General features: G+C 50.5%; 34 protein-coding genes, 4 tRNA genes and 1 pseudogene (1 of these 39 cut by a window edge). 24 read left to right on the forward strand and 15 right to left on the reverse strand.

From position 1 onward, the window contains the following. The 6 genes from CWE11_RS08995 to CWE11_RS09020 form a co-directional block, all read left to right on the forward strand. A protein-coding gene (locus tag CWE11_RS08995; RefSeq protein WP_157981334.1) for a GspE/PulE family protein crosses the window boundary here: on the forward strand, nucleotides 1–497 show its 3' end. The gene continues 1027 nt to the left of window position 1, outside the view; the window shows 497 of its 1524 coding nt (coding positions 1028–1524); the start codon falls outside the window, past its left edge; the stop codon is at nucleotides 495–497. Next, nucleotides 469–1497: a type II secretion system F family protein gene (locus CWE11_RS09000; RefSeq protein WP_126777292.1), complete on the forward strand. Its 1029-nt coding sequence runs from the start codon at nucleotides 469–471 to the stop codon at nucleotides 1495–1497. The genes CWE11_RS08995 and CWE11_RS09000 overlap by 29 nt, the downstream gene beginning before the upstream one ends. Nucleotides 1498–1570: 73 nt before the next feature. Beyond that, nucleotides 1571–2089, forward strand: coding sequence for a type II secretion system protein (locus tag CWE11_RS09005; protein ID WP_126777293.1), 519 nt, complete (start codon nucleotides 1571–1573; stop codon nucleotides 2087–2089). Nucleotides 2090–2094: 5 nt separating this feature from the next. Next, nucleotides 2095–2328 (forward strand): prepilin-type N-terminal cleavage/methylation domain-containing protein, encoded by a 234-nt coding sequence (locus tag CWE11_RS09010; protein WP_126777294.1) that lies wholly within the window; start codon nucleotides 2095–2097, stop codon nucleotides 2326–2328. Between the two features lie 109 nt (nucleotides 2329–2437). Continuing rightward, nucleotides 2438–3520: a hypothetical protein gene (locus tag CWE11_RS09015; protein ID WP_126777295.1), complete on the forward strand. Its 1083-nt coding sequence runs from the start codon at nucleotides 2438–2440 to the stop codon at nucleotides 3518–3520. Beyond that, nucleotides 3468–4070, forward strand: a complete 603-nt coding sequence (locus tag CWE11_RS09020) for a TadE/TadG family type IV pilus assembly protein (RefSeq protein WP_126777296.1) — start codon at nucleotides 3468–3470, stop codon at nucleotides 4068–4070. Before CWE11_RS09015 ends, CWE11_RS09020 begins: the two co-directional genes overlap by 53 nt. Nucleotides 4071–4147: 77 nt before the next feature. Here CWE11_RS09020 and folD read toward each other — a convergent pair whose 3' ends face one another. Beyond that, complete coding sequence (folD, locus tag CWE11_RS09025) at nucleotides 4148–5038, reverse strand: bifunctional methylenetetrahydrofolate dehydrogenase/methenyltetrahydrofolate cyclohydrolase FolD (protein ID WP_126777297.1); 891 nt, start codon at nucleotides 5036–5038, stop codon at nucleotides 4148–4150. A 235-nt stretch (nucleotides 5039–5273) separates the two neighbouring features. Here folD and CWE11_RS09030 point away from each other — a divergent pair. The 7 genes from CWE11_RS09030 to CWE11_RS09060 all read left to right on the forward strand — a co-directional run bounded on the left by CWE11_RS09030 (nucleotide 5274) and on the right by CWE11_RS09060 (nucleotide 8899). Beyond that, a tRNA-Pro gene (locus tag CWE11_RS09030) sits at nucleotides 5274–5350 on the forward strand. Between the two features lie 33 nt (nucleotides 5351–5383). After that, a tRNA-Arg gene (locus tag CWE11_RS09035) sits at nucleotides 5384–5460 on the forward strand. 53 nt (nucleotides 5461–5513) lie between these two features. Beyond that, nucleotides 5514–5589, forward strand: a tRNA-His gene (locus tag CWE11_RS09040). Between the two features lie 25 nt (nucleotides 5590–5614). Beyond that, nucleotides 5615–5691: transfer RNA gene (locus tag CWE11_RS09045), tRNA-Pro, on the forward strand. 94 nt (nucleotides 5692–5785) lie between these two features. Then, nucleotides 5786–7066 (forward strand): flavohemoglobin expression-modulating QEGLA motif protein, encoded by a 1281-nt coding sequence (locus tag CWE11_RS09050; protein ID WP_126777298.1) that lies wholly within the window; start codon nucleotides 5786–5788, stop codon nucleotides 7064–7066. A gap of 44 nt (nucleotides 7067–7110) precedes the next feature. Next, complete coding sequence (locus CWE11_RS09055) at nucleotides 7111–8268, forward strand: trans-sulfuration enzyme family protein (protein WP_126777299.1); 1158 nt, start codon at nucleotides 7111–7113, stop codon at nucleotides 8266–8268. Nucleotides 8269–8284: 16 nt separating this feature from the next. Further along, a complete protein-coding gene (locus tag CWE11_RS09060) occupies nucleotides 8285–8899 on the forward strand; it encodes a YigZ family protein (RefSeq protein WP_126777300.1) in 615 nt (204 codons plus the stop codon). Here CWE11_RS09060 and CWE11_RS09065 read toward each other — a convergent pair. The 3 genes from CWE11_RS09065 to CWE11_RS09075 form a co-directional block, all read right to left on the reverse strand. Then, a complete protein-coding gene (locus CWE11_RS09065; RefSeq protein ID WP_126777301.1) occupies nucleotides 8896–9615 on the reverse strand; it encodes a hypothetical protein in 720 nt (239 codons plus the stop codon). The two genes, CWE11_RS09060 and CWE11_RS09065, sit on opposite strands and share 4 nt — an antisense overlap. Further along, nucleotides 9605–10006: a DoxX family protein gene (locus CWE11_RS09070; RefSeq protein WP_126777302.1), complete on the reverse strand. Its 402-nt coding sequence runs from the start codon at nucleotides 10004–10006 to the stop codon at nucleotides 9605–9607. The genes CWE11_RS09065 and CWE11_RS09070 overlap by 11 nt, the downstream gene beginning before the upstream one ends. Nucleotides 10007–10137: 131 nt before the next feature. Further along, nucleotides 10138–11661, reverse strand: a complete 1524-nt coding sequence (locus CWE11_RS09075) for a sensor domain-containing diguanylate cyclase (protein WP_126777303.1) — start codon at nucleotides 11659–11661, stop codon at nucleotides 10138–10140. A 359-nt stretch (nucleotides 11662–12020) separates the two neighbouring features. Between CWE11_RS09075 and tig the strand changes: the two genes are divergently transcribed. The 6 genes from tig (at nucleotide 12021) to CWE11_RS09105 (ending at nucleotide 20373) form a co-directional block, all read left to right on the forward strand. Then, a complete protein-coding gene (tig, locus tag CWE11_RS09080; RefSeq protein WP_126777304.1) occupies nucleotides 12021–13325 on the forward strand; it encodes a trigger factor in 1305 nt (434 codons plus the stop codon). 83 nt (nucleotides 13326–13408) lie between these two features. After that, nucleotides 13409–14032, forward strand: coding sequence for an ATP-dependent Clp endopeptidase proteolytic subunit ClpP (gene clpP, locus CWE11_RS09085; RefSeq protein ID WP_126777325.1), 624 nt, complete (start codon nucleotides 13409–13411; stop codon nucleotides 14030–14032). Between the two features lie 42 nt (nucleotides 14033–14074). Then, complete coding sequence (clpX, locus tag CWE11_RS09090) at nucleotides 14075–15352, forward strand: ATP-dependent protease ATP-binding subunit ClpX (protein ID WP_126777305.1); 1278 nt, start codon at nucleotides 14075–14077, stop codon at nucleotides 15350–15352. 116 nt (nucleotides 15353–15468) lie between these two features. Further along, a complete protein-coding gene (gene lon / locus CWE11_RS09095) occupies nucleotides 15469–17829 on the forward strand; it encodes an endopeptidase La (protein WP_126777306.1) in 2361 nt (786 codons plus the stop codon). Nucleotides 17830–18097: 268 nt separating this feature from the next. Then, complete coding sequence (gene hupB, locus CWE11_RS09100; protein ID WP_126777307.1) at nucleotides 18098–18370, forward strand: nucleoid-associated protein HU-beta; 273 nt, start codon at nucleotides 18098–18100, stop codon at nucleotides 18368–18370. 137 nt (nucleotides 18371–18507) lie between these two features. Then, on the forward strand, nucleotides 18508–20373 hold the full coding sequence (locus tag CWE11_RS09105; protein ID WP_126777308.1) for a SurA N-terminal domain-containing protein: 1866 nt from the start codon (nucleotides 18508–18510) through the stop codon (nucleotides 20371–20373). Nucleotides 20374–20510: 137 nt separating this feature from the next. On the opposite strand, the gene CWE11_RS09110 is transcribed toward CWE11_RS09105, so the two are convergent. From CWE11_RS09110 to CWE11_RS09135, 6 genes are read right to left on the reverse strand one after another with little or no spacing between them, the layout of a single operon-like run. Further along, nucleotides 20511–22265, reverse strand: coding sequence for a BatD family protein (locus tag CWE11_RS09110; RefSeq protein WP_126777309.1), 1755 nt, complete (start codon nucleotides 22263–22265; stop codon nucleotides 20511–20513). Next, a complete protein-coding gene (locus tag CWE11_RS09115; RefSeq protein WP_126777310.1) occupies nucleotides 22266–24089 on the reverse strand; it encodes a tetratricopeptide repeat protein in 1824 nt (607 codons plus the stop codon). After that, nucleotides 24080–25096 (reverse strand): VWA domain-containing protein, encoded by a 1017-nt coding sequence (locus CWE11_RS09120; protein ID WP_126777311.1) that lies wholly within the window; start codon nucleotides 25094–25096, stop codon nucleotides 24080–24082. Before CWE11_RS09120 ends, CWE11_RS09115 begins: the two co-directional genes overlap by 10 nt. Next, nucleotides 25089–25568, reverse strand: coding sequence for a DUF4381 domain-containing protein (locus tag CWE11_RS09125; RefSeq protein ID WP_157981335.1), 480 nt, complete (start codon nucleotides 25566–25568; stop codon nucleotides 25089–25091). Before CWE11_RS09125 ends, CWE11_RS09120 begins: the two co-directional genes overlap by 8 nt. After that, on the reverse strand, nucleotides 25565–26536 hold the full coding sequence (locus CWE11_RS09130; RefSeq protein ID WP_126777313.1) for a DUF58 domain-containing protein: 972 nt from the start codon (nucleotides 26534–26536) through the stop codon (nucleotides 25565–25567). The genes CWE11_RS09125 and CWE11_RS09130 overlap by 4 nt, the downstream gene beginning before the upstream one ends. Before the next feature lie 52 nt (nucleotides 26537–26588). Next, nucleotides 26589–27548, reverse strand: a complete 960-nt coding sequence (locus CWE11_RS09135; RefSeq protein ID WP_126777314.1) for an AAA family ATPase — start codon at nucleotides 27546–27548, stop codon at nucleotides 26589–26591. Between the two features lie 239 nt (nucleotides 27549–27787). Here CWE11_RS09135 and fadI point away from each other — a divergent pair, with 239 nt between their 5' ends. Next, the gene (fadI, locus tag CWE11_RS09140; protein WP_126777326.1) at nucleotides 27788–29101 is read left to right on the forward strand and encodes an acetyl-CoA C-acyltransferase FadI; all 1314 of its coding nucleotides are present in this window, start codon (nucleotides 27788–27790) and stop codon (nucleotides 29099–29101) included. Further along, a complete protein-coding gene (gene fadJ / locus CWE11_RS09145) occupies nucleotides 29101–31230 on the forward strand; it encodes a fatty acid oxidation complex subunit alpha FadJ (protein ID WP_126777315.1) in 2130 nt (709 codons plus the stop codon). The genes fadI and fadJ overlap by 1 nt, the downstream gene beginning before the upstream one ends. A 344-nt stretch (nucleotides 31231–31574) precedes the next feature. Here fadJ and CWE11_RS09150 read toward each other — a convergent pair whose 3' ends face one another. From CWE11_RS09150 to nadK, 4 genes are all read right to left on the reverse strand, one after another. After that, nucleotides 31575–34307 (reverse strand): insulinase family protein, encoded by a 2733-nt coding sequence (locus CWE11_RS09150; RefSeq protein ID WP_126777316.1) that lies wholly within the window; start codon nucleotides 34305–34307, stop codon nucleotides 31575–31577. Between the two features lie 89 nt (nucleotides 34308–34396). Next, the gene (locus tag CWE11_RS09155) at nucleotides 34397–34744 is read right to left on the reverse strand and encodes an outer membrane protein assembly factor BamE (RefSeq protein ID WP_126777317.1); all 348 of its coding nucleotides are present in this window, start codon (nucleotides 34742–34744) and stop codon (nucleotides 34397–34399) included. A 130-nt stretch (nucleotides 34745–34874) separates the two neighbouring features. Beyond that, complete coding sequence (gene recN / locus CWE11_RS09160; protein ID WP_126777318.1) at nucleotides 34875–36557, reverse strand: DNA repair protein RecN; 1683 nt, start codon at nucleotides 36555–36557, stop codon at nucleotides 34875–34877. A gap of 96 nt (nucleotides 36558–36653) precedes the next feature. Beyond that, nucleotides 36654–37550, reverse strand: a complete 897-nt coding sequence (gene nadK, locus CWE11_RS09165; RefSeq protein WP_126777319.1) for an NAD(+) kinase — start codon at nucleotides 37548–37550, stop codon at nucleotides 36654–36656. Nucleotides 37551–37728: 178 nt separating this feature from the next. Here nadK and grpE point away from each other — a divergent pair, with 178 nt between their 5' ends. The 3 genes from grpE to dnaJ all read left to right on the forward strand — a co-directional run bounded on the left by grpE (nucleotide 37729) and on the right by dnaJ (nucleotide 41591). Beyond that, a complete protein-coding gene (grpE, locus tag CWE11_RS09170; protein ID WP_126777320.1) occupies nucleotides 37729–38349 on the forward strand; it encodes a nucleotide exchange factor GrpE in 621 nt (206 codons plus the stop codon). An 87-nt stretch (nucleotides 38350–38436) separates the two neighbouring features. Next, nucleotides 38437–40356 (forward strand): molecular chaperone DnaK, encoded by a 1920-nt coding sequence (dnaK, locus tag CWE11_RS09175; protein ID WP_126777321.1) that lies wholly within the window; start codon nucleotides 38437–38439, stop codon nucleotides 40354–40356. An 86-nt stretch (nucleotides 40357–40442) separates the two neighbouring features. Further along, complete coding sequence (gene dnaJ, locus CWE11_RS09180) at nucleotides 40443–41591, forward strand: molecular chaperone DnaJ (protein WP_126777322.1); 1149 nt, start codon at nucleotides 40443–40445, stop codon at nucleotides 41589–41591. A gap of 146 nt (nucleotides 41592–41737) precedes the next feature. Here dnaJ and CWE11_RS12265 read toward each other — a convergent pair. Beyond that, nucleotides 41738–41853 (reverse strand): annotated as a pseudogene (locus CWE11_RS12265) (IS30 family transposase); the annotation flags it as partial.

Below are 41853 nucleotides of genomic sequence, written 5' to 3' on the forward strand. Positions count from 1 at the left end.
TGGTGTTGTCTACGATTCATGCAACGGATGCGATTGGCATCATTGCACGACTTCATGATCTTGGGGTGCCACTGGCGCATTTGGCACAACCGGGGCTATTTGCCGGACTGATTGCTCAACGTTTGCTCCCGAAACTATGCAGTGAATGTCGCCGTGTCGATAGCGAGGGAGCTCGACAGGGTGTCTATCGAAGAAATGCCAAAGGGTGTTCAGCTTGCCATTATGCTGGTGTGAAGGGGCGTGTCTTGGTCTGTGAGGTGATCGTGCCTGGTGATGAGGGAGGCGCATTTATCCGCACAATGGATACTCAGGAATGGCGCCAATCAATGACAAAGCGTGGATTCCGGAGTTTGGCACAAGATGCCTACACACTCGTACGACAGGGAACGGTTGACTGGCATGATGCAAGTGAGTTGGTTCCGGGCCTAAGTCAGCTCCTATTGAATGACCTGCATGGGGGTGCTCAGAATGAGCGTATCTCTGAAACGACAAGTTAATTTCGTTACGGGGCTGCATGAATGGTTGGGATCCGGTTCTGGCATTGAAAAATCAATGTTAGGGTTCGAGATGGCTCTGAAAGAACATGGGAGTCGACGGGAGCTCTTGTGGCTTGAGCGTATCAAACGAACGGTTCAGCGGGGTCAGCCGATCGCAAAGGGTATGGAGGCCGATTTCTCACCACAACTCGTGATGGTGATGCGGTTGGGGCAGAAATATGGCTGCTTGGGGCCTATCCTGAGCGCGTTCAATGCACAAAATCAGCGGGAACGAGCAGGACTGGTGTTGTGGATGAAGAAAATGAGCTATCCGCTGCTGTTATGTCTCGTATCGTGCATCGCACTCATCTTTATTGGCACACAGGTGCTTCCACGTTTTGCGGATCAAGGGGTCTTCGACGATGCGCATCAAATGACTGTAACCGCCCAGATTGTGCATCGACTCGCGGAGTTTTTGTTGATCGGCCTTCCCTTGATTGTTGGGGTTGGCATCCTGATTGCGATTGGGCTACGTTGGCTGTTACCTACAGTGGCAGCCCCGTGGCGACGCCATCTCGAATCGCTTTATATATTTCGCGTCTATCGGCGTACGCAACTGATATCGTTCTTGCGTACGAGTTCAATTTTGCTGCATCACAACGTTTCATTCGCAGCAATTCTTCAAGAACTAAAGGCGTTATCGACTCCATATCTTCGCCACTATTTAACGATTTTTTTGGCGCGTGTTCGGCGTGGAGAGTTTGAGGTGGCACAGCTACTGCGCAGTCCTTTAGTAGATAAAACCATCTTGTTTCGACTGCAGTGTCAGAACCCAAAGCTGCCACTTAATGAACGTTTGGATACGTTAGCGGTTTATGTTGAAGGGGATCTCGATCGACTGTTAGTACGTGCTCAACACCTCATTGCGGCGGCGTGTTTCTTTCTCGCAGGTTGCTTCATGATTCTGCTATTTCTAGCCCTTGCCACTATGATGCGGCTTTTAGCACAAGGGGCGATGTAAAATTCTTAATTCTACACCAGTGTCTTGACTTGCAATGAATGCGAGTCAACTAACGATGACAAGGAGTCACATCATGCAATTATCACATACATTTCTGACAAGTCCTCGGGGGATGGGGCGCTTCGGCTCAGCACGGCGTCTCGTATCGCGGAATCGCAGGATGGGAGGTTTCACCTTTATCGAGGTCCTCGCAGTTCTCAGTATTGTTGCACTTGCAACCTTGGGGGTACTTGCCTTGCGCGATTGGGCAACCAGTAATGCACGAATTTCTGAGGCGAAATCGCAAGTGGCAGCAATTCAGTCCGGTGTTCAGCAATGGCGACCTCGGAATGGGGTCTACACGGGTGTCTCGGTCGATGCATTAACACAAGTTGCATCGCTTCCCATCTCATGGGGTGATGGTTCTTCCATTAACCCCTGGGGTGGGGATATCCAGATAAGTGTGGACTCCACCGATGCGACTCGCTATATCGTTCGCTTGACCAATATTCGCGTGAGCGAAGAGGGACAGCGACTTAGTCGTGACTTTTCGTCTATCGCTGAGTCGGTGAGCTTCTCTGGAAATACATTTGAAGCAACGTTTCAAGGCTGAAGCAAATGCGTGGTTATACCCTGCTGGAGCTCATCTTAGTACTCGCATTGCTCAGTAGCAGTGCGATGGTTATTTCGGTCTGGCCACGCAATGCAGATTCACCGGATTCGCGTGCTCATGATGAAACGATCGTGAGACCTGCATGTTGGTTGTCAGTTCGTGACATGCAACGTGCTGAACAAGAGCGCATATTGTTCGCTGCGCAACAGAATGCCTACAGGGAGTTTTCATGTGACTAGGACAGTGTTCGCCAGGAGGAAAATTCCTCATCCATTTTCATTGAGGGTTAAACGAAATGCGGGTTTTACGCTGCTTGAATTTGTTATAGCTGCAGGCTTGGTGGCTACGATGTTATTGAGCTTCGCTCACCTGCAGCGGGTTCAACGCATGGAAAGCACGCTCTCGACCGTTGCACTCGAGGTGGCCGGAATAAAGGAGGTGGTGCATTATTTTCTGATGCATAATCCACTGCCTGCTGAGGGAATTGATTTGGCAATGTTGATGGACCAGGGGCTGTATCTTGGGCCTCTGTTAAATCCGTGGGATCGACCCTATGTTTTTATATCCGATCGCTTTGGCCTACAACTATCCACGGAAGTCCCTCAAGCGCATCGCGCTCAGCAACTTGCAAACCGGCTTTCGAACGCCGGTGTTGAGGGGGAGCGTGTATTCACCCGAATTCCCGTTCCCGTGCAAGCGCAAGACGCAACAAATGCGCTCCATCGAGTGGCAATTCCTGGTCAGCCCGAACTCAATCAGATGGCCACTCATATTGATATGCAAGGTCATGCAATTACAGCGATCAACTCACTTGATGCGCAGAGTATGAGCGTGGACCAGTTATGGGCTGAAGTCGCGTATGGAGAAACTCTGTATGTTGATGGACTGGAGGCTGAATCGATTCAGACTGAAACATTGTCTACAACGTTGCTCTTCAGTGAGGAGGGTGTATTCGATACACTTTTTGCGGATGATGCACACTTCGCCCATCTGGCTGTCCATGATTTTCTAGGGCCATTACATGAGGTGTCAGTGGGAACATTGTTGGGAGACGTCTTGTCTGCCGACCTGCTCGATGTCCATGCACTCTCGGTTTCCGGTCAGTTACATGGAGAAAAGGCGCAGTTTTTCGAAATCGTGGCAGACCACTGGACAGCGCTTGATGCTTATATTGATTCTGTGTATGTGAACTCTGCTCAGTTTGAGTCCATTGAAACCCAATCCTTGACTGCTGACTCTGCATCGTTTGATGTGCTGTATGCGAGCGAGGCCCATGTGTCGGGCACCTTGGTTTCACAGGAGATTATAGCCAATTTGGTGTATGCAGCCGATGTCGTTACGCCCTACGGGAGTCTTGGAGATGCACTCCAACGATTGAATGACTTTGAATCGTTATGGACAGCCTGTGTTCAATCTGGCGGATGTCAGTAAAATGCCCGAGCCAACTCGAAGCAAAACACGGGGGCAGGCTTTTGTCGAAACCTTGGTTGTCTTGTTCACCATCTCAATTTTGCTGTCTGCTGCGGTGCAGCTTCTGTGGATATTTGCACTGCAACAGCTCGTACAAGCTGCCGCAATTTATGCCGCCAAAGATGGTGCACGGAGCTCACTTGATCCGATGCGGATCTCAGAAACCTACGTGGATCGATTGCAGCGCATTCCGGGAATTGAACCGTACATGTTTAGTTTTGAGGTACTGCAACCCCTTACTGAACATCGGCCAATGACGGCTGGATTTGATCGCCCTCGAATGGCCGAATTAGATTCTAATCGCCAAGAGAAGTACCTGCGGAGTCGCATACTGACCCTTGAGTTTACTCATTGCTTAGACCTAAAAACGCCACTCGTTCGTGACTTACTCTCATTGATACAGCGAAAGCAAACGCCATTGGCAAGCTGTCAACACGTCCCGTGGTTTTCTCACCCCTTCTTCATTCAGGTGCGTGCCACAGTGCCACTTGAGACAGCTCTGCCGCCATAGGTTGGACAAACAGTTTCAAGCTACCTTTGGAGACATATCCCAGTGGTCACGAGCTAGGGGACCTTCGGTGCGAGACATCAGAAAAGCGGTGGTGCATCGAATGGATCATGAAACTGATTACATGCCTGCAAAGTATTGGCCATCAAGCAAGCAACCGTCATGGGGCCGACACCACCCGGTACCGGCGTGATCCATGAGGCCCGTTGCTGTGCAGGAGCGAACTCTACGTCTCCGCACAGGGAACCGTCGCTACGACGGTTAATGCCCACATCAATCACAATTGCGCCAGGCTTCACCCAATCGCCCGGAATAAATGACGGCTTGCCCACCGCCACCACGAGGACATCCGCGGCGCGGACGTGGGCTTCTAGATTCTTTGTGAAACGGTGGCACACGGTGGTTGTAGCCCCGGCGAGTAGTAACTCTAGACTCATGGGCCGGCCGACAATATTCGAAGCACCAACGACCACTGCATGCATGCCATGTAAGTCCACCCCGGTGCTTTCGAGGAGGTGAATTACACCATACGGAGTGCAAGGACGGAGCAAAGGAATTCGTTGTGATAAGCGGCCAATATTGTAGGGGTGAAAACCATCGACATCTTTTTTGGGATCGATCCGCTCAAGAATGCGCGTTGCATCGAGGCCTGCGGGGAGGGGTAACTGTACTAAGATACCATCGGTTTCTGGATCGTCGTTCAAGGAGTCTATCAAGGCTTCTAAAGATGCTTGGGATGCGGTGACCGGCAAGTCATAATCTTTGGAGATAAAACCGACCTCCTCACACGCACGGCGTTTACTGCCAACATAGACTTGTGATGCAGCGTCCTGTCCGACGAGCACCACAGCGAGACCAGGCGGACGACGGCCGTGGTCAAGACGCGCTTTGACACCTGCTTTCACTCGGTCGCGGATGCCTTGGGCTATTTTTTTGCCATCAATCAGTTGAGCGGCGTTCGGGGAGGTCATGGTCTCGTTCCGGAATCGTAGGGTGGCTGACTGGGTCCATATTGTCGCAGAAAATAGCGCCGCAGGACAACGGAATGAGCGAACTTTGCGCGGAAAAAGGACTCTTTTTCTTGTCTTTGTCTTAAAAATAGGCAGACGGTCATGTATTCTGAAAAATTGTTTGACGATGACCAGTCAGATAGGTAATATTCGCCCCCGTTGTCGCCCTGACATGAAATGTCGTGGCAACAGCTGTCGGCGAGTAGCGCAGCTTGGTAGCGCACTTGGTTTGGGTCCAAGGGGTCGCTGGTTCGAATCCAGTCTCGCCGACCATTTTTTTCCCAGCGTCACCGCAGGAAGAACAGCGCGCCCGTAGCTCAGTTGGATAGAGCAGCGGCCTTCTAAGCCGTCGGTCGCAGGTTCGAATCCTGCCGGGCGTGCCAGGCTTGCAGGTATCTGGATTAATCAGACGCGGTTAGCGCAAGCTCAGTCAGTGGTGGGTGTAGCTCAGTTGGTAGAGCCCCGGATTGTGATTCCGGTTGTCGTGGGTTCGAGTCCCATCATCCACCCCATCTTTTAAATCCCTCTGTATGTCGGCGGCGAGTAGCGCAGCTTGGTAGCGCACTTGGTTTGGGTCCAAGGGGTCGCTGGTTCGAATCCAGTCTCGCCGACCATTTCTTTGTTTTTCAAGTGATACGGTAAAAATCGCATCCCTCGTCAGTACTCCCTATGATAAGCTCATATCGTCATTAGCAGATTGAGTATTCCATGGTAGAACAACATTTATTACTTCGTGCGCGCGAGTTGTCCGATCGATTAGTTCAGTTGCAAGCGCCGATCCGAATTCTCGATGCCATTAATTGGGACCGAGGGACTCGAGAGCAATTCTTTGCCAACAAAGCACAGAAAAACCCGGCAATTGATCGTGACTTTTACCAACGCAAAGCACTCGGTTTTGATCCGGCGTCATTACGACACGAGCTCGCTGAACTTCAACGTGATATTACCCGCCAATTGGGTCGCTTAAGCCCCATCGCGCAATTAATGAGTCGCGCCTGTCGTGAATATCGCGATGTGGTGCGAATGCTTGAAGCGCGAGGTACGTCAGAGTTTCATGAGCTGTCCGTTGAATTATTTGGTCATCCCGATGATGTGTTTCACGCCAATGAGCCCTCACTCGTTGAGCTTGCGCATATGTTGCAAAGCCCGCTTGATTCTTTGCTGGCGAGCGATGCTTTGCCGGAAGAGAGTAAAAATATCGACGCCGCTGAAGCAGTATCACGTTTGCAATCCCAACTGAAAGAGAGCATGCAGGGCGTTGATGTACAGGTGATGTTGTCCGATGGAATCGTCAGTGATGCGGCTGCGGGAAGTGATCGGATCAAGCTCAATCAAGATGTGAAATTTTCGCAACGCGAATTGGATATTCTTGAGGTGCATGAAGGCTGGATTCATGTGGGCACCACGCAAAATGGACTTCGGCAGCCTTACTTAACGTGCCTGAGTAAAGGAACGCCCAGTGCAACTATTACGCAAGAGGGGATTGCAGTCCTTACAGAAGTCATTACCCTTCGCTCGACACCACGCCGATTAGCAAAGTTGGTTCAACGCATACATGCGGTGGCGCTCGCTGCTGATGGCGCAGAGTTTGTTGAGGTATTTCGTAAATGCCAAGAGCAGGGAATGCGAGATGAGGAAGCTTATACGCTGACACAACGTGTTTTCCGCGGTAGCACCGCGACGGGCAAACCTTTTACCAAAGACCTTGCGTATATTCGCGGTTTTGTATTGGTCTACAACCTCATTCGCGTGGCTGTGCAACTTGGAAAAATTGAACGGCTTCCATTGTTGCTTACGGGCAAAATTGCAGTGGACGATTTTCGTCTCATCTGTGAGTTGCACGATAGCGGTGTGATCACGAGTCCACATTATGTTCCACCTCACTTCAAAGATTTGCGAGGTCTCGCAACGTGGTTGAGCGTGGGACGATTCTTGGGTGATTTCTCATTTGCACAACTTGAGAACGACTATCGTCCACTCATCCCTTAACGGTGTAACTGACGGGCCATCCCCCGCGTGAAAAGAGAACCAGAATGCGTCAAAAACTTGATCACCATTACAGCGCTGCAACCCGTTTAGCTCAGGCGTTGGGCTATATTGACGAAAGCTCCGACGGACTCGTCCCTCCTACCTATTCATCCACCACCTATTTGCGTGACGAGGATAACCAGTATCGAAGTGGGCGGGTTTATTCACGCGCCGATAATCCAACCTATGTGCCGGTAGAGCGCGTCTTAACGAGTCTCGAAGGGGGAGCCGAATCGCTTCTTTTTAGTTCAGGGATGGCTGCTGCGACGGCGGTGTTTCAAGCTTTACAGCCAGGGGCACATGTGATTGCACCGACGGTCATGTATTGGGCGCTCCGGGCTTGGCTGTTGGGCTGGGCAAAAAGTTGGGGATTGCAGCTGAGCTTTGTTGATACGGGGAACCTTGATGCGTTGAAGGCCGCCATACGGCCGACTGAGACCCAACTGATATGGCTTGAAACACCGGCAAATCCGATGTGGACCGTGTCTGACATAGAAAAAATCTGTGAGTTAGCAAAAGCACATGAAATTTACGTGGCTGTCGATTCGACCGTGGCAACGCCCCTGTTAACACGTCCTCTGGAGCTTGGTGCAGATTTTGTCATGCACTCTGCAACAAAGTATTTGAACGGACATTCTGATGTTATTGCTGGCGCACTTGTTACGGGTGAGATCAATCCGTTATGGGAGAGAATCCGATTGGTCCGTAAGCAAGGAGGCGCGGTATTGAGCCCTCAGGACGCGAATCAGCTCCTACGCGGAATGCGGACGATGCACTTGCGAGTGCGCGAAAGCTCACGCTCAGCTTTGTGGCTGGCCGAAGAACTGCAAAAAAGTGAGTCAGTCACAGAGGTGCTTTATCCCGGACTCCCCTCGTTTCCAGGACATGACGTTGCAAAAAAACAAATGCATGGAGGGTTCAGTGGCATGCTCTCCATTCGCTTAAAGGGAGGCGCGTCTGCCGCAATCAAGGTAGCAGCGGAGACTCGCCTGTGGAAACGCGCAACGTCACTTGGTGGAGTGGAGAGTCTGATTGAGCATCGGGCAAGTATTGAAGGAGAGGGGACACCGGTTCCCGACGATTTACTTCGTTTATCGGTCGGAATAGAAGATCCGCGTGAACTTCTCATTGACCTGCTCCAAGCCATCGACAGCGCTCATTAACTTAAAGGCTCTATTTTTGTCGTATCCCGTTCCGCTTGATCAGGTCGAAATTGAGCACCTCGTGAAGAAAAGTCGCTTCATTGGGGTAGCGCAAAAGGTCACCTCGCGCGAGGAGGCACTTGCAGTTGTTTCTTCGTTGCGAGCGCGCTTCCCCGATGCGCGACATTATTGCTGGGCTTATCTGATTGGGGATCCGAGTGCAGCCGCAAGCGCGGCAGCAAATGATGATGGGGAGCCCTCAGGTACGGCGGGGAAACCGATTCTTAATGTGCTACAACACAAAGGTATCGGAGATGTTATGGTGGTCGTGGTGCGTTATTTCGGTGGCATTAAACTCGGAGCCGGGGGACTCGTTCGCGCATACTCTCATACGGCGGAACTTGCAATGTCCGGACTTAAAACGCACACCCAAGTGCGTCATGAACAGTACCGAGTCTGTCTTGATTTTGCACATGAGCAAATCTTTCGCCATTGGCTTTTTGAACATCAAGGCGAGTTGATTGATGTCGATTATGGCAATCAGGTCAGCCTTCATGTGGGTATTCCAAGCGCACATTCAGACGCATGGGTAAGGTGGTGTGAGCAACATCAGTACGACACCCATCAACTGAGTGATGGGATCGCATCCTAGGGTTCGAGCAGCAGTTGTCGGTTGCTCAAATCTACACGGCAAATATCGCTGGGGTAGTGTTCAAAAGCTCGCGCGTAACTTCTTCCAACGAATTCTGTGGGGCCGATTCCCATACTGATTAAGTCAGGCCAACTGTAATAGAAACGCGCGCTATCGGTACAGCCAAGCCGCGGGTGGAAACCGTATGAAGTTATATATTGATCGACACCGATTCGTTCGAAAAAGCGTGTTTCGCGGCGCAAATATTGGTCACTATAACGAGTCACAAAATCTCGAATTCCCGGCAGGATATAGGATTCCCACGACAAGATAACGCTTTGTTCAATGGCGCCACCGGACCAGCTAATAATGGCGTCGGGATAAACTCTTCGTTGGGCAGCTGCGGTAAATAGGTAATTCGCGCACTCACGTTCACAAGCGCCCCGAATGTCTAAGGTCATTTGTTCCCGCTGCAATAGATAGCCAATTTGCATCGCGGCCATCGGGTCACCGCCCTCACTATTGACAGCGAGTCGTTGCACTGAGCCGTCGCTCACGGCGTCTCGGAGCCGATAAAAACTTGCGACACTGATGCGTCCGTCAAGCAGCGCGACACCGTTGGAAACTTGAATATTAGCAGCTTCCTCGCGTTCAGGTGTGCTGCTGCACGCGGTCAGTTGTAATACGAGAAAAAAGCTCGCAGCAGAAGCTGCGAGCCACGGTAACTTACTTGCCATCAAGACTCCATTTGCCTGGGCCAGCTGCGGCCAAAAACAAGAAAATAAAGCAGAATAGCGCAGCAGGCTCACCGCCATTCATCATGGGTAAAAACCAATTCCCATATTCAAGCGCATGCCAGCCCCAATAAGCCACGGCCATCATCCCAGATGCTAAAAATGCGGCGATTCGTGTTTGGAAGCCGATAAGAACCAGAATGCCAAGAACGACTTCCAGAATACCGACAAAACCAAAGAACGACATGAGTGGAAGTTGTGCGAACATATCGACAGCAGGCCACTTAATGACCTTTGCTGTTCCGTGTAATAAAAACATCCAAGCGGTCGTAATGCGCAGAATACCAAGTACTTCACCCTGATATTGACCAAGTTTATTGAGTGGGTTGTTCATAATGTGCTTCCTCAATAGAGTATGAGTTCATTGTTATTGTTTACTTCAATGTTGTTTTCAAAGAAGTGCACCGGATACGGCGCAGATGCACGCTACTCACAATAGACTATTTTTTAACATTTAACAGCAATTTACTGAGGGCTTGGATAGACTTGATTGCGGCCTTTTGATTTCGCCATGTTGAGCGCATTTTCCGCAGCTGCGATCAATTCCTCCGGAGAGGATTGCGCACTTAACCCAGCGACGCCGGCGGAAATTGTGACTTGGCCCTCTTGCACACCAAGATGTTCGATCGCCATCCCCTGCAACACGTCAAGAAAGCTGGTTGCGCGCAATTGTGCCAAGTGGAACTCAACGTGTGGAATGAGGACAGCAAACTGGGCACCATCATAACGAGCGACCAATTCCCCGTGCCGCCGGAAATGAGTTTTTAACCGTTCAGCGAGGCGCTGCAGCAGACCATCCCCGGCCTGTAATCCATGGTGCTCGTTATATTTACGGAATGCATCGAGGTCAAATAACGCGACAGTTAACGGGAAGCCCTGGCGCCGAGAACGCGCAATTTCCTCACTGAGTCGTTCGGTAAACTGTCGACGATTTGCCAACCCTGTCAGCCCATCTCGCAAGGCAAGCTCTCGCAACGCGTCATTAGCCGCAATTAACTGTTCTTGAGAGGTTTGCAGTGAACTATAGAAACGTTGATTCTGAATCGCGTTTGCGATCATTTCTCCAACCAGTTTGAATCGTCTGATATCAGCCTCAGACCAATGACGAAGCCGCGCAACCATATCGCAGCCCACGAAGCCGATCAATTCGCCGGCCGCATACATGCCGACACACAGAACCGAGCGAATATCTTCGCGATCGAACTCCTCCTGCTCGGCTGCTCCTCGCTCAGGAATCGCACGGGTATCATGAACAACAAACAAGCCCTCTTGCTCGATGGTTTCGAAAAACCAAGGGAGCGCTTCTTTTGGGACGTTTTGGAGATCGTCAATGTGGCTTGTCACCCCATCACGAACCCATTCATGGGTATTCGACATGGCGCTGAAGTCGTAATCAAACAAGAACACATAAGTGCGGTCCGCTTGGCAAAATTGTCCAAGTGCACCAAGCGCGTTCTGAATGTGACGTTCAGCATCTTCACCCTGTGCATTGATAAGCTTTGTGGAGAGCTCAGAGATTAATTTGTCGAAAGCGATGAGGTCACGCAGTGAAATCTCAGACGTCAGGGTGTCGAGAGGCTGTCCCCCATGACGAAAGAGCCGATGATCACGTGGCTGGATAAAAATAGCGTGGATCGACCCTGAGGGCGTATCAAGTGATACACTTTGCATATTTAACGGCAGCTGTTTGAAGACTAGATCCCGACGCTCGATATACTCGCCCCGTAGACCAGCGAGAAGCGGTGATGCAATTGGGCGCGTTGGGTTTGGCGCACTGACCAGGTCATGATCGACCGAAAACTCGAGTGCTTCGATTTGCTGCCCAAGTTCGGACTGGTCCGAAAGACCAAACATATCTGAAGCGGTTTGGTTACAATAATAGTTCGCTGTATTCGGCGGCGTTGAATCGGTCTGCGCGTAAAAAACCGCGACAGGGAGTGCGTCGATAAGGGCGACAAGTGCGGCATGTTCGGGTAAAAGGCGACCCATAAAATAGACCCTGTTCGAAAATCGAATTTAATTATTATTATTTTACAGATAGGGTGCGGATTTGTTGCATAAATGTCAATGATTGCACGCGACTGAGTCCCGGTTGTTGCGTAGGGGCTTGGTATTCTCGAGGAATTAATGCACACTCTCGCTCGACTCATTGGCATCTGATCGTTATAATGTCGCGTCATTTTTTCAAGAAGCGCTCCGGCGTCCTTGAGGGAATTGGGGTTACTCGTCTTTGACTCCTGCCTCGTGCGGGTCCGTTGAGAGAACCCTCGGAATTTTGGAGTAGTCGCTGTTGTGCGGCTGCGGGAACACGAACATGCACCATGAAGTGATGCAGAGGTAACAACGCAATGCAGGTTTCTGTAGAAGCAACTGAAGGTTTAGAGCGCCGGATTACCATCACGATCCCGGCTGAGAAAATTGATCAAGCAGTGAAAGCACAGGTTCAGCAACGTGCTCGCACCGTACGGATGGACGGCTTCCGTCCGGGTAAGGTCCCCGTTAGCCTCGTCGCGAAGCGTTTCGGCCCTTCGATTCGTCAAGATGTGGTGATGGAACAAATTCAACGTCACTATATCGAAGCGTTGGTTCAAGAGAAAATCAATCCAGCGGGCTCGCCGCGTTTTGAAGCCAATGTGGATGAAGAAGGCAAAGACCTCGAGTTCGTGGCCATCATTGAAATCTATCCAGAAGTCGAATTGAAAGACTTGGACAAGGTTGAAGTGGAAAAGCCGGTTGCTCAAGTAACGGATAAAGACGTCGACAACATGCTGGATACTTTGCGCAAGCAGCATGCTTCATTTAAAGAGGTGAAGCGTGGCGCGAAAGATGGCGACAAAGTGACCATGGACTTTGTTGGTCGTGTTGATGGTGAAGAGTTCCAAGGCGGGAAAGCAGAAAACTTTGAACTGGAAATGGGCCAAGGCCGCATGATTCCTGGCTTCGAAGATGGCGTAAAAGGCCTTAAAGCGGGTGCTGAGAAAACGATCGAGGTGACATTCCCAGAGGAATATCACGCGGAAGATTTGAAAGGCAAACCTGCGCAGTTTGACCTGGTGATCAAGAAGGTTGAAGCACCTGAGTTACCAGAGTTGAACGATGAGTTTGCGGTTCAGTTTGGTATCGGCGACGGTGGCTTAGATGCATTGCGGACTGAAGTTCGCAAAAATATGGAACGTGAACTGAAAGGTGCGGTGAAGAGCAAAGTGAAACAGCAAGTCATTAAAGGCTTGTTAGCTGCTAACGCCGATGTGCCAGTTCCATCAGCATTGCGTGAGCAGGAAGTGAATGTCCTGCGTCAGCAAGCCATGCAACGCTTCGGTGGTAATGCGAAGAATATGCCTGAGTTGCCCGCAGAACTGTTTAAAGAACAGGCCGATGAGCGTGTGAAAGTTGGGCTGCTGTTAGGCCAAGTGATCCGTGATAACGGGATCAAAGTCGACGAAGCACGCGTTGCAGAAATGATTGAAAGCACAGCCTCTGCGTATGAAGAGCCGGCGCAGGTGGTTGAATATTACAAATCAAACGCAGAAGCCATGCAGCAAGTACAAAATGTTGTATTGGAAGATCAAGCGATTGATTTGGTGCTTGAGAAAGCAAAAGTCACTGAGAAGCAGCTCTCGTTTGATGACGTGATGAACCCGAAAGGTAAATAAGCGTTTGCTGAATTTCTCAGGAATTGGTTTAATGGCTCGGATGGAAGCATCCGAGCCATTTTTTTTGAGGAGAGTTGTGCATGATGCGAGATTCGACGCCTGACCCGATGGCGGCATTAGTTCCAATGGTTATCGAGCAAACCGCAAAGGGTGAGCGCTCATTTGATATCTACTCACGTTTATTGAAAGAAGGCATCATTTTTTTGTGTGGGCCAGTCGAAGAACAGATGGCTAACCTAATTGTGGCGCAGATGCTGTTTCTTGAGTCTGAAAATCCAGAAAAAGACATCTACCTGTATATCAATTCTCCTGGTGGCTCAGTCACTGCGGGTATGGCAATTTACGACACCATGCAATTTATCCGAAATGATGTTTCGACAATCTGTATTGGCCAAGCGGCAAGTATGGGCGCATTTCTGTTAGCCAGTGGTGCAAAAGGAAAACGTTTCTGCCTCCCAAATTCACGGGTCATGATTCATCAACCGCTCGGAGGATTTCAGGGACAAGCATCAGATATTGAGATCCATGCGAAAGAAATCTTGTATATTAAAGAGAAGCTCAATCGCTTGCTCTCTGAACACACGGGTCAGGATTTTGACCGGATTGCGCAGGACACCGATCGTGATAACTTCATGAGTGCCGAGAAAGCGCGGGATTATGGCCTCGTAGACCAAGTATTGGAAAAGCGCGGCCAGCAAAAGAAATAACGGAAACCTGTTAGGGTTTCAGATGAACGTCTGGAGAAGTAGATGACCGATTCAACCACCGGAAACGGCAAAGGTACCAAAGCACTCTATTGCACTTTTTGTGGCAAGAGTCAGCATGAAGTGAAAAAGCTGATCGCCGGTCCTTCGGTGTTTATTTGCGATGAATGTGTCGATTTGTGCAATGATATTTTGCGCGAGGAGATTAAGAACATCGCACCGAAAAGTGCAGATGATTCTTTGCCCACACCGAAAGATATTCGCAAACACCTTGATGATTATGTCATTGGTCAAGATCGTGCGAAGCGTGTGCTCTCGGTTGCAGTCTACAACCACTACAAACGGTTACGTAATGCTGGGATTCACGATGAGATTGAGTTGGGCAAAAGTAATATTTTGCTGATTGGTCCTACGGGCAGTGGTAAAACGCTCCTGGCGGAAACGTTAGCTCGATTCCTTGATGTTCCGTTCACAATGGCCGATGCCACCACACTGACCGAAGCGGGTTATGTGGGCGAGGATGTTGAGAACATTATCCAGAAGCTGCTGCAAAAATGTGATTATGACGCCGCCAAAGCTGAACGTGGAATCGTGTATATTGATGAGATTGACAAAATCTCTCGCAAGTCAGATAACCCATCGATTACTCGCGATGTTAGTGGGGAAGGGGTACAGCAAGCACTCCTGAAGCTAATTGAGGGTACCGTTGCATCTGTTCCTCCGCAAGGGGGGCGCAAGCATCCCCAGCAAGAGTTTGTGCAAGTAGATACATCAAAAATCCTCTTTATCTGCGGTGGTGCATTTGCGGGGCTGGAGAAGGTGATTGAGCAACGCCTTGCGACCGGTACCGGAATCGGTTTTGGTGCAGAAGTTAAGAGTCTTAAAGAAAAAGAGAACAGTAACATTCTGACCGAAGTTGAGCCTGGCGACCTAGTCAAATATGGACTCATTCCTGAGTTTATTGGTCGTTTGCCGGTTGTCGCAAGCCTGACCGAGCTTGACGAAGATGCGCTAGTACAGATTTTGAGTCAGCCGAAGAACGCTTTGACGAAACAGTATTCAGCATTGCTCGATATGGAGAATGTTGAGCTGGAATTCCGAGAAGATGCACTCCGTGCCATTGCACGAAAAGCGATGCAACGAAAGACAGGAGCGCGTGGTTTACGCTCAATCGTGGAAGACGTGCTCCTCACGACCATGTATGAGCTTCCATCGATGGAAAACGTCAGTAAAGTGGTCATTGACGAATCAGTGATTCGGGGAGACTCCGATCCCATTCTGATTTACCACAACAGCAAAGATGCACAGGCATCTGGCGAATAAAACAGCAAAAGGGAGCCAAGAGGCTCCCTTTTTCTTAAAAGCCATTGAACTTTCCGTACGAAGCCGCATATTAGAGATTAAGACAGTTTTTTCGGACAACGATAATGGGATCAGAGATGACAGAAGCGAGCGGTCAACGTCAAGGGATGCCGGTCTTACCATTACGTGATGTGGTAGTCTATCCGCATATGGTGATTCCGCTTTTCGTGGGACGGGAGAAATCCATTCGCTGCCTTGATGCAGCGATGAACGACAATAAAGAAATTTTTCTTGTGGCACAAAAAGATGCCTCAGTGGAAGAACCGGCAGCAGACGACATCTACGAAGTCGGTGCGATTGCAACGATCCTTCAGCTTCTCAAACTGCCCGATGGCACCGTTAAAGTCCTCGTTGAGGGGACCCAGCGGGCGCGCGTGAAAGCGTGGAATCCTGAGGGTGAGTTTTTCCGTGCAGATGTTGAGGCGCTTGTGAGCGACGGCATCGAAGAGCGCGAAGAAGAGGTGTTGGTGCGTTCAGCACTCAATCAATTTGAAGGCTATGTAAAGCTCAATAAGAAAACTCCGCCTGAAGTGCTCACGTCCTTAAATGGGATTGACGATGCGGATCGTTTAGCAGACACCATGGCGGCGCATATGCCGTTGAAATTAGCCGACAAGCAACGAGTTCTTGAGATCGTAAGTGTTCAGGAGCGCCTCGAGCATTTGATGGCGCTTATGGAAGGCGAGATTGATATTCTGCAGGTCGAGCGCAAGATTCGTAATCGCGTCAAACAGCAAATGGAAAAGAGTCAACGCGAGTACTACTTGAATGAGCAGATGAAAGCCATTCAAAAGGAGCTCGGAGAGGGCGAAGACGGTGTTGACGAGTTTGAGGCGCTGGCTAAGAAGATTGACGAAGCTGAGATGCCGAAGGAAGCGTACGACAAGGCGAAATCTGAGCTCCAAAAACTGCGAATGATGTCGCCGATGTCTGCAGAAGCGACCGTTGTTCGCAGCTATATTGAATGGATTACAGGCGTACCGTGGAAGAAGAAATCACGGGTGAAGAAAGATTTGGCGGACGCTGAGAAAATCCTCAATGAAGATCATTATGGCCTTGAAAAAGTGAAAGAACGCATTCTTGACTACTTGGCGGTTCAGCAGCGAAGTAAGAAAGTCCGTGGTCCGATCCTATGTCTTGTTGGACCGCCTGGAGTCGGAAAGACTTCCTTGGGACAGTCGATTGCGAAGGCGACGGGTCGTAAGTATGTCCGCATGGCCCTCGGGGGCGTGCGGGACGAAGCCGAAATTCGAGGCCACCGTCGGACCTACATTGGTTCGATGCCGGGCAAATTAATGCAAAAGATGGCTAAGGTCGGTGTCCGTAATCCACTCTTTCTCCTTGATGAAATCGATAAGATGTCATCGGATATGCGAGGTGACCCCTCGTCCGCACTGCTTGAGGTTCTCGATCCCGAACAGAACAGTAGTTTTAATGATCACTACTTGGAGGTCGATTACGATCTGTCCGACATTATGTTTGTAGCGACTTCAAACAGTATGAATATTCCAGCGCCCTTGCTGGATCGGATGGAAGTGATTCGCCTTTCGGGCTACACCGAGGATGAGAAACTCAATATTGCGAAGCGTCACTTACTGACCAAGCAAATGGAACGCAATGGGTTGCGAAAAGGGGAGCTAGAGATTGCCGACGATGCGATTCTCGGAATCATCCGATATTACACACGTGAGGCCGGTGTTCGTAACTTGGAACGCGAGATATCTACTTTATGTCGTAAATCGGTTCGCCGAATCTTACTTGATAAGAAGCTCAAAAAGGTTCAAATCAATGCAGAGAATCTCGAGGACTTTCTCGGTGTTCGTCGCCACGATTTCGGAAAAGCAGAAGAAGAGAATCAAATTGGGCAGGTGACAGGCCTTGCGTGGACTCAAGTGGGCGGCGACTTGCTGACGATTGAAGCCACAAGTGTTCCAGGAAAAGGAAAAGTGGTTTGCACCGGCTCGCTCGGTGATGTGATGAAGGAATCCATTAGCACCGCGATGACGGTCGTTCGGAGCCGTGCGGAAAAGCTGGGTATTGCGGATGACTTTCATGAAAAGCGCGACGTGCATGTGCATGTTCCTGAAGGGGCAACCCCGAAAGATGGACCCAGTGCCGGGATTGCCATGGTGACCGCATTAGTTTCGTCTTTGACGGGTAATCCTGTTCGGGCCGATGTGGCCATGACCGGTGAAATTACCCTACGTGGTGAAGTGCTTGCCATCGGTGGTTTGAAGGAAAAATTACTAGCGGCACATCGCGGTGGCATCAAACGTGTCCTTATTCCGAAGGAGAATGAGCGCGATCTTAAGGAGATTGCGGCCAATGTGAAGGCGGATTTACAAATTTTTCCGGTGCAATGGATTGATGAAGTTCTTACGTTAGCACTGGCTGATGAGCCTTATAAGTCACCGAAAAATAAGAGAAAATCAAAATAAGCCAATGGTCGGGAGCCCCAGCTAAACGGGGCTTCCGGAAAAAATTGTTAATTTTTAACGAAAAAAGGCTTTTCAATAAAAATCACTGTGATAGCCTAGAGAAAGTCGCCCACGCCTTGTTGCTAAAGGCACACAGGGAATACGGGGTGCCTTGAAATAAGCATATTGGATGCTTGAACTAATGGTATAAGCTTGTTATAAACTTTGTTGGCCCATTTTTAAAATGGAACCACGGAACTCCATAATAACAATCTAAGGGGATGATACTGTGAACAAGTCTCAGCTAATTGACAAAATCGCAGCAGACGCAGAACTTTCCAAAGCAGCAGCAGGTCGTGCTCTGGACTCTTTTATCAGTGCAGTGACTGAAGCACTGAAGAATGATGACCAAGTTGCTCTGGTTGGATTTGGTACTTTCACCGTGCGTGAGCGCTCAGCGCGTACTGGTCGGAATCCACAAACTGGCCAAACAATTCAAATTTCAGCCGCTAAAGTACCTGCATTCAAAGCGGGTAAAGCACTGAAAGACGCGGTCAACTAAGAAGTTACCCATTCAGAAACGCCGCAATAGTGTGATATAATTTGCGGCGCGATGACTGTAGGAAGCGCATCGCCTGATGCGCTTTTTTCATGTCAAGGGTTTACATAACTGCGGTTAGTGTTGAAAAGAGATAAACCATGCTCGATAGGATTCGTGAAGGGGCGCAGGGCCCGGTTGTTAAGGTCATCCTGTTCCTAATTATTATTACATTCGCATTTACTGGTGTAAGCGCATATCTCGGCGGCGGTTCGTCAGATTACGTAGCTAAAGTAAATGATCAAGAAATCAGTCGTGCTGCATTCGAACGCCAATACCAAAATCAGCGTTCGATGATGGAGCAGCAGTTTGGTGACATGTTTAATCTGTTAGCGGCAGACGAAGATTATATGCGTCAACTTCGTCGTGACGTGCTTGAGGGCATGATTGAAGAGCAGCTAGCGGTTGAGCTTGCCGGCAAACTTGGTCTGAAGCAATCATCGGCTGCACTGCGTGAGCAAGTTCGACAGATGCCTGAGTTCCAAGTGGGGGGCCAGTTTGACAACAACCTGTACCTTCGGTTGTTGAATAATGCTGGTTTCACACCTGAAATGTTCCGTGACTATTTGCAGACCGAAATGAGCCGCGTGATGCTGTTACAAGGCGTCATGGGTTCTGAATTTGCACTTCCGCATGAGATTGAGCGGATGCAAGTGTTACAGAATGAGCGCCGCTCTGGTCGTTTTGCAACGATTTCAGCTGCGCAATTTCTTGCAGATATTCAGGTTTCCGACGAGGACATCGAAAACTTCTATTTCGATAATCAAGATCGCTTCCGGCAAGAGGAACGGATTCGCTTGAACTACATTGAGCTGTCGTTCGCCGATGTCGTGGACTCTGTGGTCGTTGATGAGGATGAAGTCAGAGATTACTTTGAAAGCAATCCTGCGGCGTTTGCGACCACCGAAACTCGCTCGATTTCGCACATCCTTGTTGAGTTTGGTGATGATGAAGACGCAGCCCTTGCGCGTATTCAAAACATTCAAACGCGTCTTAATGACGGCGAAGACTTTGCTGATCTTGCGGCAGCAGAGTCGGACGATATTTTCAGTGGTGAAGATGGTGGTGATTTAGGTCGCCTAGAAGCGGGTATGTTGGATCCAGACCTTGAAGAGGCTGGCTTCGCCCTGTCAGCTGAAGGTGATGTTTCTGATATCGTTCGCTCAGAATTTGGCTTCCATTTGGTGAAGTTGACTGAGTTGGTTCCTGCTCAGCGCAGCGAGTTTGCCGATGTCGCGGATGACATTCGTCGAAATTTAGCGCAGGCCGAAGCCGAGCGGCTTTATTTTGAGAAGCAGCAAACGCTTGCTCGGATGGCATTTGAAATTCCAGACACGCTTGATGTAGCAGCAGAAGAGCTTGGCTTGGAAATTCAAACATCGCCTTGGATTCGTCGTGATCAAGCACCTGAAGGCTATGATGATCCCCGCCTTCTCGCAGAAGCTTTTTCTGATGACGTCCGTGAGATGGGCATGAACAGTGAGCTTGTCGAGCTAAATCAGCGGTCGATTGTTGTCCGTGCACAAGATTACCAAGCTGCTCGTGTCCGTGATTTAGCGGAAGTGCGTGGTGACATTGAAGCTTATCTGGCTGAGCAACAAGCTGAGGCGCAAGCTGCAGATTACGCTCAACAGCTTCTGGCGCAACTTTTGGCTGGTGAATCGATTGAAGGCGAAGCGGTTGAGTTCCGTACCATTGAATCAACGCCTCGTTTTGGTGGCGAGCTGCCGGGCTCTGTTCGACAAGAGCTATTTCGCATGGCACTAACCGATCAAGCATATGCGACAGTGACTTTGAGTAATGGGGACGCTGCGATTGTTCAACTGACGGACGTCACTCCAGGAGCCGTCGATGCAGCCGAGCGTGAGCGCTTTGGTCGTCAGATCGAGGGGCAACGCGCTGAGCTAGCGTATCGCGCGCTGATGGAAGGGCTGAAAGCGCAAGCGAAGATCGAGCGTCGCCTGTAAGGTTTAGTTACATTGCTGAATCAATGAGCGTGGTAAAAATAAAAACCGAACTCTATGGAGTTCGGTTTTTTTATGGGTATTAATCGTGGCACGCCACGTGGTAATTCTAGCCGCATAAAACAGGTTCGAAGGTCCAGTTACTCCGGATACAAGGGTGGGACGCCGTCTTCACCTGCTTGTTGGCGTGTGAGGTGCAGGGAAGTCAGATGCTCCCACAATGCTTTCCCTTCATTCCAGGACGTGTCGACGGGGTTAAACAACGAACTCTCAAGGCGTTCCAAAAGCGCGGTCAGCTCCGCTGAGGGTACTGCGGTGCCAATCATCGGCAAGGAAGTCGCAGGGCGTCCCGTACGAGCGTAGTGCCATTCGCGCAAAGCCTGGGCACAAGCATTCGCATCATTTTTTCTGCAGGCACTTTTGATCGCTTGGAGCGCAGCTCGCGCGCCTTCAGGTGTTTGTGGCTGTGGGCGCTTTGAGCGTTGAGTCGTGTTAAGCCTATTGGCTCGAATAAACCAGAGTAATGTGCCGAGGGTCGCGAACCACATGATAAATAAAACCGCGGCGAGGATCTGCCAGTGGGAAGTGCTATGCTCGGCCGGGCGGACTTCATCTGCGGATTCTGCGCTTGATGGAGCGGATGGCCGGTGTGATTCGAGCGCTTCAACGTCCATACTGCCTGGAGGCAGCACCCCGCCGGGGGGAGCGATAACCCGAACGGTGCGTTCTGGAAGCTCTGCGTATTCCAGCTGATCCTTTTGAACATTCCACCAGGGAACCCGAATGGCTGGAATTACAAACTCGCCAGCTTGTGCTGGAATCAGCGCTGTCGTGTAAGTGACCCGTGCGACGGGTTGTCCGCGTAACATGCGCGTATCGGTCTGCCCTCGATCAGGATAGGTACGTATTTCGGCAGGATAATCAAAGGTAAGGTCCGGGAGTTGTTCACGTCGGACGCCGGCTGCGGTGAGGGTGATGGTGCGGGTGATGGGTTCGCCCATGGTCCAGAGGCTCTCACTGGGATCCCATTGCTCTTCAAGCATCACAAATTCACTTGGCAACCAAGCGCCTTCAAACGCATCGGGACGGGAGCGAACTTCGACCGTGATCGCCTCACCGAGTGCTCGGACACTCTCCAGTCGGCCAAAGGTAGTAAAGCTCCCACTCGGAATAATACGTGCCATGCCCTCGAATCGAACCGGTTCAATGGTGAAGGTCCCACTTCGGCGGGGCGTGAGAAGATATGTTCGGGTGAGTACCTGATAGCGGCGGCCCTCGACAATATCTTGAGACTGCCGATCTTGCCCGAGTTGCTCAACATGAAAGTGCTCTAGTTCAGGAAGTTCTAGACTTCCACTCTCGATAGCAGCAGCCATAAACAACCGCACGGTTAAGCGAACCTGTTGCTGAACATACGGCCGTTCTGATTCGATCTCGGTTTTCAGAAAATAGTCTGCTTGCTCACCGTCCGTCTCTTGTCGTGGGATGACTTCAAAGTCTATGGGTTGCGTGCGGACACCATTTACGGTGAGAGACGGAATTTGATAGTTGCCAACAGCAGGAGCCGTTAAGGTAACGCGCCACTCGGTGGTATGTTGGGATTCGTTATTGACGATTCGCGATGACGAGTTGACCGAGGTTCCGCGAATGCGAAAGTCTCTAAGAAATTGCTCAGGCTGGAATGCAGTGTTTGGCAGCCGCTGATTCGCTGAAACAATGAGGGTAAAGGTTTCATACTCGAGAACTGGATTTGCGCTCAGCGTTACCTGAATTTCCAGTCCACCTGTGTCTGCGTAAGCGAACTGCACGAAAAGCAGACTGGCGATAAGGTACATCCAGATCGAGCGCGCGCGTGGCTGTTTAAAATATGACCGAAAAGTGAGCCCGGACGTCATTTAGAATCCTCGAGGTGGTGGTTGTGTCTGATTTCGCCGGCGTTGCGCTTCGCGCTGCAGGCGATTCCGTAGGATAAGTGCAGGGTCCTCATCGACTCTGCGTAAAAGTTGATTGAGTTCATCTAACTCCTCTTGCGTTCGTTCAAGGCGTTCGGGAGCCTCCTGATACACCTGGTTGTCGCCATTTTCCTCACGCGACTCGTCCGCTGTGTCTTCCTCTTGATTGGCACCCTCGTGATCATCGCTTGGGGTTTCACTGGGGCTATCGAAGTCCTCAGACCCGCTCTCTGACCTTCTTTCATCTTCAGTCGAACCGTCATTGGCAGCGTCGGAGTCATTGCTCGCATCGGTTTCACCGGTGTGTTCGTCATTGTCATCGTCCTGGGATGCATCATCGCCTTGCGGTTGCTGATCACGAAGCGCCTTAATAAGGGTGTAGTTGTCTTGCGCCTCTTGCCAATCCGGACGTTTACTTAGGGCTTGTTGGTATGCGTCCAACGCGGCATCAAACTCACCGAGTTGAGCAAGAGCATTGCCCTGATTGAAACGCGCATGCGCGCCAGGGAGCTCACTATAGAGTGCAGCCGCTTCAGCATATTGTCCCGCACGATAATGCGCCAACGCCCGGTGCTCCGCACTTTGATACACATCTGCAGCCGAAGCATAATCGCCGAACGTCTGTAGCCGTTGTGCTTGTTGGTCTCGGGTGAGGAACATCCGCTCGAGCCAAGACAACTGAGCTCGATTCACAGGGGATAGGTCCCCTGCCGGAGGCGCTGCGTGGCTGGTGGGGGACATGATGAGTGGGACGAATACAATGGGCAGCGCATATAAGACACCACGCCGAGCGGCGTATAACGCAAATGGAACAAGGAGCAGCGCAATCCAAGGCCCCAGGTCACGCCAAGCGTCTCCCTGTTCAAAAGCTTCGACAAAGTCTGTCTGATCACGTGCCGCGGCGGCAATGAGTTGCTCCACATCCTGATGATCTTGTGTGTATGTTTGATAACGTCCACCGGTTACACGGGTGATGGTTTGAAGATAATCTGGAATGAGCCGTGGAATGATAATTCTGCCCTGGGGATCACGGACCAGCTCACCATCGGCGCCGCGAATGGGCGCACCATCGGGGGTGCCCACTGCAAGTATATGAACACGCCAATTTTTGTCTCTCAGGTGGCGTCGAATATCGTCCATATCCCGTTGTTGAATGCCGCCAGTAAACCAAAAGATATCACCATCTCGATATCCTGCTGCTTGAAGCAGCCTGCTGGCTTCCTCAAAACCAAGTAATGGATAATTACCATCTGTGGGCATGACTTCCGGCTCGAGCACCGTCAGACTCTGCAGTATATTTCGGTTGTCTCGCGTAAGGGGCGTTACCGTAAACGCATCCCCAGCATAGGCGACGAGTCCAAGTTGCCCCTCGTGCATCCGATTCACTAAGTCCACGGCTTTGAATCGCAATCTCGTGTGTCGATCGGGGACCACGTCCTGGGCTCGCGTATCGATCGAGGCATCAAAGAGAAGAACAGCGCCGCGGTCTGTGGTAAACGTTGGAACATCAATTTTCTCCACGGCGGGGCCTGCGAGCGCGACAATGCAAATCATCACCGCGGTCAGCACGCTCAATGGTCGTGCCCACGCGTTGTGCTTACCTTGGATACGAACAAGGTGATGCGCTAAATGAGGGGCAATCACTTGTGTTGCCATGCGATCAGATTTTGCCCTGCGCCAGATCCAAGGCGACAAGATGAACAACGGGATCAGGGTGAGGAGCCAGAGCGGGCGCAACCAGTGAACTCCAAGGAAGGTTATTTCCATGATGCTCCTCCCTGAACTCGCTTTATGCTACTCGCAGATGTCAACGATAAGGCTATCCAACGACTCAGAAACAAGATGAACGCGAGGCTCAACGGGAAGTGAGCCAGACTGCGTTGAGGACGAATCGAGGCATCATCGCGAGCAATTGGCTCAAGACGGTCAATTAATGCATAGATCCGTTCCATTTCCTGTGTACTGCGCGCTCGGAAGTATTCGCCACCGGTTGCGCGGGCGACCTCATTTAAAAAGATCTCATCGAGGTCTACACTTGGGTTCAGTCGCCGTTCGCCAAAGATTCCACGCACCGTGACTTCGTCAGAGCCAATTCCGATAGTATGAATCTTTACATCGTGACTTCGGGCGAGCTCGATCGCTTGTTCTGCATTAATCTGCCCGGTGTTAATGGCGCCATCAGTCAGCATGAGAACAAGTCGGTTGGGGCTATCTCGTTCAATAAAGTAGCGAATGGACAGGGCTATCGCATCACCCAGGGCGGTTCGTTGACCCGCTAGGCCGATAAAAGCCTCCTCAGCCATGGTCGCAACGGTCTCTAAGTCCGAGGTAATCGGAACGTACACATGTGCCGAGTCTGCGTAAACAATTAAACCAATCCGGTCCCCTGTCCGGCGACGGATAAAGTCGGCGAGAATGCTGTGAGCGGCCTCGAGGCGAGTCACAGAGCGCCCATTCAACTCCATATCATCCATTTGCATACTGCCGGATAAATCCAGTGCAATCATGATCTCCCGCGCTTCAGGATTGATTGTAATGGGCTCCCCAACCCAGCGTGGCTGTGCGCAGGCAACGACTAACAGTGACCAAATGAGAGCGGGGATGATCCAACGACGCCACGGGGGAGTCCGTAGGACGGAGGCATCCGGGGCCGTATGACGGGCTTGAGGCATCCAGATCGCAGTTTGCATTCGTTTTACGCGCGGCGTCAGAAAACGAACGAGCAGCGGGAGAGGCAGTAGTACGAGTGCCCAAATGAGACCGAATTCAATCATTTAGACCACCTTTGAATTGGCCTCGATTTGCAGCCCACCAGCGCTGAAGTAGCGTCCGATATATGTTTGTGTGCTCGGTACCATGGGTTTGATAAAGATACGGTTCGACTTGGTGCATTTGTGCTGCAAAGTCTTCTTGCTCGGTGGCAGGCATGGTTTCGATCAAAAACTCGCACCACGCCGGACCCGAGAGATTTAAGGCCGGATGTTTTGGGGATAAGTAATGGATTGCACTCTTCACGACTAAGGTTAAGTCACTCATCTGGGATACCGGCTCCCGCAAAGTTGCGTCAACCCATAGAAGAGGACGCTCTTCCTTGCGTGCCCGTTTCCAGTGTTTGATCGCAAAGAAGACAGCCAGCGAGAGACCCAACAACAGCATCACGAGTAGTACCCACCAAGCTGGAGCCAGCGGAAATAAACCGATCGGCTCAGGCGCGACGATGTCATGAAGTGAATCGAGGGGATTCATCGACGCACCTCGTGCCATTGATCTGCGACAGGGTAGGCGGCTGAAATAGAGTGAGCCTGAAGACTCGCCCGGTGGAGTTGCTGAATTCGCTCGGCTCGCCATTGCTCTGCGCGTTTCTGCCACGCCTGTGCATAATGTGGGTTTGCAAGCTCCACCGAGTGAGGCTTCGTTCCATCGTACAATCGAACATGGCCTCGTTTATCTGACGGGAGTGCTAACTCCATCGGATCCTCAACGAGAATCGCGGTGACCGCATGATGACGTTTGAGTCCGCGCAGTAGGTCGATACTCTCCTCAGATAGCTCAGAGAAATCACTGATGATAACTACATCCGCACCCGGACGACATAAACGGTGAAGCCGCTGAAGCTGCGTGACAAAAGAGTCCCGTGGCTGGTGTTCCGAGAAATGCTGAGGGGTGGGAGGGTGCATTGCAACGAGTTGCTTGAGCAGCATGAGCGCTCCATGTTGTCGTCCTTGAGGTTTAAGCTCGTAATGTCCTCCGGCGTTGAATATCAACCCACCCACGCGATCTCCGCGTTGCACCCCATACCAAGTAATTCCTGCGGCAATATGCGCTGCTTGGACAGATTTGTAGAGAAATTGAGAACCGAACACCATGCTTTGCCCATAGTCTACGCATAAGAATAAAGGACGTTCCGTTTCTTCTCGAAAGAGTTTGGTATGGGTTTTTCCGGTCCGAGCTGTCACCCGCCAGTCGATCGCTCGGATATCGTCGCCTGGTTGATAATGACGTACCTCATCAAACTCCATACCGCGGCCTCGAAAGCGGCTCACCTTATGCCCACTCTGCATCACCGACCCCTGACGAATCGGGATGGGTAATGGTAAGGGTCGCCCGCGATAGCGCAACAGTTCAGGCATGCTAGGCTCTGCACCGTTGCTGCGGAGCACCGCCAGAGATAATTCTGAGGAGTTGGCCGCTGATGGTATTTGACGTTGTCTCATACAAATTCCTGACTTATCAATTCTCGGAGGTGTTACAAAAGCCCTCAACACGCTATGGAGCAGCAACAACCTCGAGAATTCGATCGATCACGTGATCGCGGGTAATTCCGTCCGCCTCAGCTTCGTAACTGAGGATAATCCGGTGACGAAGCACGTTATGCGCTAATGCGCTTATATCGCTCGGTGTTACAAATTCTCGATTTGCCAACCAAGCGCGTGCACGAGCACATCGATCGAGTGCAATTGTTGCGCGCGGACTCGCGCCAAAAGTCAGCCATTGAGCAAGTTCAGCATCGTATTTTTTAGGCTCTCGCGTCGCCATGATTAACGCGACAAGGTAGGCTTCGACAGCTGGATCCATATGCAAGCCCAAGAGCGCCTTGCGGGCCTCAAAAATAGTTGCCTGAGGTATCGGTGTGGCCATAGTCGATTCACCGCTAAGTCGCTCATTTCGGTTGAGGGCAAGAATGTGGCGCTCTGTGTTTGCATCGGGGTAGGTGAGCGTTAAATGGAGTAAAAATCGGTCTAACTGCGCTTCGGGGAGTGGATAGGTGCCCTCCTGCTCAATCGGGTTTTGCGTCGCCATGACGGTAAATAAAGCGGGCAATGGGTAGGTTGCGCGCCCAACGGTAATTTGTCGTTCGGCCATTGCTTCGAGCAGAGCCGATTGAACTTTTGCTGGAGCGCGGTTGATCTCGTCGGCAAGCACGAGATTATGGAAGAGCGGACCTTGCTGAAAAATAAATTCGCCGGTTTCTGGCCGATAAATATCGGTCCCCGTCAAATCCGCAGGGAGAAGATCGGGGGTGAATTGAACGCGATGAAAATTCCCTTCGATTCCCTTTGATAACGCCTGAACTGCGCGTGTCTTTGCAAGTCCGGGAGGGCCTTCGACTAACAGGTGCCCATCCGCAAGAATTGCGATGAGGAGATGCTGAACAAGCCCAGGTTGCCCTAAAACTTCGTGATTGAGATAGTCTTCTAATTGTTGAAATGCGACCGCTGCGGTCATATCGAACCTCACCTAAAAATCTCGCCCAAAGCGAATACATCCATAGAGCATGTAAAGCGAAAAACAGTTCCCAATACGTGCAGTTCGCTCTGAAAGTTTCTATCTTTGAAGAGTATCCAATTGAGACTCGAGATGCTACCGCAATGATTCCTCGTAGACAGTGGTTTTAATTCAAAGCGTTTATCAGTAGAATCGGGGAGTATTTTGTGGTCAGACCACTCCAACAGCAGGGGATTATTATGTCGGCTTCAGGACAAAGCTTACGCACACCGAAAGGCGACCGAATCGCTATTGTCGCGGGCTTGCGGACACCGTTTGCAAAACAAGCCACCTTTTTTCATGGCGTGCCAGCACTTGATATGGGTGCAATGGTGGTACAGGACTTAATCCAAAAGACTGGGCTCGACCCTGATTTGGTTGAGCAACTTGTGTTTGGACAAGTCGTCCAGATGCCAGAGGCACCGAATATCGCACGGGAGATAGTCCTCGCAACCAGTCTTCCTGTGAAGACCGACGCGTACAGTGTGAGTCGCGCATGTGCTACGAGCTTCCAGTCCGCAGTTAATGTTGCTGAATCGATGCTTGCGGGAACAATCGAAATCGGAATTGCCGGGGGCGCAGACTCCTCGTCGGTCCTTCCGATTGGCGTCTCGAAAACCCTCGCGCGCGCACTCGTCGACTTAAATAAGGCTCGAACGCTCGGACAGCGACTTGCCATTTTAAAGCGTCTGCGCTTCCGTCATCTTATGCCGGTTCCGCCTGCGGTGGCAGAATACTCAACGGGTTTGTCGATGGGACAAACGGCAGAACAAATGGCAAAGTCCCATGGGATTTCGCGCGAGGACCAAGATAAGTTGGCGCACCGGTCTCACCAACTTGCGCACCAAGCATGGGAACAAGGGCTGCTGACCGATGAAGTAATGACTGCGCATGTCCCACCATTCAAAGCGTATCTTGAGCGAGATAATAACATTCGTGAGAATTCAGAATTGGCTGGATATGCTAAGTTGCGGCCAGTATTTGATCGCAGGCATGGAACTGTCACCGCAGCAAATGCGACACCACTAACAGATGGCGCCGCGGCTATTCTTATGATGACCGAAAGCCGTGCGAAAGCATTGGGTTACCAGCCGCTTGGATACATTCGCAGTTATGCGTTTAGTGCCATTGATGTCATGGAAGATATGCTGATGGGGCCGTCTTATGCAACGCCACTTGCACTTGATCGGGCGGGAATGAAGTTGAGCGATTTGGACCTTATTGACATGCATGAGGCGTTTGCAGCCCAAACCCTAGCGAATGTCAAAATGTTTGCCAGCCAGAAGTTTGCAGAAGAAAAGCTAAATCGAACCGAAGCGATTGGTGAGATTGATGAAAGCAAATTCAACGTGTTGGGCGGCTCAATTGCGTATGGGCATCCGTTTGCTGCGACTGGGGCGCGGATGTTGACGCAGACGCTCCGTGAATTGCAAAGACGCGGTGGAGGCACCGCATTGACGACTGCCTGTGCTGCGGGTGGACTTGGCGCCGCTGTCATCTTGGAGACTGAATAATGAATAAAGCTAAAAGTGCATTCTCACTCGATATCCGAGAGGACGGTATTGGGGTGGTAACGATTGATGTCCCTGGCGAGAGCATGAACACCTTAAAAGCAACCTTCGCCGATGAAGTGGCGGATCTGATGGAGCGTGTTGAATCCAGTGAGGCACTCAAAGGACTTGTTTTTATCAGTGGCAAACCGAGTTCGTTTGTTGCAGGTGCAGACATTCGTATGATCAGTGAATGTGAAACAGCAGCCGACGCGGAGAGTTTGGCTCGTCAAGGGCAGGCACTTTTTGACCGCCTTGAAGCGCTGCAGATTCCTGTCGTTGCAGCAATTCATGGGCCTGCGCTTGGTGGTGGTTTGGAACTGGCTTTAGCCTGCCATAAGCGGGTAGTAAGTGATTCGCCGAAAACCGTCCTTGGACTCCCTGAAGTGCAGCTAGGGCTGCTTCCGGGCTCAGGCGGAACACAGCGGCTGCCGCGGTTGGTGGGCATTCAACAAGGACTGACGTTGATGCTGACCGGTAAGCAATTACGGCCTAAGCAGGCGTTAAAGCTTGGCCTCGTTGATGAAATTGTACCCCAGAGCATTTTGCTGGAAGCCGCAGTAAAGCAGGCGCTTGCTGGAAAACCGAAAGCGCGCAAACCGAAACTTAACTTGGTCGGAAAAGTTCTCGAGGGCCCCTTAAGTTCGGTGCTTTATTCAAAAGCACGCGAGCAAGCTCAGAAGAAAGCGAAAGGAAATTACCCAGCAATTGATAAAATTATTGATACGGTAAAACACGGCATGACCAAAGGCATGCAAGCGGGACTTGAATATGAAGCACGCTGTTTTGGTGAATTGGCCATGTCACCGGAATCCTATCAATTGCGCAATATCTTCTTCGCGACGACTGAGATTAAAAAGGAAACTGGCGCATCAGGAACACAGCCTAAAAAGGTCAAGAAAGCGGCCGTTCTTGGTGGTGGCTTGATGGGTGGGGGAATTGCCCATGTCACGATTAACAAGGCGAAGATTCCTGTCCGCCTCAAAGATATCAACCATGAGGGGATTAAGAACGCGTTGGCGTACCACAACAAGTTACTGCAACCAAAGTTGAAGCGAAAAATAATGCGCCCTACCGAGGTGCAGAAAGAGTTGTTGATGTTATCAGGGACCCTTGATTACAGCGGCTTTAAGGATGCAGATATTGTTGTTGAAGCGGTCTTCGAAGATTTGGACCTGAAGCAAAAGATGGTTTCGGATGTTGAAGCGAACGCGGCATCGCACACTATTTTTGCAACCAACACCAGCTCGTTACCGATTACGAAGATTGCTGCAAAGGCTGCACGTCCAGACCAAGTGATCGGTTTGCATTATTTCTCACCGGTCGAAAAGATGCCCTTGGCAGAAATCATCACCCATCCAGGCACGTCCGATGGGACAATCGCAACCACAGTGGAGTTCGCCAAGAAACAGGGCAAAACACCGATCGTTGTGAAAGATGGGGCTGGCTTCTACGTGAATCGAATTCTGGCGCCCTATATGAATGAGGCCGCGCGTCTCCTTCTCGCCGGTGAGCCAATTGAAACATTGGACAAGACCTTGGTGCAGTTTGGTTTTCCAGTGGGTCCAGTCACGCTGTTGGATGAAGTCGGAATTGACGTGGCGGCAAAGGTTGCCCCAATTCTTGCGGATGAGTTAGGAGCCCGATTTAGAGCCCCCGATGCGTTCAGCAAATTGCTAGATGATGGGCGCAAGGGACGTAAATCGAAAAAGGGGTTTTATCGTTACGACGCCAAAGCAAGTGGTAAGCAAGTTGACAAGTCGGTTTATGAGTTATTTGGGATTTCGCCAGCAAACAAATTACCGGCAGATGAAATTGCTGAGCGATGCGTCCTGCCGATGCTCAATGAGGCAGCGTGGTGTCTTCAAGAGGAGATTATTCGTTCGCCTCGTGATGGAGATATTGGTGCGATCTTTGGCATTGGTTTCCCACCATTCCGTGGCGGACCGTTCCGCTACATGGATAGCTTAGGCATTGCTCATGTGGTGGAGCGCCTCGAGCACTTTGCGAAAACCGAAGGTGATCGATTTAAGCCATGCGCTTTACTCCTCGATATGGCGTCTGAAGGGCGGTCGTTTTACCCAAAAGGTTGATTTTATAGAGCCGTTGTAATGCTGAGTTAAGACCGAATGGAGCGCTGATACGTCAATAAAGTGTTGCGATCAGCGCTTTTTTTATAACACCTGCAAACCTGAATATGTGACGCGCTTTTGTTACGATTACAGATATCAGATTGATTCGATGTGGGGCATGTTGTGCTGGTATTCTTCTTGCTCAGTTTGGTGTTTGCCGTGTTTTTCTACATCCAAGCTTGGAAGTTTGGAATGGGTCGCCGGCGGTGGGCATTCTTCGGGCTGTTGCTCGGTCCGTTCCTTTTCCCGATGTTTAGAACACATCAGCGGATGTTAATCATGAAAGCGAGAGGATTTCACGGAACTTACTTCTCGGCTTGATTCACTGAGCGCAGGACCATGCTGCTCGCTTCGCTTAGCAGTCTACTCTCAATGAACGTGGGGAATGCTTCACGTTGTAATTGTTGTACTTCTGCGATGACTTGCTCTGCCAATCCAAATTCGCCTTGGTTGTTGATAATGGAGCTCCATGCTCGTTGCGCCCGTGCTCGAAGCCCTACAGCGCGCTCCGATAAATGACTCATTACGGATTGTTTGGCTTGTAGCCAGGTCTCCTCGTCTAAATTTTCAATATTCTTCATGAAATCATCAATAAAATCTGACATCGCCTGATGAATTTCGTTGGAAGAATAATGCGGACTTTGGACATAGCACAACAAACCGGGCAATCCGTGCATCGGAACATAGCTCGATCCCACGAGATATCCTAATTGTCGTTCGGTGCGAAGTTGGTTAAAGAATTGCGGCGAAAACAACTGATTTAAGACGAGGAAATTCGCCTTTTCTTTAAGTTGCGTGGTTTGCCCTTGGAAAAACCATGCACATGCTGCGTCAGCATGGGCACTGACAAACGGAACGTCTGCGCACCCGCGTTCGAGCCGTGTCACATGGCGCGCAACCCGAGACTTTGGCATGGCTTCTACAGGGAAGTTACTCGCGATCCAATGGGCAAGTTCGATCGATGTAGTCGCTTCGATATCGCCGATTGTCAGTAAAAGCGCTTGTGCGTCGCGCAACATACCCGGCAACAGATTGAGATAATGCTCGTAGTCCAGATCGCGAATACTTTCGGCTAGTTGCTGAGCGGTGTAGGACCCTTTTTGTAACCTATGGTGCAGGAGAGAAAACAAGTAGTTGATCGGCTTGTGTTGATGCATCGCCCGCCAGTTACGACACATGTGATCTCGCGTGGTGTAAAACTGCTCGGCACTGGGTCGTAAGGTAGCTAGGGTGGTCAATAAATCACGCAAGAGCGTTGGTTGACGATCAGAAAATCCAGCAACGTGGAGGGTAATTCCAGAACCCTGTGCGTATAGATTAAAGTGAATACCAGCGACTTCGGCATCGTAGAAGCGTTCATTCAAAGCATCTTGACCTAGCTCACACCAGAGCCTGCTGATGGCATGATTCCGGACACTCGCGTTTGCTAAAGGAAGCTGTAGTGATAAGTACACGTGTGCATGAGGGGCTGCGCTTGTACATTCTTGCCGATGCCATAGTTGAACACCCGGGGCTTGATTGTAATATTCGGGTGCTCGATCTTCGCTTAAATCACCACGAAACGGTAACGGCTCAACACGCTTTGGAATGTAAGGGTTGGGCGCTGGAATTGAAAACTTGGTTTGCGCTAGATCTTTTTGAAACAACTCAATCTGCTCGACCCGTAACGGGCTCACGCTGTACTCGGCATGATAATACTGCGTTCGTTTGCTGACCGGGACACTCTGATGAATCACTGTGACGCGTGCGCGTTCCGGTGTCATTTTTTCCAAAATCCCAGCGGCGAAGGACCGATTAAGACCATCCATTCGATAATCACCACTGACCACGTGGATAGGATCATAATGCAGCATGTTGATTGCAAGCTGCGATGCAAAATCCACTGGACGAATACTCTCCGGAAACCGGTAGGCAAGCGCAAGCATCTGTTGACGCTCTTGATACAATTCATCAACCAAGCCCTTTTGAGCAATGGTGCGGATAAACTGAAAACAGGCTTGCAAAATCGTATCAATTCGCATCATGCCGGCATCGGTGAGCTGCATGTTGAGGGTGAAATCTTTAAAGTTGTAGCCACTCATCCCCCCACCGGCACTCAGCTCGGTAATCAGCAGCTGATCGCGAAGCCAGAAGCACAAACTTCCAGGCGACTCATGCCCGAGTAAATGAGCAATGAATGACGTCGTTTTGTGCATGTAGTCATGATTAATCCCCGGTAATGGGAAGGTTACAATGAGGCGATTCGCTTGCTTGATCGGGCGAACGTAGATGACTTGCCCATGATCGCTCTCGTTGTACATTGGCACATCCGGGAGGGATGGGCGTTGAGGCGAGGGAAGCATGGCAAATTCATCAAAATACGCATGCGCAAGTTTCTCAAGATCTATTAGAGATTGAGGGCCGGTGAGCACCAGTGTGCTGTTGCGTGGACAATAGTGCTGAATATAGAAATCTTTTAGACGGTCCCGGATCGCGCGATCCGGTTGGTCTGCGAGCGTTTCCGCATTGCCTACAGAAAACTTGGCAAAAGGGTGTGACGAATTTGCCGTTGCTTTGTGCACCTCATACAAACGCCGCAGCTCATCCTTTTGCTTCAATCGGTATTCGGCTTCAATCGATTGGCGTTCTTTCTCAACCCAGTCTAGATCAAAGCGGGGCTCGCGGATAAGGGAGCTGAATCGATCGAGCCCTTCGGCAAAGGCGGAAGGTTGCACAGAAAAGTAGTAATTACTGTGTTCTGTTCCGGTCCATGCGTTGTAGTGGCCTGAGTTCTGTTGAATGAACTGACCGAAGGATTCAGGGGCTGGCCAACGCTCAGAACCCAAGAACAGCATGTGTTCTAAAAAGTGGGCAATACCTGGTGCATCGTCCGGATCATGAAAATGACCTGCATTGACTGCGAATGCAGCCGCGCTCTGTTGCGCTTCAGGCATATGGACGAGTAGTACGGGAAAGTGCCCCTGCAACCAGATCCATTTGTATTCATGGGGGTCGTGGGGGCTTGATTCTGGTATGAAATCAGTGCGTGCTTGTGTCATGGTCTCTCAGTCAATGCCTCTGTATGCGCTGACCGGCAGACGTGCCTGCACGCACGTGGACGATGCCAGTCCAGACCCGTGAGAAAAACTTAATTCTCTAGGGGAGTGTAAAAGGCTTCAGGAACCTCAAAATCCCCAGAGAGCCGCGCAACGGTTCCATATTCGAAGTGAACTGTGAGGTTTCGCTGATAAATCGAACCGCGACCTGGCTTCAGATGGTAGACGTAATGCCAATCATCCGCGCGGAAAGCATTTTCAGAAACAGGCGATCCCAACACGTAGCGAACTTGTTCTTTGCTCATGCCAATGCGAAGCCGATCAACATCCTGCTGTTCTATATAGTTTCCTTGGGGTATATCAATTTTATAAACCAAAGGATCAAAAACCGCACAGGCCGAAAGGAGCAACGCGAAAGCAAAAGCTGTGATTATTCTCATAGTAAAACCGCAATTCTCAGAGTAAGGGCTAAATCTTAGCGTAAAAGACCCCTCGGACACCAGTCGCCCGAGGTGAATATTGGTCTTTCCTTTCAATGAAAAGTTCCATTGTTGTACCGAGTGCTTGGATTTAGCCTGCTAGCAACTCACGCGCATTCGCTAAGGTATGTTCAGTAATGGTATCTCCTCCAAGAAGCCGAGCAAGTTCTTCGATACGATGTGACTCGCTGAGTGCTTCCATTGAGGTGATGGTTTGACCGTTCTGTTTTTGTTTTCGGACAAACATCTGCTGATGGGCGCGCGCAGCGACTTGCGGCAGATGCGTGACACATAGCACTTGATTGTGCTTGCCGAGCGAACGTAAAAGCTTGCCAACTGTCGCAGCAGTTGGACCACTCACACCGACGTCAACTTCGTCGAAAATCAGGGTAGGGAGGTTTCCTTGGCCCGCAGTTAAAACCTGAATTGCCAAACTGATACGGGAAAGCTCACCTCCGGATGCAACTTTATTGATGGGCTGTAATGGCTGACCGGCATTCGCGCTTACCACAAATTGGATGTGATCAATGCCCGACGCACTTTGATGTTGTTCTGCATGAGTCTCAATACGCACTTCAAATTCGCCATCCGGGATATTGAGTGCATGAAGGCTTTCGGTCACTGCCTGAGCAAGCGATTTTGCTGACGCTCTGCGACTTTGTGAAAGCGTATCTGCCGCGCTCAGGAATACATCCCATGCTTTCTGAATGTCAGGTGTGAGACTTTCCAGCCGATTTTCGGACTGCGTAATTCCATCCAACTCTGCTTTTAACGCTTGGTGCACTTCAGTCAATTTATCCGGGTCGACCTGATGTTTTTTGGCAAGCTGCATCATGGCGTGAAGCCGTTTCTCTGTCTCCGCTAATTGGGCCGGATCTAGCTCAACAGAATCTTGATAGTGACGCAGTTCGTGGACTGCCTCTTCCACTTGCACGCTCGCTGACTCGAGTAACTCAACAATCGGCTGCAAATGGGCATCTAAAGAGACGCTATCTTCTAGGCGCTGTTTAACGCTTTGTATCAGACTATATGCATTATTGTGTTCGCTATCGTATAAAGAACCTAGGCTAAATTGCGCATCTTCGAGCAAGGTCGATGCATTTGCTAAACGACGATACTCATCATCTAACTGTTGATACTCACCTTCGAGCGGGGCGAATTCGTCAAGCTCGGTCACTTGATATTCAAGCAATTGGCGGCGTGCATTTTCCTGTGCGACACGGGACTGCAGCTCTTTCTGCTCGCGCTTTAATTGGCGCCATGTGGAGTAAGCGACTCGAGTTTTTTCGAGAGCGTCCGAGTGACCTGCATATTGGTCGAGCAGCGTCAGCTGATATTCAGGCTTCATGAGAAGATGATGATCGTGTTGGCCATGAAGGCTGACAAGCATATTCCCGAGTTCTTTTAGCAAATTAACTGGGACCAGAATGCCGTTAATAAATGCTTTTGAACGGCCTTCGGCAGAGAGCGTGCGCCGCACAATGCAGTTATCCTCGTCCGATTCGGCATCATCGAGGGCTAAGTCTCTCGATTCAAGCCATGCCATGACATCTGGGAGTTGTTGGACTCGGAAGCTTGCGATCACTTCTGCTTTGCTTGCGCCAGGTCGAACCATACCGCTCTCAGCCCGCGCACCGAGACACAAACTCAATGCGTCCAACGCGATCGATTTACCTGCCCCGGTTTCACCCGTGATGGCAGTCATGCCCGATTTAAAATCAATAATTAAATGGTCGACAATGGCGAACTGACGGATGTCGAGTTGAGTCAGCATGAGGTGCCTCCAGCGAATTAAATGTAAACACTGTCTATCTATACAGTAAATATACAGTGTTTATCCAGTAGCGCAAGAGGGTGGTTAAAAAATAGCTTAGAACAGCCGACTGCCCCAATTCAGTTTGTTCCGAAGCACATGGTAATAATTGTAGTGAAGCGGATGAATGAGTTTGAGTTGGTGAGGTTGGCGCCGAATAATCACTTCACATCCAGGATGGACGGGAAGCTGAATATGGCCATCACAACTGATGTGCAAAGGTTGCTCGTCAGGTGCAATACGGATTTTAATTTCGCTGCTGCCCGGAACCACAATCGGTCGGCTACTCAAAGAGTGCGGGAACATGGGAACCAAGGTGATCGCATCGAGCTCTGGCGTCAGAATGGGTCCACCGGCGGACAACGAATAAGCAGTCGAACCGGTTGGTGTGGCGATAATGAGCCCATCGGAACGTTGGCTAAACACGAATTGGCCATCGACATTGACTTCAAACTCGAGCATGTGTGCGACTTGATCGGAGTGGAGCACTACTTCATTCATTGCGTTCGCTTGCGCTTGGACTTCGTTGTCTCGAACAATAGTGGCATCGAGCAAGAATCGATACTCGGTCCGATACTCCCCGGAGAGAACCGCAAGAATTTGGTTGACTGCATCATCGGGAGAAATGTCGGTGAGAAAACCAAGGTTTCCTCGATTCACACCAATTACGTGAACATTGTATAAGCTTAAGGTGCGCGCAGCACCCAACATTCGGCCATCGCCTCCAATGACGATTGCTACATCCGCTTGTGAGCCTAAAGCGTCAAGCGAGCACCGAGTAATGTCCGGGTGTTCAGCACATTCCGGTGCGTTCTCTTCAAGTAGAAGTTGATAACCCGACTCGGTCAGGGCATTGAGCAGTGCATGGAGCGTTTCTGATGCGGAGGTCGATTCGTTTCGACACAGCAAACCGATCACCGAGAAATTGGACGTTGTTGTGTTGGTGTGACTCATGCAGCGCTCCGGATACCGGCGAATGTCTCAAAACTACGGAGTTTAAGCAGAGAGATCAAGAGCGCAAAACCTGAAATTTATTCTTGAATTAAAAAAACCAGTCCCCATATCCCTTCCAGCACACAAATCAGTTGATATTTGGAGGCGAGGCCTCCTGATTGAGCAAATGGAGTATGGCATGAGCGAGCAACGCCCAGCAGACGAACACGTTGAACCAAGCGAGCAAAAGCAACCCCATGAAGGGGAAGCGGAAGCACTCGATTCGGAAACCGAAGGAGAGGATACAATCGCAAGTGAAGCGACCGAAGAAAGCGCTGGTATTACCGAGCTAGAGCGCAAACTGACCATTCTTGCGCACGAGCTTGCGCAAGAAAAAGAGAAAGGCCTGCGGATTGCAGCTGACGCTGAAAATGTGAAGCGTCGGGCAACGTTAGAAGCGGAGAAAGCCCGGAACTTTGCGATTGAGAAGTTTGCTGGTGAATTGCTCTCGGTGATCGATAACCTTGAGCGGGCACTGCAGTCCATTGATAAGAATGATGCAGCTCAGGCGACGATTGCAGAGGGAATTGAGATGACCCACAAGAGCTTCTTAAGCACGATCGAGAAGTTTGGAATGGAAGTCATTGATCCGCAAGGACAGCCTTTTAATCCTCAGCATCATGAGGCGATGGGGATGCAAGAACATGCGGAACTCCCACCGAATACCGTGCTGTATGTGATGCAAAAAGGTTATTTGCTAAACGGACGTTTATTGCGCCCAGCAATGGTTATGGTCACCCGCGCAGCGGCGACGGAATAAAGACCACATTATTTCTATTGAAATCGTTTAGGGCTGTCCCCATATCCAAGACATCCCGGTAACAAATTGAAAGGTTCGGAGAAAGACATGGGTAAGATTATTGGTATCGACCTCGGCACGACAAATTCATGTGTTGCAATCATGGACGGCGACAAGGCCCGCGTTATTGAAAATGCGGAAGGTGATCGCACAACGCCGTCGATTGTTGCGTTCGCTGAAGATGGAGAAGTTCTGGTTGGCGCGCCAGCAAAACGGCAGGCAGTGACCAACCCACGTAACACGCTTTTCGCAATCAAGCGTCTGATTGGACGTCGATTTGAAGACGAAGAAGTGCAGCGCGATATCGGCATTATGCCATTTGGTATTGTTAAGGCCGACAACGGTGATGCATGGGTTGAGGTGAAAGGTGAGAAGAAAGCTCCACCACAAATCTCAGCTGAAGTCTTGAAGAAGATGAAAAAGACCGCGGAAGACTACCTTGGCGAAAAAGTCACCGAGGCGGTCATCACAGTTCCTGCATATTTTAACGATGCACAGCGTCAAGCCACGAAAGATGCTGGGCGCATTGCTGGGCTGGAAGTGAAGCGGATTATTAACGAGCCGACCGCTGCAGCACTTGCCTACGGCATGGATCGCAAGAAAGGCGACAATGTCATTGCGGTGTATGATCTTGGTGGTGGAACGTTCGATATTTCCATCATTGAGATTGATGAAGTTGACGGTGAACACACCTTTGAGGTTCTGGCAACCAATGGTGATACCCACCTTGGTGGAGAGGACTTCGATAACCGTGTAATCAACTACCTCGTTGAGCAGTTCCAGAAAGACCAAGGCATTGACCTGCGTAAAGATCCATTGGCAATGCAGCGTTTGAAAGAAGCTGGCGAGAAAGCCAAGATCGAGCTTTCTTCTGCGCAACAAACAGAAGTAAACCTGCCGTACATCACAGCAGATGCGAGCGGTCCAAAGCATATGGCGATCAAACTGACGCGCTCAAAGCTTGAGTCGTTGGTTGAAGATATGGTGAAGAAAACTTTAGAACCTGTGAAGCAAGCACTTTCTGATGCCGGTTTGAAAGTGAGCGACGTGAACGACATTATTCTCGTCGGTGGTCAAACACGGATGCCAAAAGTACAACAGGTTGTGACGGATTTCTTTGGCAAAGAACCACGCAAAGATGTGAACCCAGATGAAGCTGTTGCAATCGGTGCTGCGGTTCAGGCTGGTGTTCTACAGGGTGACGTGAAAGACGTGCTCTTGTTAGACGTCTGTCCGTTGTCGCTCGGAATCGAGACGATGGGTGGCGTGATGACCTCGTTGATTGAGAAGAACACCACCATTCCAACGAAGAAGTCGCAAACGTTCTCGACGGCTGAAGACAATCAGTCAGCGGTTACAATTCACGTCTTGCAAGGTGAGCGGAAGCGGTCATCGGATAATAAGTCGCTGGGTCAGTTTAACCTCGAGGGAATTCGTCCGGCAGCTCGCGGTATTCCGCAGATCGAAGTGACGTTCGATATCGATGCGGATGGTATCTTGCACGTCTCTGCAAAAGACAAAGATACAGGCAAAGAACAGAAAATCACCATCAAAGCATCGTCTGGCCTGAATGATGATGAGATCGAGCGCATGGTTCGGGATGCAGAGGCTCATGCTGAAGAAGACAAAAAGTTTGAAGAAATGGTGCAGGCTCGTAATCAAGCGGATGCGCTGATCCACGCAACGAAGAAGCAGGTGGAAGAGGCAGGTGAAGCATTGCCTGCGGACGACAAGTCTGCGATCGAGGGAGCGATCAGTGAACTTGAAGATGCTATCAAAGCAAGTGACAAAGAGGCGATCGAAGCCAAGTCACAAGCGCTGATGGAGAAGTCTCAGAAGTTGATGGAGATTGCGCAACAACAAGCACAGCAGCAGCAAGCAAGCGGACAAGAAAATGCCGCGAGTGATGCAGCAGACGATGTTGTAGATGCTGAGTTTGAAGAAGTGAAAGACGACGAGAAGAAGTAAGTCGTTCTCACTGAAATGCAACACGGGCGTACTCCACTGGAGCGCCCGTGTATGCGTCTAAATTAAGAGCAAGAGTATGGGGACCTATGGCGAAGACTGACTACTACGATGTCCTTGGGGTAAGCAAAGGGGCTGACGAACGCGAGATTAAAAAAGCGTACAAAAAGTTAGCAATGAAATATCACCCGGACCGCACCAAGGGAGATAAAGAGCTCGAGACCAAATTTAAAGAGGTCAAAGAGGCTTACGAAGTATTGAGTGATCCGCAGAAACGCCAAATGTACGACCAATATGGGCACGATGCGTTCGATCAAGCGCGCGGTGGTGCCGGTGCCGGCGGTTTCGGTGGCGCTGATTTCTCCGATATTTTTGGTGACGTTTTTGGCGATATCTTTGGTGGCGGACGCCGTGGTGGTGGTCGTCGGGCGCAGCGTGGCGCCGATCTTCGTTACGATTTAGAGCTAACTCTTGAAGAAGCGGTTCGCGGAAAAACCGTTGATCTTAAAATCCCGCGACTAAGCACCTGTGATGATTGCGATGGCACTGGATCCGCTGACAATTCAGCACCGAAAACCTGCGACTACTGTCAAGGCGCTGGACAGATTCAAATGCGTCAGGGTTTCTTTGCGGTGCAGCAGGCCTGTCCGAAGTGTCATGGACGTGGCACGGTTATCGCAAATCCATGTCGCAGCTGCCATGGTCAGGGGCGTGTTGAGAAAACCAAAACGTTGAATGTTAAAATTCCGGCGGGTGTGGATACCGGGGATCGGGTACGCTTGTCAGGCGAAGGAGAGGCCGGAGAGCATGGCGCACCGAGTGGCGATTTGTATGTTCAGGTGCGTGTTCGTGAACACCCTATCTTCAAGCGTGATGGCAACAATCTCTACTGTGAAGTTCCGGTAAGCTTTACCCATGCTGCACTCGGTGGCGAAGTAGAAGTGCCGACCCTCGATGGTCGGGTCAAGTTGAAAATTCCAGCGGAGACACAAACCGGACGGATGTTCCGACTCCGGGGTAAGGGTGTAAAGTCAGTTCGTTCAGGGGTGGTCGGCGATCTCGTGTGTAAAGCCGTGATCGAAACTCCGGTGAATTTGTCTGCCAAGCAAAAAGCACTTCTGAAAGAGTTTGAAGACTCGATGGGGAGTGGCGATGAGGCGGCCCGTTATCGGCCGAAAGAGCGCGGTTTTTTCGATGGAGTGAAGAAGTTCTTTGATGATCTGACGGGTAGCAACTAGCGACGCATCAGCATCAAAGTCTGAGAATATAAAAGGCCAGTTGGAGCGATCCTCTGGCCTTTTTATGGCTATGTGCGCCGCAGTTTTCAGCGCAAATATGACGGACCACATTGGGGTCTTCAGACAAAATTGATGCCTAGATTCAATTAATAACTGCAACACTCGCTCTGCGCGTACTGCAATTGCTCTTTAAAAATTACATCTGGTTGCTTAAACCCTAATATCTTACGCGGCCTGAGATTTATACGCTGTTGTATTTTGG

Origin of the sequence: Aliidiomarina sanyensis (genome assembly GCF_003987175.1) — a bacterium.
GTDB classification, from domain to species: domain Bacteria; phylum Pseudomonadota; class Gammaproteobacteria; order Enterobacterales; family Alteromonadaceae; genus Aliidiomarina; species Aliidiomarina sanyensis.

What these genes read in the sequence shown, in the direction of transcription:
- CWE11_RS09000 (WP_126777292.1), top strand. Translation starts at nt 469, where the DNA reads ATGAGCGTATCTCTGAAACGACAAGTTAATTTCGTTACGGGGCTGCAT.
- CWE11_RS09005 (WP_126777293.1), top strand. Translation starts at nt 1,571, where the DNA reads ATGCAATTATCACATACATTTCTGACAAGTCCTCGGGGGATGGGGCGC.
- CWE11_RS09010 (WP_126777294.1), top strand. Translation starts at nt 2,095, where the DNA reads ATGCGTGGTTATACCCTGCTGGAGCTCATCTTAGTACTCGCATTGCTC.
- CWE11_RS09015 (WP_126777295.1), top strand. Translation starts at nt 2,438, where the DNA reads ATGTTATTGAGCTTCGCTCACCTGCAGCGGGTTCAACGCATGGAAAGC.
- CWE11_RS09020 (WP_126777296.1), top strand. Translation starts at nt 3,468, where the DNA reads ATGACTTTGAATCGTTATGGACAGCCTGTGTTCAATCTGGCGGATGTC.
- folD (WP_126777297.1), bottom strand. Translation starts at nt 5,038, where the DNA reads ATGACCTCCCCGAACGCCGCTCAACTGATTGATGGCAAAAAAATAGCC.
- CWE11_RS09050 (WP_126777298.1), top strand. Translation starts at nt 5,786, where the DNA reads ATGGTAGAACAACATTTATTACTTCGTGCGCGCGAGTTGTCCGATCGA.
- CWE11_RS09055 (WP_126777299.1), top strand. Translation starts at nt 7,111, where the DNA reads ATGCGTCAAAAACTTGATCACCATTACAGCGCTGCAACCCGTTTAGCT.
- CWE11_RS09065 (WP_126777301.1), bottom strand. Translation starts at nt 9,615, where the DNA reads ATGGCAAGTAAGTTACCGTGGCTCGCAGCTTCTGCTGCGAGCTTTTTT.
- CWE11_RS09070 (WP_126777302.1), bottom strand. Translation starts at nt 10,006, where the DNA reads ATGAACAACCCACTCAATAAACTTGGTCAATATCAGGGTGAAGTACTT.
- CWE11_RS09075 (WP_126777303.1), bottom strand. Translation starts at nt 11,661, where the DNA reads ATGGGTCGCCTTTTACCCGAACATGCCGCACTTGTCGCCCTTATCGAC.
- tig (WP_126777304.1), top strand. Translation starts at nt 12,021, where the DNA reads ATGCAGGTTTCTGTAGAAGCAACTGAAGGTTTAGAGCGCCGGATTACC.
- clpP (WP_126777325.1), top strand. Translation starts at nt 13,409, where the DNA reads ATGCGAGATTCGACGCCTGACCCGATGGCGGCATTAGTTCCAATGGTT.
- clpX (WP_126777305.1), top strand. Translation starts at nt 14,075, where the DNA reads ATGACCGATTCAACCACCGGAAACGGCAAAGGTACCAAAGCACTCTAT.
- lon (WP_126777306.1), top strand. Translation starts at nt 15,469, where the DNA reads ATGACAGAAGCGAGCGGTCAACGTCAAGGGATGCCGGTCTTACCATTA.
- CWE11_RS09105 (WP_126777308.1), top strand. Translation starts at nt 18,508, where the DNA reads ATGCTCGATAGGATTCGTGAAGGGGCGCAGGGCCCGGTTGTTAAGGTC.
- CWE11_RS09110 (WP_126777309.1), bottom strand. Translation starts at nt 22,265, where the DNA reads ATGACGTCCGGGCTCACTTTTCGGTCATATTTTAAACAGCCACGCGCG.
- CWE11_RS09115 (WP_126777310.1), bottom strand. Translation starts at nt 24,089, where the DNA reads ATGGAAATAACCTTCCTTGGAGTTCACTGGTTGCGCCCGCTCTGGCTC.
- CWE11_RS09120 (WP_126777311.1), bottom strand. Translation starts at nt 25,096, where the DNA reads ATGATTGAATTCGGTCTCATTTGGGCACTCGTACTACTGCCTCTCCCG.
- CWE11_RS09125 (WP_157981335.1), bottom strand. Translation starts at nt 25,568, where the DNA reads ATGAATCCCCTCGATTCACTTCATGACATCGTCGCGCCTGAGCCGATC.
- CWE11_RS09130 (WP_126777313.1), bottom strand. Translation starts at nt 26,536, where the DNA reads ATGAGACAACGTCAAATACCATCAGCGGCCAACTCCTCAGAATTATCT.
- CWE11_RS09135 (WP_126777314.1), bottom strand. Translation starts at nt 27,548, where the DNA reads ATGACCGCAGCGGTCGCATTTCAACAATTAGAAGACTATCTCAATCAC.
- fadI (WP_126777326.1), top strand. Translation starts at nt 27,788, where the DNA reads ATGTCGGCTTCAGGACAAAGCTTACGCACACCGAAAGGCGACCGAATC.
- fadJ (WP_126777315.1), top strand. Translation starts at nt 29,101, where the DNA reads ATGAATAAAGCTAAAAGTGCATTCTCACTCGATATCCGAGAGGACGGT.
- CWE11_RS09150 (WP_126777316.1), bottom strand. Translation starts at nt 34,307, where the DNA reads ATGACACAAGCACGCACTGATTTCATACCAGAATCAAGCCCCCACGAC.
- CWE11_RS09155 (WP_126777317.1), bottom strand. Translation starts at nt 34,744, where the DNA reads ATGAGAATAATCACAGCTTTTGCTTTCGCGTTGCTCCTTTCGGCCTGT.
- recN (WP_126777318.1), bottom strand. Translation starts at nt 36,557, where the DNA reads ATGCTGACTCAACTCGACATCCGTCAGTTCGCCATTGTCGACCATTTA.
- nadK (WP_126777319.1), bottom strand. Translation starts at nt 37,550, where the DNA reads ATGAGTCACACCAACACAACAACGTCCAATTTCTCGGTGATCGGTTTG.
- grpE (WP_126777320.1), top strand. Translation starts at nt 37,729, where the DNA reads ATGAGCGAGCAACGCCCAGCAGACGAACACGTTGAACCAAGCGAGCAA.
- dnaK (WP_126777321.1), top strand. Translation starts at nt 38,437, where the DNA reads ATGGGTAAGATTATTGGTATCGACCTCGGCACGACAAATTCATGTGTT.
- dnaJ (WP_126777322.1), top strand. Translation starts at nt 40,443, where the DNA reads ATGGCGAAGACTGACTACTACGATGTCCTTGGGGTAAGCAAAGGGGCT.